Origin of the sequence: Allobosea sp. RAF48 (genome assembly GCF_052114025.1) — a bacterium.
GTDB lineage: Bacteria > Pseudomonadota > Alphaproteobacteria > Rhizobiales > Beijerinckiaceae > Allobosea.
The window spans coordinates 115,005-170,641 of the sequence record NZ_JBFRDZ010000011.1 but is presented as its reverse complement, the minus strand read 5'-3'; the positions used below and the strand labels follow the sequence as shown (position 1 = coordinate 170,641).

Below are 55,637 nucleotides of genomic sequence, written 5' to 3'. Positions count from 1 at the left end.
GGGCGGCTCGATCGTGGCGCCCGGTGCGAGCCGCAGCCGCGACAGCAGGTCCGGCACCCGCAGGCCCCAGCGGTCGGGTTCGGTGCGCGCCGTCAACAGCAGATGCCCCCCGCGTGCCTTCATCGCGTTCATCAGATGAAAGAGCGCGGCCTCGTCGAACGGCCCGGCGTCGCAATCCTCGACCACCAGGGCGCCGCCGGAGACAAGGTGCGGGACCTTTGCCTCGCTCAGCTCCGTGGCCTGAATCGTCCAGGCATGGGCGGCGCGGGCCCAGATCGCGGCAAGATGAGTCTTGCCGGCACCTTCGGGCCCGGTCAGCCGCAGCCAGGCGTCAGGCCATTGCGGCCAGCGTTCGATCAGTCCGTAGGCCGCCTCGTTGGAGGGGCCGACCAGAAAATCCTCGACGCCGTGGCGGCTGTCGACGGGCAGGTCGAGGGCGAGCTGGCGCGGACGTGGTGGCACGTCGGACATGATCGGCTCAAAGCTCGGCGTCGGCACGCGCCTTCGCCGAGGCGGAACGCCTGGCGCCGATGCCATGGTAGAGATTGCTGGCGAGATATTGCCGCAGCGCGAAGCGGCAGAGCACGCCGATAACGGCCGCAAGCGGCACCGCCAGCAGCAGGCCGACGAAGCCGAACAGCGAGCCGAATGCAAGCAGCGCGAACATCAGCCAGACCGGATGCACGCCGATCGAATCGCCGACGAACTTGGGCTGGAAGATGTTTCCTTCGAGGAACTGGCCGGCGAGGAAGACGCCGAGCGTCGCCAGCGGCCAGGTCCAGTCAGGCCAGAACTGCACGATCGCCACGCCGACCGAGAGCACGAGCCCGGTCAGCGAGCCGACATAGGGGATGAAGGACAGGAAGCCGCTGATGATGCCGATCAGCGCGCCGAAATTGACGCCGATGATGCTCAATCCGATCGCGTAGAAGGTGCCGAGCAGCAGGCAGACGAGAGCCTGGCCGCGCAGGAAGCCCGCGATGGCCATGTCCATCTCGTGCAGGAGACCGCGGATGGTGTCGCGGTGATCGAGCGGCAGCCAGCTGTCGACGGCCGCGACCATCCGATCCCAGTCGACCAGGAGATAAAAGGCGATGACCGGCGTCAGCACGAGCAGCGAGAACACGCCGACGATGGCGGTGCCGCCACTCCAGAGCGACTTCAGCAGGCCGCCGACCCATTGCGTCGCCTGACCGACGAGGTTCCCCAGCGAGTTCTGCGCCTCCTGCTGCAGGTTGCCGCCGCCGAAACGCTCCAGCCAGGGGAATCCTTTCTCCATCGCGAGTGCCTGCAGCTTCGCGGCGTCGGAAGGCAGCCTGTCGACCAGCCCGGCGAGCTGCCGCCCCAGCAACGGCGCCAGCAGCACCAGCCCCAGCACAAAAATAATCAGGAAGATGATGAGGATGACGATGGTCGCCGTCAGCCGGTTCATGCCCATCCGCTCCAGCCTGTCGGCCAGCGGATCGAGGAGATAAGCGAGCGCGAGCGCCGCGATGAACGGCAGCAGGATGTCGCGCAAGAGCACGAGCAGGAGAACGAAGACCAGGAGGGAGCCCAGCCAAAAGCCGATCTGGCGCTGCAACGTCATCGATCAGCCTCTTTCGCCTATCCGACCAGCGGAATGGGACAAATGTGCACGGAAAGCCGCAGTTCCAAGCGCCGGCCGCATGTAAAACTTCGTCAGCCCGCCATGTGGCGCAGCCAGAAGGCGAGATAGGCCGTCATCGAGGCGAGCGTCAACAGAGCGACGACGAACTCCGCCGCCGCGGCAGCCCACCCGAGATCGATGCCGAAGGCGCGCGAGCCCAGCGCCAACGCTGCAAAAGCAATCTGCGCTGCGGTGTTGAGCTTGCTGACGACGAAAGGCGCGATCGTCACCGGCCGCCCCATCAGCCAGGACAGGATCACGGCCGCCACGATCATGAGGTCGCGCGCCACGACCAGGATGACGAGCCAGGCGGGCACCACACCGACGACCGCGAGCGTGACGTAGATCGAGACGATCAGCGCCTTGTCGGCGATCGGATCGAGATAGGCGCCAAGCTCGCTCGCCATGCCGCAGCGCTTGGCGAGGAAGCCGTCGATCGCATCCGAGAGCCCGGCCACCACAAAAAGAATGAAGGCGATATCCCAGCGCGCATTGACGATCATGACGATCACCAGCGGCACCAGGAACAACCGGCCGACGGTGATCAGATTGGGGATCGTCATCCAAAACGCCCGAGCGCATCTCGACAGAAGAAGACGCTAAGATCGCCGACAGTGGATCGGCAAGAGCGAAAACGCCGATACGCCTTGCAAGGCGCGGCGCGCTTGCCTATCGCTCGCGCGAGCACAAAGGAAGGCAAAATCCAATGAGCAAGCCCGGCGCAAACGGACTGACCTATGCGCAGGCGGGTGTCGACATCGACGCCGGCAACGCCATGGTCGACGAGATCAAGCCGCTGGTGCGCGCCACGCGCCGGCCGGGCGCCGACGCTGAGATCGGCGGGTTCGGCGGGTTGTTCGATCTCAAGGCTGCCGGCTTCAGCGACCCGATCCTGGTCGCCGCCAATGACGGCGTCGGCACCAAGGTGAAGATCGCGATCGAGAGCGGACTGCACTCGACGATCGGCATCGACCTCGTCGCGATGTGCGTCAACGACCTCATCGTCCAGGGCGCCGAGCCCCTGCTCTTCCTCGACTATTATGCCACCGGCAAGCTCGACCCGAAGGTCGGCGTCGAGATCGTGCGCGGCATCGCCGATGGCTGCCGCCAGGCCGGCTGCGCGCTGATCGGCGGCGAGACCGCCGAGATGCCCGGGATGTACGCCGAGAAGGATTACGACCTCGCCGGCTTCGCGGTCGGCGCGGCCGAGCGCGGCACGCTGCTGCCGCGCGAGGACCTGCAGCCTGGCGACGTGGTGTTCGGCCTGCCCTCCTCCGGCGTGCACTCCAACGGCTATTCGCTGGTGCGCCGCATCGTGGCGCTGAGCGGGCTGGGCTGGGGAGCCCCTGCTCCCTTCGCTCCGGCCAAGAGCCTCGCCGAGGCGCTTCTGGAGCCGACCCGCATCTATGTGAAGCCGCTGCTGCAGGCGCTCAAGGCGACTGATGGAATCAAGGCGCTGGCGCACATCACCGGCGGCGGCTTCCCCGACAACATCCCGCGCGTGCTGCCGGAGGGACTCGGCGTCGCGCTCGATCTGCCGGCGATCCCGGTTCCGCCCGTCTTCGGCTGGCTCGCCAAGGTCGGCGGCGTCGCCGAGCGCGAGATGCTGCGCACGTTCAACTGCGGCATCGGCATGATCGTCGCGGCGCAGGCCGACAAGGCCGATGAGGTTCTCGCCGCTCTGGAAGCGGCCGGCGAGGTCCCCGTGAGGCTCGGCGAAATCGTCCCGGTCGCGGCCGGCGAGGAGCAGGTCAGCTACCGCGGCAAGCTCTCGCTGTGAGCACGGCCAACGCCCGCAAGCGCGTCGGGGTGCTGATCTCCGGGCGCGGCTCCAATATGGTCTCGCTGGCAGAAGCGGCGCAGGCGCCCGGCTACCCGGCCGAAATCGCGCTCGTCATCTCCAATATCCCCGACGTCGCAGGGCTCGACCGGGCGCGAGGCTTCGGCATCGCCACCGCGACGATCGACCATCGCTCCTTCGGTAGGGATCGCGAGGCGTTCGAGCGCGCGGTGGACGAGCTCCTGCGCGTCAACCAGATCGATCTGGTCGTTCTCGCCGGCTTCATGCGCATCCTGACGCCCTGGTTCGTAAAGCGCTGGGAAGGGCGGATGATCAACATCCACCCTTCGCTGCTGCCGCTGTTCAAGGGCACGCATACACATCGGCAAGCCCTTGAAGCCGGCGTCAGCGAGCATGGCTGTTCGGTGCATTTCGTCGTGCCGGAGCTCGACGCCGGACCGGTGATCCTGCAGGCGAAGGTGCCTGTCTTGCCCGGCGACGACGAGGAGACGCTGTCCAAGCGCGTCCTCGTCGAGGAGCACAAGCTCTATCCGGCAGCGCTGGCGGAGGTCGCCTCCGGTCGTGCCAGGCTGGCCGGCGACCGGGCCTGATCCTCCCCACCCTCTCGCTTGCAGCGCTCCCACTCCTCGCGCGCCCTCTCCTCCTCCTTCTGCCAACGGCGGAAGAGGTCGGCACGACGGGCGGGATAGCGCTCCTCCAGCGCTATGAGGCCGGTCATGCGGTCGGTGCGGAAATGGCGGAATGCCTGCCGGAGCTCGCACCAGGCAATGACGATGCGCACGCGCTCGTAGAAGGTCATGCCGATCGGCCAGATCATGCGCTGTGTCGCGTGGCCGCTCTCGTCGCTGTAGTGGATCGAGAGCTTGCGGCCATTGCGGATGGCGGCACGCACGGCGGCGACGTCAACCTGATCGACCGGCACGTCGCCGGGATAGGACGCCGCGAACAGCGCACCATCGAGCAGGATCGGCCGCAGATGCGGCGGCAGCACGGCGGCGACCTTGCTGACCACATCCTCGGCAGCGCGTGCAAGCACAGGATCGGCGCGCTCGCTCAGCCAGCGCATGCCGACCAGCACGGCCTCGATCTCGTCGGGCGAGAGCATCAGCGGCGGCAGGTCGAACCCGGCGTCGAGCACATAGCCGATGCCAGCCTCGCCGCGCACGGGAACGCCCTGGCGCACCAGCGCGCCGATGTCGCGATAGACCGTGCGCACGGACACATCGAGCTCGGAGGCCAGCGTCTCGGCGGTCACGGGGCGCCTGCGGCGACGCAGGCTTTGAATCATGTCGAGCAATCGTTCGGCGCGCTGCACGGCGTCGTCTCCCTACCCGGCCTCGTAGCTGAGGCACCATGGCCCAGCTGGGGTGACAGCTTCTGTCAGGAGCGTGTCAGCAGCAAGGCTGGAGACGGAACGAGCGCCGAACGGGGAACCGACCGTCATACTCGGGCTTGCCCCGAGCATCTCTCATCGGACGAGGCTCCTGCGCCTCCTTCAGATCGAGATTCTCGGGTCTGCGCTTCGCTTCGCCCGAGAATGACACCTCTAGAGGGTCGGACCGCCGTTCAGAACGGCCGCTTGAGCTTGCACTGGTCGATGAAACGCAGGCCCTTCTCGCGGGCCGAGTCGTTGAAATAGCCGGTGTCCCTGAACGCCTGGATCTCGTCCTTGGTCATGGCGTTGACCGTGCCCTTGGCGTAGCAGCTGCACGGGGTGTGCACGGCTTCGCGCGTCGTGCCGAGGAGCTGCGACTGCGTGATCAGGCAGGCGTCGAAGGCGCGCAGCTGGATCATGTAAGGGGTGAGGTTCTTCGCGGTCGGGTCCGGCGGCGGCAGCGCCGTCGAGCTGCTTGCGGCATAGGCCGAGACGCTCGCCAGGATCGACAGTCCACCGGCCAGCACGACCGCACCCATCCGCCGCATCATCATGATTTCGCCTGCCCTTCGAGAACGGGGCACATCGCGATCACCATGCTGCGCCCACGGTTCGGCATGGCCATAGAGCTAGGTCAGCGTCAAGAGGACGCGCGGTCTCTTACTGCGGTTTTCAAGGATAGTGCTTCCGCTGTGACGTTTTCCGACTGGCTGTCGCCGGTAACCGACCGGACACCGGGTTCGATTCCGAACCCGGGCTCGTCGATGACCGGAGCCCGGTCCGCCAGCTCGAGAAAGATGGCGGCGCAAAGCAGCCAGACGATCGCCACTTCCATAATCATCGCCGCCTCCTGCGCCCCCGCCGGCCGGAGTCTTCCGGCCCACAAGCGCACTCTGGCGACCATCGATTAACGACCGGTTCCCGGCCTCGTGCCGTGAAAGCGCCACGGCCCGGCCGCAGGGGGCTCACGTGGACCAGACTGGCAAAAAGAAAGCCAACTTTGATCCAACACGTTGATATTCCTGCGATAACGAAAAACTCACCTTAACCGTGCATTAATCCCCTTCCCTCAGATTGCCCTCATTCAATCGATCGGACGCGCCGTCGCGTCGGAGTTCTGGACTATGCGTTGCGTTGCGTATCTGGCTGGTCTGGCGACCTGCCTCTCCCTCTCGCTGCCCGGCAGTGCCCAGGCGCAGTCGAGCGATTATTCGACCCTCACCTCACCCCAGCCGGCCCAGAACTGGTACCTGACGCTCGGCGCCGGCGTGCGCTATCAGCCGGACTACACCGGCTCGGATGACTATATCTTCCGCGTCCGGCCGATCATCTCGCTCGGCAAGGGCCTGAAGAGCACCTGGTGGAGCGCCGAAGACGATGCGATGCTCAGCATCGGCTTCTTCTCCGGACAGGGCTGGCGCATCGGCTTCTCCGGCGATCTGCTTTGGAAGCGCAGCGCCAAGGTCAATCCGGCGCTCGTCGCCATGCCGGAAACCAAATTCGGCGCCGAGGCCGGCGGCTTCGTCGAGTTCTATCCGACCTCCTGGCTGCGCGCCCGCGCCGATCTGCGCCGCGGCATCGTCGCCCATGACGGCGTCGTCGCCGATCTCAAGCTCGACGCCTTCTCCAATCTCGGCCCCTGGACCCTCGGCGTCGGCCCGCGCATGCGGATCGCCTCGGCCGACTATGTGCGGACCTATTTCGGCACCTATGGCGCGATGCCCGGCACCGGCGGCTTCCTGCAGCGCTTCAATGCCGGCGTCCACACCGTCGGCGCCCTGGCGCAGCTGACCTATCACTGGTCCGATCAGCTCCAGACCACCGCCTATGTCGAGTACAAGCACCTCGTCGGCGACGCCGCACGCTCTCCGATCGTCAGGCCGTTCGGCTCGCGCGACTCGATCACCATCGGCCTTTCCGCGAGCTACTCCTTCGATACCGGGTCGAACTACTCCTTCGGGCTCTGAGAAGCCGCAAGCCACGGCAGGGCTTGCTCCGGCCATGGCTGGCGGACCCAAAAGAAAAGGGCGGACCGGAAGACCGGTCCGCCCTGCTGCTTTTCAGCTCAGCTTGCGGCTGGGATCAGCCGACGATCTCGTTACCCGAGAAGAACTGGGCGATCTCGACAGCCGCAGTCTCCGGCGCATCCGAGCCGTGCACGGTGTTCTCGCCGACCGACAGGGCGAAGAGCTTGCGGATGGTGCCCTCGGCGGCGTTCGCCGGGTTGGTGGCGCCCATCACGTCGCGATAAGCCGCGATGGCATTCTCGCCTTCCAGCACCTGCACGACGACCGGGCCGGAGGTCATGAACTCGACGAGCTCGCCGAAGAAGGGGCGCGCCGAGTGGACGGCATAGAAAGTCTCGGCCTGGGCCTTGGTCATCTGGATGCGCTTCTGCGCGACGATGCGCAGGCCGGCCTTCTCGATGACAGCGTTGACCGCGCCGGTGAGGTTGCGCTTCGTCGCGTCGGGCTTGAGAATGGAGAAGGTACGCTGGACAGCCATCGAATGATCCTTGGATGCGGTGCAAAAAGGGGAATGCGGCGCGCTTATAGCCGCCGCCTCCCTGCCCCACAAGGCTCGTGGCCGCGCTGTTCTCAGTGCCGCGTCAGGAAGGCACGGGCCTCGCGCAGCGCTTCGGCGATCTGATCGCGGCTCATCTCCCGCGCCAGCTCGTGGCGGTGCGGCGCCGCCCGGGCACAGCCGCGGGCAAAGGCGACGTTAAACCATTTCTGCGCCATGACGACATCGACGGCTCCTGCCCGCCCCGAAGCATGCATCAGGCCGAGTTCGTAGTAGGCCTCGGCCGAAACCTCCGCCGGGATCACCAGCGAAGCGGGGACTGCGCTCATCTCCATGCGTGCCATGACACCACCCTCTTGTCGTTGTGCCGACCACCCGTCCAAGGCCTCGGCGATGAGTGCGAGAGTGAGCCCGACCTTTAAAATGCGAGCTAAATTTTGCGATGAATCGAGTCTCAACGAGACGTAATCGCCTGGTTAAAGCAACCAAGGGTTCACTTCATAATCCCGAAAATAGAAGTGATTTCAACGATCTGTCAGATCAGCTTCGCACCCGTCGTTGAGATTGGATTCACCTTGCGCACCGGAAACGCGGGCAGCCTCTTCCCTCGCGACAGCTTGAGCGACGCCGAAACGTCGATATAGTTCATATCTGAACCATGCGGGCATAGCTGGTCGGATAAGGGAGGATCGGATGAATCACGAGACCGGATCGAAACTCGCAGCCCTGGCCGCGCTCGGCATGCTTGCGGGCATCACGACGGCACGCGCCCAGGAGGTCGTCGGCGTCTGGGAGCGGGATACGGGTGCTTCGCGCGTGCGCTTCAGCAAATGCGGCGAAGCGCTCTGCGGCTCGCTCTCCTGGCTCAAGGACCAGAACGGGCCGGCCAAGGTCGGCCAGCGCATCTTCTACGACATGAAGCCGAACGGCGAGAACAAGTGGAGCGGCAGCGCTTTCAACCCGGAGGACGGCAAGACCTATTCCGGCACCATGACGCTCACCGGCAGTTCGCTGACCACGGCCGGCTGCGTCATGGGCGGGCTGATCTGCCGCTCGGTGAAGTGGACTCGGGCGAACTGAGTGCTGCCGTCATGCTCGCCCTTGTGGCGAGCATCCACGTCTTGAACGCTGCTTTCGATCTGCCGAGACGTGGATGGCCGGGACAAGCCCGACCATGACGCCTTCGCTTCAACGAAAGGATCGCGCTTCGCCTTAGCGCGCCCTCTGGCCGAAGAGGATCGCCTTTTCCTCGGGGGTGCTGATGCCCGCGGGGTTCCGCAGCTCCTCCGCTGCTTTCAGCCCGCGCTGGACGGCCGGGCGCGCCTGCATGGTTTCCAGCCAGCGTGCGACATTCGGGAACTGCTTGAGATCCTGACCCTGCTTCTCCCAGCCGCGCGCCCAGCCGATGCAGGCCATGTCGGCGATGGAGTATTCGTCGCAAATGTAGTCACGGCCTTCGAGGCGCTTGTTGAGCACGCCATAGAGGCGGTTGGCCTCGTTGGTGTAGCGCTCGATCGCGTAGGGAATCTTTTCCGGCGCATAGATACGGAAATGATGGGTCTGGCCGAGCATGGGGCCGAAACCACCCATCTGCCAGAACAGCCATTCATCGACCGAGACACGGGCGCGCTCGTCCTTCGGATAGAACCTGCCGGTCTTGCGACCGAGATACTGCAGGATGGCGCCTGACTCGAAGACGGAGATCGGCTTGCCGTCCGGCCCGTCGGGATCGACGATCGCCGGCATGCGGTTGTTCGGGGAGATCGCGAGGAATTCCGGCTTGAACTGGTCGCCCTTGCCGATGTTCACGGGAACGATGTTGTAGGGCAGCCCGCATTCCTCGAGCATGATGGTGATCTTCCAGCCGTTCGGCGTCGGCCAGTAATAGAGGTCGATCGGGTTAGCGGGCGCTTCGGACATCAGTCTCTTCCTTCCTGGCGTAAGGCCTCGGCCGGAACTTAAGCAGCCCACCGAACGGCAGGAAGTGCCGCGAGCCCGCCTTCAGCGCGACCTCGCCATGCCGTGACGGCGGGTGTCGTTCAGGGCGAGACGACCTTCTTGAAGCCCTCATGGCTCTGATCGAAGCCGAGGTTGCGATAGAAGCGATGGGCGTCGACACGGGACTTGTGCGAGCTGAGCTCGATCAGGCCGACGCGGTTTTCCGCTGCGAAGGCGAGCGCATGCTTGATCATCAAAGCACCGATGCCGAGGCTGCGGCTCTCGGGCGCGACATGAACGCTCTCGATCTTGCCACGCTTGCGTCCACGCGAAATCAGCCCGGGGATCAATGTGACCTGGAAGGTACCGACCACCGCGCCCGCTCGTTCGGCGACGAAGAGCTCACTGTCCTTGCTGGCATCGACCTCGGCGAAGGCCTCTGCATAGCCGGGATTCTGCGCCTCGGCTCTGATTTCCTCCGGCGTCATCGTCTGTGTGGGGGCGCCAAGCATCATCAGCTCGACGATACGGGCTACATCGCCCGCCCTGGCGCGACGAATGGTGATTTCGGTGGCGGAGACGGGCGTGCGGGTCATCGCTTCGGCTTTCGGCTCGGGCAGTGGTGATGGCGGGGACAGGGTCACTCGGCGAAGAGCCGCTTCGCCATCAGCAGCGTGTTCGGGGTATCCTCCCGCCCGTCGAAGCGGGCCTGGCGTTGCAGGAAGAAACCCATGCGCTCGTAGAAGGCGATCGCCGGCTCGTTCTGGCTTTCGACCTCCAGCCGCGCCACGGGCGCCTTCGGGAAGCAGGCGAGCGCGACCTGCAGCAATGTCCGCCCGATGCCGACGCCTTGCCAGGTCGGCAGGACATAGAGCCGCGTCAGGAGGGCGGCGCCATCGCGTTCCTGCCGGGCCGAGGCGGTGGCGACGATCTCCTCGCCGATCAGCGCGACGAGGAATATTCCCTCGTCGCGGCCGAGCTGGCTGCGCAGGTTCTCCAGCGAATGCCAGGCATTGGTGATCTCGGCGACGCGCTGCCAGCCATAAATGCCATCATAGGTGGCATGCCAGGTCTCGACCAAAAGCGCCCTCACGGCCGGAACATCGGCGGCTTCGGCGTCGCGGATGACGAGACCTGCGGGCGTCACGGGGCATTCCTTCGCAGACGCGCTCGGCCTTCCCGCCATGTCGCGGGAATCGCCTGCGCCGCGGGAGCCTAGAGCATCGCGAGAAGACGTGCGAACCGGCTTTTTCGCATCGGCACGGACACAGTGTCGACAAGCAATCGCGCCTTTCGCATTCGGACGGACCCGCGCTCGAACAGCAACAGGCGGAGATCCCGCTCGATCATCCCGATCGCATAGGTCAGACGGCGGGCTGTACACGCGACAGGCGACGCGCGGCCGCGGAGAAGCCACCTGGCTCGACGACGGCGAGAATGACCCGGTTCTGATCGTTGGAGAATACCAGCGCGTCCATGACGCAATCCAATTCTTGATCGATTTCACAAGATCGTCAGTTGCTCGGAAGGCCCCGCAACACTAGCCCCTCCACGCAAGAATGACGGGCAACAAATGGTCGACAAGCCCGCGGAAACGGGCGGGGACGGCCAGCCGGATATCCGACGCCGGGAGGGCGCAGAGGAGGGAAACAGCACCAGGCCAAATGGCCATGAGGGGATTTCGCAATATGAAGCTGACGAGACGCACATTCACCCGGGGGCTGACCCTCGGGGCTTTGACCTGCACCGAGATCGTATCGCCTGCCATCATCGGGTCCGCCCGAGCGCAAAGCATCTCCTCAAACCGGCCGGATATCCGGCGCGGCACGTACCTCATCCGCAACGGCGCGGTCATGACCGTCGACCCCACGCTCGGCACGCTGCCGAAAGGAGACGTCCTGGTCCGTGAGGGCGTCATCGAAAGGATCGGCCAGGGGCTCGAGGCACCCGGAGCCGAGATCATCGACGCCAGCGATATGATCGTTATGCCCGGCCTGATCGATACGCATTACCACATGTGGAGCGCGCTCGGTCGCAACTTTCCGGGTGACAACGGCTTCAGCTACTTTCCCGCGAAGAACGCCATTTCTCCGCACCTCTCGCCGCAGGACGGCTACAACAGCGTCATGCTCGGGCTGGTCGAGCTCGCCAACAACGGCGTCACGACGGTCCATAACTGGTCGAACAATACCCGCTCGGCCGCTCATGCCGATGCCGAGCTGACGGCACATCGCGACTCGCTGCTTCGGGCGCGCTTCGCCTACGGGCACCCCGATCTGCTGGATGCCAGCAAGCCCTTCGCCTATGACGACATCCTGCGCACGCGGGACAAGTGGTTCGGCGCCGGCTCCCAGATGGACGGGCTCGTCCATTTCGCGGTCAACCTGCGGGGAATGGGTCCGAGCAAGCCCGAGACCTTCCACGAAGAGATGCAATGGGTGCTGAAGAACGGCCTGCGCGTAGCCACCCATGCCGGCCAATCGCCGCCGAACCTCAACAATGCCGCCGATTTCGAGCAGCGCGGCTATCTCGGGCCCAACTTCCTCTTCTGCCATTATGTGCCGGGCACCGAGGCGGATTTCGAAGTCCTGGCGCGGACGAAAACGCCTCTCAGCTTTGCGACGATATCGGAAATGCGGCTGGGGCGCGCCGGTGACTACCGCGCTGCTCTCATGCTCATGCGCAAGGCCGGCGTGATGCTGTCGCTCTCGGTCGACGCGAGCCTGATCGGCACGCCGAACATGTTCGAGATCATGCGCATGACCTGGAATCTCGGCGTTCCCTGGCAGGGCACGCCATCGGCCGGCCAGAAGCCGATCGAATTCGCCGAGGTGATCCGGATGGCCACGATCAACGGCGCGACCAGCCTCGGCCTGGGCGATGTCACGGGCTCCCTGACCCCCGGGAAGCGGGCCGACATCATCCTGCTGCGGGCGAACGACCTCAACATGGCGCCGCTCGGCCAGATCGAGACCACGGTGGTGCAATCGGCCGATCCGTCCAATGTCGATACGGTCATGATAGACGGACGCATCGTCAAGCGCGCCGGGCGCCTGGTGGGCTATGACGTTGCCAAGATCATCGCCGACGGGAAGGACTCCGCCCGCAAGCTGCGCAAGCAGGCCGGCGGCGTCCTGCTGCAGACATGCCCGGATTGCGGCTGAGCGGAAATGGCGGGAGCGCCTTCGGGCGCTCCCGCATCCGGCTCACTCGATTCCGAGCTTCCTCTTCAGGATCTCGTTCAGTGCCTGCGGGTTGGCCTTGCCGCCCGAGGCCTTCATCGCCTGACCGACGAACCAGCCGAGCATGGTTGGCTTGGCCTTGACCTGCTCGACCTTGTCGGGATTGGCGGCGATCAGGTCGTCCACCGCCTTCTCGATGGCGCCGGTGTCCGTGACCTGCTTCATGCCGCGGGCCTCGACGATCGCACGCGGATCGCCCCCCTCGGTCCAGAGGATCTCGAACAGATCCTTGGCGATGCGCCCCGAGATCACGCCCTCTCCGATCAGGTCGACGAGGCCGCCGAGCTGGGCGGCCGAGACCGGCGAGGTCGTGATGTCCTTGCCTTCCTTGTTGAGGCGGCCGAACAGCTCGTTGATGACCCAGTTGGCCGCAGCCTTGCCGTCGCGGCCCTTGGCCACCGCCTCGAAGTAGTCGGCCTGGTCACGCTCGGCGACGAGCACCGAGGCATCATAGGGCGAGAGCCCGTAAGTCGCGATGAAGCGGGCCTTCTTGGCATCCGGTAACTCCGGCAGCGCGCCCTTCAGACTCTCGACGAAGGCATCGTCGAATTCGAGCGGCAGCAGGTCCGGATCTGGGAAATAGCGGTAGTCGTGCGCCTCCTCCTTGGAGCGCATCGAGCGCGTCTCACCCTTGCCGGGATCGTAGAGGCGCGTCTCCTGGTCGATGGTGCCGCCATCCTCGATGATGCCGATCTGGCGGCGCGCCTCGGTCTCGACCGCCTGGCCGATGAAGCGGATCGAGTTGACGTTCTTGATCTCGCAGCGCGTGCCGAGAGCGTCGCCGGGCTTGCGCACCGAGACGTTCACGTCGGCGCGGAGATTGCCCTTCTCCATGTCGCCGTCGCAGGTGCCGAGATAGCGCAGGATGGTGCGCAGCTTCGAGACATAGGCCTTCGCCTCGTCCGCCGAGCGCAGGTCGGGCTTGGAGACGATCTCCATCAGCGCGACGCCCGAGCGGTTGAGGTCGACGAAGCTCATCGTGGGATGCTGGTCATGGATCGACTTGCCGGCATCCTGCTCCAGATGCAGCCGCTCGATGCCGACGGTGATCTGCTCGGTGGGCGAGAGATCGACGACGATCTCGCCCTCGCCCACGATCGGGCTCTTGTACTGGCTGATCTGGTAGCCCTGCGGCAGGTCGGGGTAGAAATAGTTCTTGCGGTCGAAGACCGAGCGGTTGTTGATCTGCGCGTTCAGGCCAAGACCGGTGCGCACCGCCTGGCGAACACATTCGGCGTTGATCACCGGCAGCATGCCGGGCATGGCAGCATCGACGAGGCTGACATGCTCGTTCGGCTCGGCGCCGAAACCGGTCGAGGCGCCGGAGAACAGCTTGGCGTTGGAGGTGACCTGGGCATGGATTTCCATGCCGATCACCACTTCCCAATCACCAGTCGCGCCCTTGATAAGCTTCTTCGGGTCGGCGGGGCGGGCATGCACGTTCATCTGTGGTCTTCCGGCTGCTAGAGCCGGATCCGATCGGGTTGAAACCTGATCGGTGAATCCGTCTCTAAGATGATATTAGAGAACGCGTGACCCGATCAGATTGCAACGCAATCTGATCGGCGCGCGCTCTTGGTCGCCTACGCGTTACGATGTCGGCGGCCTTGCGGCAAGCATCCGTTGCCTCGCATGGCCGCCCTGAAACCCCGCGGCATGGTGCAGCGCCGTTGCGCTCCTGCAACCAGATGGCGGGAATATGGCTTATCTGGCGCAATATCGCATTTCTTGACGGGTGATGGATCTTGACATTCGTCAGCCATCATCCCTTTTAGCGCCAAAGGTCGCAAAACCGGCTATGGTTGCGCCGCCTGTCATTCGGAGTTCCGTCATGTCACGCAGCCGTTTCATCGGCCTGGTGCTTACCTCTATTGCTACGTCGACCGTCCTCACCACGTTCGACGTCGCTGCCCAGGGAGCTCCGCCGGCCCCTCCGGTTCAGGTCGCGACCCCTCTCGCCAAGCGCATCACCAACTGGGACGAGTTCACCGGCCGCTTCGAAGCGAGCGAGCAGGTCGAGGTCCGCGCCCGCGTGTCCGGCTTCATCGACAGCGTGCACTTCCCTGACGGCTCGCTCGTCCAGAAGGGCGATCTGCTCTTTACCATCGATCAGCGGCCTTACAAACTGGCCGTCGACGTGGCCCGCGCCGACGTCACCCGCGCCAAGGCCCAGGTCGAGCTCTCGCAGAACGAGGTCGATCGCGCCGAGGGCCTGACCCAGAACCGCACCATCACGGCCCGCGACGTCGACCAGCGCCGCGCCAACCTCAACAGTGCGGTCGGATCGCTTCAGGGCGCCGAGGCCAATCTCAAGAACGCCGAGCTCAACCTCGAATGGACCGAGGTGCGGGCGCCGCTGGCCGGCCGCATCTCGAACCGCCGCGTCGACCCGGGTAACCTGATCGCCGGCGGCCAGTCGGGCGCGACGCTGCTGACGACCATCGTCGCGGTCTCGCCGATCTACTTCACCTTCGACGTCTCGGAGGCCGACTTCCTGCGCTACTCCCGCATGGCCAGCCTGCGCGACGGCTCGGGCAAGGATGCCGGCGTCCCGGTCGAAGTGAAGCTGTCGGACGAAACCAAATGGGGCCGCCGCGGCAAGGTCAACTTCGTCGACAACGCCGTGAACGCGCGTTCGGCCACGATCCGCGGCCGCGCCGTCTTCGACAACAAGGACCAGTTCCTGACGCCCGGCGTGTTCGGCCGCCTGCGCTTCTTCGCCGGTGAATCCGATGCGCTGCTCGTGCCCGACACCGTGATCGCCTCGGACCAGGCCAGCAAGATCGTGCTGACTGTCGGCCCGGAGAACAAGGTCGTGCCGAAATCGGTCGTGCTCGGACCGATCAGCGAGGGCCTCAGGGTGATCCGTTCCGGCCTGTCGACCGAGGACAAGGTCATCGTCGGCGGCAACGCCAATCCGATGGTCCGTCCGGGCGTCGCGGTGACGCCGCAGCCGGGCGAGATCAAGGTCGCGACGACGAACTGAATGCCTCCCGCGCCGACTTTCCCGAAAGCCGGCGCCCGCTTCTGGCGCCTCAACCACGCCCGACATTGAAACACGGGCGCCACCGGGCGCCCGCCCGCCTTTATCCGGACAGGACATTTCCATGTTCCGCTTCGCCCATTTCTTCATCGACCGGCCGATCTTCGCCACCGTTCTCTCGGTGCTGCTGACGATCGCCGGTGCCATCGCCCAGCGCTCGCTGCCGATCTCCGAATATCCCGAGATCGCGCCGCCAACCGTCTCGATCACCGCGACCTATCCCGGCGCCTCGGCCGAGGTCGTCGCCGCCACGGTGGCGACGCCGATCGAGCAGGAGGTCAACGGCGTCGACGACATGCTCTACATCACGTCGCAGTCGACCGGCGACGGGCGAGTGACGATCAACATCGTGTTCAAGGCCGGCGTCGATGTCGACCAGGCGCAGGTGCTGGTGCAGAACCGCGTCTCGCAGGCCGAGGCGCGCCTGCCGCAAGACGTACGCGCACTCGGCATCCAGGTTCGCAAGGCCTCGCCCGACTTCCTGATGGTCATCAACATGATCTCGCCGGACGGGTCGCGCGACGCGCAGTACATCTCGAACTATGCCTCGCTCTACGTGAAGGACGTGCTCACCCGCGTCGACGGCGTCGGCGACGTGCAGGTCTTCGGTGCGCGCGACTTCTCGATGCGCATCTGGCTCGACCCGGCCAAGGTCGCAGCACGCAACCTGACGGCGGGCGACGTCGTCGCAGCGCTCAGGGCCGCAAACGTGCAGGTCGCGGCCGGCGCGCTCAACCAGCCTCCCGCGAAGTCGGACGAGGCCTTCCAGTTTTCGGTCAACACGCTCGGCCGCCTGACCGACGTCTCGGAATTCGAAAACATCGTCGTGCGCTCCGATGCGGATGGCGGCACGATCCGCGTGCGTGACATCGCCCGCGTCGAACTCGGCTCGCAGGACTACACCACCAACGCCTATCTGGATAACAAGAACACCGTCGCCATCGGCGTCTTCCAGCGGCCGGGCTCCAACGCGCTCGCGACCTCGGACAAGCTGATCGCGACGATGGGCGAGATGGCCAAGCAATTCCCCGTCGGCCTCGAGCACCGCATCATCTACAACCCGACCGAGTTCATCGGCGAATCCGTCGACGCGGTGGTGCATACGCTGCTCGAGGCTATCGTGCTCGTCGTCATCGTGGTGATCCTGTTCCTGCAGACCTGGCGCGCCGCGATCATCCCGATCGTCGCGATCCCGGTCTCGCTGGTCGGCACCTTCCTGGTGATGAGCGCGGTCGGCATCTCCTTCAACACGATCTCGCTGCTGGCGCTGGTTCTGGCCATCGGCATCGTCGTCGACGACGCGATCGTCGTGGTGGAGAATGTCGAGCGCTATCTTGCCGAGGGCCTCACGCCCAAGGAAGCCGCTCACAAGACCATGGACGAGGTCGGCGGCGCGCTGCTGGCGATTGCGCTCGTGCTCTGCGCGGTGTTCATCCCGACTGCCTTCATCAGCGGCCTGCAAGGCACCTTCTACCAGCAGTTCGCGGTGACGATCGCGGCCTCGACCGCGATCTCCTGCTTCGTCTCTTTGACGCTCTCGCCGGCGATGTCGGCGGTGCTGCTCAAGCCGCACAAGAAGCATGACGAGCACGAGCAGCACGGCTTCCTCTACAAGCTGGGCGCACCGGTCCGCTGGTTCTTCCACTATTTCAACGCCGGCTTCGATTGGCTGTCGCGCACCTATGGGCGCGTCACCTCCAGGCTCATCCGCATCGCGGTGATCCTGCTGATCGTCTATTCCGGCCTGATCGCGGCGACCGTCTGGGACATCCGCCGGACGCCGACCGGCCTCGTGCCGCAGCTCGACCGCGGCTATTTCATCGCCGTGATCCAGCTGCCGCCCGGCTCCTCGCTGGAGCGCACGGACGCGGTGCTGCGCAAGGCCAACGAGATCCTGCTGTCGCGACCGGGCGTCGCCCATACCGTCGCCTTCGCCGGTCTCGACGGCGCGACCTTCACCATCGCGCCGAACACCGGCGTGGCCTTCGTCACACTCGCGCCGTTCAAGGACCGCGAGAAACAGGGGCTGACGACGCAGGGCATCTTCGCCGACCTCCGGCAACAGATGTTCGGCATCTCGGAAGCGTTCACCCTGCTGATCGAGCCGCCGGCCATCCCGGGCATCGGCACCGGCGGCGGCCTGAAGGGCTATGTGCAGGATCGTGGCGGACGCGGGCTCGCCGCACTTGAAGGCGCCGCCTGGATCGTCGCCGGCTCGGCCGGGCAGGTCCCGGGCATCCAGCAGCCCTTCACGCTGTTCTCGACCAAGACGCCGCAGATCTACGCCGATATCGATCGCACCAAGGCGGAGATGCTCGGCGTGCCGATCACACGCATCTTCGAGACGCTGTCGGTCTATATGGGCTCGGCCTATATCAACGACTTCAACCTGCTGGGCCGCACCTATCGCGTCACCGCACAGGCGGATAACCCCTTCCGCCTGACCACGCGCGACGTCGCCAATCTCAAGACCCGCAACGCGGATGGCGAGATGGTGCCGATCGGCTCGATCGCATCCTTCCACGATACGACCGGCGCCTATCGCGTGCCGCGCTACAACCTCTATCCGGCAGCCGAAGTGCAGCTCTCGATGGCGCATGGCTTCTCGACCGGCCAGGGCATCGCGGCGGTCGAGAAGATCGCGGCGGAGCGGCTTCCGGCGGGCTTCGGCTTCGAGTGGACGGAGATCGCGCTGCAGGAGAAGCTCGCGGGCAATACGGCGATCATCGCCTTCGGCCTCGCGGTGGTGTTCGTCTTCCTGCTGCTCGCGGCGCTCTACGAGAGCTGGCTCCTGCCGCTCTCGGTCATCCTGATCGTGCCGATGTGTATCCTGGCGGCGATGTTCGGGGTGAACTACGCCAATCTCGACCGCAACATCCTGGTCGATATCGGCCTCGTGGTGCTCGTCGGCCTCGCCGCGAAGAACGCGATCCTCATCGTCGAGTTCGCCAAGCAAGCTGAGGACGAAGGCATGCATCGCCGCGATGCGGCGATCGCCGCCGCCCGGACCCGCCTGCGGCCGATCCTGATGACCTCGATGGCCTTCATCCTCGGCGTGCTGCCGTTGACGATCTCGGTCGGCGCCGGCGCGGAGATGCGCCAGGCGATGGGTATCGCGGTGTTCTCCGGCATGCTGGGCGTCACCTTCTTCGGCCTGATCTTCACGCCGGTGTTCTACGTGATGGTGCGCTGGCTGGCGGAGCTGGGTGGCAAGAAGCGCAAGGCGCAGGCAGCACAGCAGCAGCCGACCAGAGCGCATGGCTGAAGGTGACGGCGGCGGCTTTCCAGCCACCGCCCTGCCCCGACGGCAGACACGAAAAAGGGCCGCTCGCGCGGCCCTTTTTCTTTTCCTGAGGCGTCATTCTCGGGCGGAGCGAAGCGCAGACCCGAGAATCTCATGACGAGACGGCGAAGAGCCTCCTTAGGCCCGAAATGCTCGGGTCAAGCCCGAACATGACGGCGGCGCCCCTCAGCCCCACCAGCGCTCGGAAACCGGGAAGCGGCCGGCAGCCTGCTCGATCACCTCGCCGAGCGAGAACAGCGTCTCCTCGTCGAAGGGGCGGCCGATGAGCTGCAGGCCAAGCGGCAACCCCTGCGCGTCGAGGCCGGCGGGCACGGCGATGCCGGGCAGGCCAGCCATGTTCACGGTCACGGTGAAGACGTCGTTGAGATACATCTCGACCGGATCGGCCGAACCCTTCTCACCGATCCCGAAGGCGGCGGAAGGCGTCGCAGGCGTCAGCACCGCGTCGATGCCCTGCGCATAGACCGTCTCGAAGTCGCGCTTGATCAGCGTGCGAACCTTCTGGGCGCGCAGGTAGTAAGCGTCGTAATAGCCGGCCGAGAGGACGTAGGTGCCGATCATGATGCGGCGCTTGACCTCGGCGCCGAAGCCGGCGGCGCGGGTCTTCTCGTACATCTCGACGATGTCCTTGCCCTGCTCGCGCAGGCCGTAGCGGACGCCGTCATAGCGGGCGAGGTTCGAGGAGGCCTCGGCCGGCGCGACGATGTAGTAGGCCGGCAGCGCGTATTTCGTATGCGGCAGCGAGATCTCGACGATCTCGGCGCCGGCGGCCTTGAGCCATTCGATGCCCTTCTGCCAGAGTGCGTCGATCTCGGGGTTCAGACCCTCGAGCCGGTATTCACGGGGAATGCCGATCTTCATGCCCTTCACAGAGCGGCCGACAGACATCTCGTAGTCAGGCACAGGCGTATTGACCGAGGTCGTGTCCTTCGGATCATGTCCCGCCATCGAACGCAGCATCACGGCGCAGTCGCGCACGCTCTTGCCGATCGGCCCAGCCTGGTCGAGCGAGGAGGCGAAGGCGACGATACCCCAGCGCGAGCAGCGGCCATAGGTCGGCTTGATGCCGACCGTACCGGTGAAGGCGGCCGGCTGGCGGATCGAGCCGCCGGTGTCGGTCGCGGTCGCGGCAAGGCAGAGATCGGCGGCGACGGCCGCGGCCGAACCGCCCGACGAGCCGCCGGGCACGAGGTGGTTGCCCTCGACGGCCCCGCCCTGCCCGGCTCCGACGTTGGACCCCTCACGGCGCCACGGGTTCACGACATTCCCGAAAGCCGAGGTCTCGTTCGACGAGCCCATGGCGAACTCGTCATTGTTGAGCTTGCCGAGCATCACCGCGCCGTCGCGCCAGAGCTGGCTGGAGACGGTCGACTCATAGCCCGGCACGAAATTGCCGAGGATGTTCGAGCAGGCGGTGGTACGCACGCCCTTGGTCGCGAACAGGTCCTTGATACCGAGCGGCAGGCCCTCGAGCGGTCCGCCCTGCCCCTTGGCAAGCTTCTCGTCGGAAGCGGCGGCCTGCTTCAGGGCGTGCTCGGGTGTTTCCAGCACATAGGCATTGAGGGCGCGGGCCTTCTCGACGGCGGCGATATGGGCCTTCGCGAGCTCGGTCGCAGAGAAGGTCTTGGCTTTCAGGCCGTCGCGGGCCTCGGTCAGCGTCAGGCGGGTGAGATCGGTCACGGTTTCAATTCCGTTCTGCATGCGGATGGCGATCCCGGATGGCGCTTCGCCTCCGGGATGATCGAACAGGCGCGCCTCGCGCTTATTCGATCACCTTCGGCACCATGAAATAGTTGTCCTCGGAAACCGGGGCGTTGGCGACGATCATGTCGGCGATCTCGCCGTCGTTCACCACGTCCTCGCGCTGCTTCATCGCCATCGGCGTCACCGAGGTCATCGGCTCGACGCCGTCAACATTCACCTCGTTGAGTTGCTCGACGAAGCCGAGAATGGCGTTGAGCTCGCCTTGCAGCTTGGGCAGATCGGCCTCCGGCACGGCGATGCGCGCGAGATGCGCGACGCGTTTGACGGTGGCGAGATCGACCGACATGGCGGACTCCTGACAAAGGCGCTGCTGGCGCCGGAAACGGTTCGCCGCGCTATAGCAGATGGCGGCGCGTAAGTAAGGGCTAAGACGAAGCGCGTGATGGTCGGGCTTGCCCCGACCATCTCTCTATTCAGAGATTCTTGGCTCTCCGTTGCGCTCCGGCGGAGAACGACGGCGAGATCAGATCGCGAAAGCCTCGCCCTTCTTCGGCAGGACGACCTCGATGCCGCTGCCCTGCATGCCAGCGACGAAGGTGTCGGCGTTCTGGTCGATGATCGGGAAGGTGCCGTAATGGCTGGGGATCGCGACCTTCGGCTTGACGAAGCGGGTCATGGCGAGCGCGGCGACCTTGCCGCCCATGGTGAAGCGGTCGCCGATCGGGCAGATGCAGGCCTCGACGCCATGGATCTCGCTGAGCAGGGCCATGTCGGAGAAGATGTCGGTGTCGCCCATATGCCAGAGCGCTTTCTCACCCCTGGCCTTGATGATCGCTCCGTTGGCGCTGCCGACCGGAACGTTGACGCCGCCCTCGCCCATACCGGCCGAGTGATCGGCGCGGACAAGCGTGACGCTGAACGGGCCGAGGTCGACCGCGCCGCCGGTATTCATCGGCTGGAAGCTCTTCAGCCCTTGCGAGGCCAGATGCATGGCGAGATCGTAGTTGGTGATGACGGTCGCGCCGGTCTTGCCCGCGATGTCGAGCGTATCGCCGACATGGTCGCCATGGCCGTGGGTGACGACGATGTGGCTCACGCCCTTGGAGATCGCGGCGATATCGCCCTCGAAGGCTGGATTCCCCGTGAAGAACGGGTCGATCAGGATGGCGGCGCCGTCGATGTCGACGCGGAAGGCGGAGTGGCCGTACCAGGTGAGTTTCATGCGAAGGCTCCGGAAACGTACGGGTCAATCAAGATGCGTGATCGGATATAGATCATTCCAATCGGGGTTGGCACGTTCGATGAGAGCGACCTTCCAATTCCGCTGCCAATGCTTGACGCGCTTTTCCTGGGCAATGGCTTCCGCGGGATCGTCGTAGTGCTCAGCATAGACCAGGCGCGTGACGCCATAACGTCTCGCAAATTCTGAACCGCGGCCGCCCCGATGCTCCTCGACGCGGCGGGATAGTTGATTGGTCACACCGACATAGAGCGTGCCGTTCTTTTGGCTTGCGAGAATATAGAACCACATCCCCACCCCACATGCGGGTCATCCCGGGCGCAGCGAAGCGTAGACCCGGGATCCATGCCGGAATCTGACAAGAACGGGCTCGGCAGACAACTCAGAAGGTTCCGGCATGGATCCCGGGTCGGCGCGGCTTCGCCGCTTGCCCGGGATGACCCGCGTTGAGGAAGTATCGACAAGCTGGAACAGCCCGTGCAGGTTCGTGCGATGATGCCAGACAGAAATATCCCCATGACCGACGCCGCCACACTCGCCCGCCGGATCGCCCAGGGCCATGGCGACGAGCCGGCCGATCTCGTCATCAAGGGCGCGAAGCTTCTCGATCTCGTCACTGGTGCGCTGGTCGACAGCGACATCGCCATCTGCGGCGACACCATCGTCGGGACCTATGGCAACTACGAAGGCAAGCGCGTCATCGACGCCAAGGGCCTCATCGCCGTGCCCGGCTTCATCGACACGCATCTGCATATCGAATCCTCGCTGGTGACGCCGCTCGAATTCGAGCGCTGCGTGCTGCCGCATGGCGTCACCACGGCGATCTGCGACCCGCACGAGATATCCAATGTACTGGGCGCCGAGGGCATCCGCTATTTCCTCGCCTGCGCCGAGGCTATGCGGATGGATCTGCGCGTCAATTTGTCGAGCTGCGTGCCGGCCACCCATCTGGAAACCGCCGGCGCCCGGCTCGAGGCCGGCGATCTGACACCGATGATGGACCATCCGAAGGTGATCGGGCTCGCCGAGTTCATGAACTTCCCCGGCGTGATCCATCGCGATCCCGCTTGCCTCGCCAAGCTGGAGGCCTTCTCCCATCGCCATATCGACGGCCACGCACCCCTGGTGCGCGGCATGGACCTCAACGCGTATCTCGCCGCCGGCATCCGCACCGACCACGAGACGACGACCGCCGACGAAGCCCGCGAAAAGCTCGCCAAGGGCATGGCAATCCTGATCCGCGAGGGCTCGGTCTCGAAGGACCTGCATCAGCTGATCTCGCTGATCTCGCGCGATGCCTCGCCCTTCCTCGCCTTCTGCACCGATGATCGCAACCCGCTCGACATCGGCGAGGAAGGCCATCTCGACTACATGATCCGCACCGCCATCGCCGAGGGCGCGGATATGCTGGCGACCTACCGCATAGCCTCGCTCTCGGCGGCGCGGAATTTCGGGCTGTTCGACCGCGGCTTCATCGGGCCGGGCAAACGCGCCGATATCGTGCTGGTCGAAGACCTCGCCGCCTGCTCGGTGAAGCAGGTGCTGACCGGGGGGCGGCTGGTGGAGGAGGCGCTGTTCGCGGATCGCAGAAGCATCGCGCCGGTCGGGCTCGGCAGCGTGAAGTGCCGGCCCGTCACGCCGGCATCCTTCCGGGCCCAGGCCCGGGACGGCGAGACGCCGGTGATCGGGGTGGTGCCGGGGCGGATCATCACCGAGCGGTTGTCGATGTCCCTGCCCTCGCGCGATGGCGAAGCGCTGCCCGATCTCGCGCTGGATGCGATCAAGGTCACCGTCGTCGAGCGTCACGGCAAGAACGGCGGCATCGCCACCGGCTTCGTCCACGGCTTCGGTATGAAGCGCGGCGCCATCGCCTCCTCGGTCGGGCATGACAGCCACAATCTCTGCGTGGTTGGGGTGGACGATGCGTCGATGGCGGCGGCGGCCAACCGGCTGATCGAGATCGGCGGCGGCTTCGCCGTGGCGGATGATGGCAAGGTCACCGCGGAGCTGGCGCTGCCGGTCGCCGGGCTGATGAGCGAGCAGCCCTTCGAGGCTGTGCGCCACGATCTGGAAGACTTGCGCGCCGCGGCGAAGGCGCTCGGCGTCGTGCTGGCCGAGCCCTTCCTGCAGGTGGCCTTCCTGACGCTGCCGGTGATTCCGCACCTCAAGATCACCGACAAGGGGCTCGTCGATGTCGATCGCTTCGATTTCGTGTGAAGCTTCGCGACGTCATGCTCGGGCTTGACCCGAGCATCTCGGAAACCGCCGTCTTCTCGTCCTGAGATTCTCGGGTCTGCGCTTCGCTGCGCCCGAGAATGACACCAACCCGCCGCTAGATCCTCTCCTCCAGCGCCGCCATGACCTTCTCGGCGACGAGGCCGGAGACGCGGCCGTTCGACTCCACCGTGTTGCCGGCGATATGCGGGGTCAGGATCAGGTTGGGCGCACCCGCGAAGACCTTGGCCGCGTCCTTGCCGAGCGGCTCCTGCTCATAGACATCGATCGCCGCGCCGCCGAGCTTGCCGGCCTTGAGCGCCTTGACCAAAGCCACCTCGTCCATGATGCCGCCGCGCGCGGTGTTGATCAGGATGGCGTCCGGCTTCATGCGGGCGAAGGCCTTCGCGTCGATCATGCCGCGGGTTTCCGAGGTCAGCGGGACATGCAGGCTGATGACGTCGGCCTCTGCCAGCAATTCGTCGAGTTCCAGCCGCCGGACGCCGCTCCAGGCCGGGTCGTCGGCAGGCAGGCGCGGATGAAAGGCGGCGACCTCCATTCCAACAGCGCGGGCATGATGAGCGACGTCGCGTGCGATGGCGCCGAAGCCGACGAGGCCCATCAGCTTGCCGGCGATCTCGCGGCCGATCAACTTGGTCTTGGGGAATTCGCCGGAGACCATCGCGGCATTGGCGAAATATGCGCCGCGCAGCAGGGTCATCGTCGTGCCGATGACATATTCGACGACGGACAGGCTGTTGGCGCCGGTCGCCGGGAAGACGCGGATGCCGCGAGCCGCGCAGGCTTCCATGTCGAGATTGTCGAGGCCGACGCCGAGGCGGCCGATCACCTTCAGCGCCCTCGCCGCCTCCAGCACCTTGCCGCGGACCTGAGTCTGGTTGCGCACGATTACGGCCGGGACGTCGGCGACGAGCCGCGCCATCTCGTCCGGGCTGGCATAGAGCTCGGGATCGTAGTGGACCGCGAAGCGCGCCTTGAGATTGGCGACAGCGGTGTCGTCCATGAATTCGGTGATGACGATGTCGGTCATGGGGCGGTGCTGACGATGAAACGAAGGCGTGGATCGGGGCTATAGAGCGGCGCGACGAAAGTCTCGACCAGCCGGCCGCCGTTCTTCTCGATGATGCGGCGCGAGGCGTGGTTCTCGACGTCGCAGGTGATGGAAATTTCCGGCAGCCCGGCCTCGCGCGCGACGCTGAGCATCGCAGCGAGCGCGGCGGTGGCATAACCACGGCCGGCGAAGGCCGGCAGGATGGTGTAGCCGATATGTCCGAGCACATGCTCGGGCAAGGCGAACACAGCCCTGCCTTCGACATCCTCCTGCCAGCGCAGGTTGATCGAGCCGATGAAGGGCCGCTCCGGCCGGTCCTCGGCGAAGATCCAGCGCGTCGGGCCGGGAATGCGATCGACCTCGCGGCCATCCGGCAGCTTGATGCGGCCGGGACCGCCACGGGTTTCGGCGAGGAAGGCGTCCGGGTCGGCGGCGATCGCGGCGAGCTGCTCGGGCGCGACGTTGCGCGTCGTGTTCGGCGACCAGCCGCCGCGCAAGGCCGCCTGGTAGGCGTCGAGCAGGGACTTGTCGGGAACTTGCAGCGAGATCCGCGCCGGCACGGCAGGCATCCTTTTTGGGAAGAGTCCGATAGCCGGCGCGTATAGCGCGACGGCCGACGATGCGCGATGACTTCCGCGCTACAGGGAGCGGAAACCCGCCATTCCTCGCATGCATCGCAACAGGTATCGCTCGCGAGACAGCCCGGCGCGTGATACCGCCATGCCATGACCAGCGCCGTCGTCCCGCTCGAAGCCTTCCTCGACCTGCCGGCGCATGCGCGCCTGCTCGGTCTCGATCTCGGCTCCAAGACGATCGGTCTGGCGCTCTCCGATCTGGAGCGGCAGATCGCGACGCCGCTGGAGACAATCCAGCGGGTGAAGTTCGGGCTCGACGCAGCCGCGCTGCTGAAGATTGCTCAAAAGCACCAGATCGCGGGGCTGGTGATCGGCCTGCCGCTCAACATGGACGGCACGGAGGGGCCGCGCGTGCAGTCCACCCGCGCCTTCGTGCGCAACCTCGCCCCCCTCACCGATCTGCCGATCGTGTTTTGGGATGAGCGGATGTCGACGATGGCCGTGACACGCACGCTGCTCGATGCCGACGCCTCGCGCGCCAAGCGCGCGGCGGTCGTCGACAAGATGGCAGCCGCCTACATCCTGCAGGGCGCGCTCGACAGGCTGGGCCGGCTCATTCCGCTGGAAGGCGAGCAAGACGAGTTCCATTGAAAAACCGCCTCGACGAAGAATGAGGCGGCTTCCCGGAGGGCTCAGTTGAGCAGAATCCCGCGCTTGAACGCCTTCTTCTGCGCTTCGCGCTCGTTCTTGATGGCGCGCTTGCGCTCTTCCATCGTCATGCCTGCCATCGGGTCCTGCTGGCGGCGGCCGCTGTCGAAGCCGGGCCGGCGATCATTGCCCCAGTCTCCGCGGGCATCGTCGCGGCCGGAACCGCGGCGGTCGTCGCGCCAATCCCTGCGATCGTCGTTGCGCCCGTAGCCACGGCGCTCATAGCCATCGCCGGAGCGACGCTCATAGGAGCGATCATAGTTCGGGCCGGCGTAATATTGCGCTGCGGCGGGCTGAACACCGGCCCAGCCGACCATCGCCAACCCCAGCCCGGCGATCAGAGCATTTCGAAGGGACGCCATTTCAGTGATACCTCAGCCTTCCAAACATATGTGACGCTATCGTTCTGGCGTTCAATCGCGAAGATTTCCCTGACAACCCCACAAAAATAGGCCCGCGCAGATTGCGCGGGCCTTGCAAGGCACTTCAGGCCGCGACCTCAGCGATGATCGCGGAAATCATACGGCGCATAATAGCCGTAGGGCGCATAGTAGCGCTGCGGATAAGCATAGACCGGCGGCGGCGGAGCCGCGTAGTAGCCTTCATCGTAGTACGGTGCCGCATAGGCCCGGTTGTTCGCCGCGACAGCCGCCGCGCCGAGGATACCGAGGCCAACGGCCCCCGCGATCGCAGCGCCGCGCGACGGGCCACGATAGCCGTAGTAGCCGCCGCGGTACCCACCGCGGTAGCCGCGGTAGTACTGGGTATATCCGGCCTGCGCCTTGTCGAGCCGCGCCGCATCGAACAGGCGCTGCTCCTTCGCCATAGCGGGAACCGCGTAGCTGCTCACCGCCAAACCTGCGGCAGCCAGCGAGACGGCGAACTTCTTACCCAGAGAGATCATGACGGCATCTCCTTTCTCGGGACCGCCCCGAACCATGAATACAGGTTCGCTCGATCCGGTTGAATGCGACCTGAACCAATCGCGGCAGCATTGCGGCACGGACACAACGCCTCTCCGTCAACACCCTTGCCGGCTGTGGGCCGCCATGGAACAGGATCGTTCGATCCTTGTCGCTTCAACCGATGACGGGTTCCGTTGTTCCTGCCCCACTTTGCCGGCCTGCCATGCTCGATAGCCTGATCGCCGTTTTCCTCGTCATCGCGACAGGGTGGGTCCTGAAAGTCCGTAACCTCGTTTCGCCCTCGCATTGGCTGGGCGTCGAGCGCCTGACTTATCAGGTCCTTTTCCCGGCCGTCGTCATCCATACCCTCGCCATGGCCGATCTGCGCAGCGTACCGGTCATTGCCATGGGGGCGAGCCTCGTCCTTGCCATTCTCAGCGTCGCTGCGCTTCTGCTCGTGACTCGGCCGCTCCTGGCCCGAGCGGGCATCGGCGGGCCCGCCTTCACCTCGATTTTCCAGGGCTCGGTCCGCTGGAACACCTTCGTCGCACTGGCGCTCGCCGCCGGCCTGCAAGGCCGCAACGGCGCGACTCTGATGGCGATCGCCGTCGCCGCGATGATCCCCTTGCTCAACGTCATGTGCGTCGTCGTCCTCGCGCGCTTTGCCAACGGCAAACCAATGAGCGTTGGCGGCACAGTGCGCTCGATCCTGTACAACCCCTTCATCTGGTCCTCTGCCGTGGGCCTTGCCCTCAATCAGGTCCAGTGGCTGCTGCCTTCGGCTTTCACCGGCTATCTCGACGTCCTGGGGCGGGCTTCCCTCGGCATCGGCCTGCTGGTCGTAGGCTCTGCGCTCGATCTCAATCGCCTTGCGCGCCCTCGCCTGGCCCATTGGGTCGCGGCCGGGTTGAAGCTCGCGGTGATGCCGCTGGCGGCGTGGCTCTATGCCGGCTGGTTCGGCGTCACCGGCCCGGCCCTGACCATGACGATCGTCGCCGGCGCCGTCCCTACCGCGACAGCCGCCTATTTCCTCGCCCGCGATCTCGGCGGCGACGCACCGCTCATGGCCGAGATCACAACCCTTCAAACCCTGCTGGCACTCGCAACGCTTCCAGTCGCCGTACTCCTGCTGACGTAAGCAAGCAGAGCTTGAAATTTTCAAGAGAATACAATTTATAATTGCATATCGTAAGGGAACGCCTGCGAACGAGTTCCGTGCCTGCCAGACGAGGGAATCCATGCGCATGAAGCCGAAGGCGCGAAAGCTGGTTCCGCCCGAACCGGACCTCGACGAGCAGGACGACACCATTCCCGATCGACCGATGACCGCGCTGGAGGCTGCATCCTTCATCGAGAGCATGGCAGCCGAGCTGCGAGGCATGGCGCGCGGCACGAAGCTCGAGACCTTGTCCTACTTCCTGGAGATGACGCGGATCGAGGCGTCCGCCGAAATCGAGCGCCTGATCAAATCGAACGGCAAGGACCGGTAGACCTCAGCCATCCGAACACGAAGCAGGTCAGAAGCGCGCCCGCGACAACGCCCCTCCGGGGTGACGGCGCACTTGCCCTTCGATTTCCAATTCGACCAGTACCCGGTTGATCTCGCGCGCGGCATGACCGCTCGCGCGGACGAGGTCATCGAGCGCGATTGGCGTCGGTCCCAGCAATTCCAGCACGAGGCGCCCGAGACCTGGCTGCAAGGTAGCCCTCTTGACCTTCTCGGCCGATGGCGGGGGATCGAAATCCCCTTCATGTCGGATGAACCCCGGCGCCGGCGCCACCTCCGGCAGATCGAGTTCATCCCACATCGCCTCGCTCGCCGGTTCGCCGGCGGCCTCCCGCAGCGCCGAGCGCTCCAGCCAGGAGGCCGGGTCCTGCCGGCGCAACGGCGCGAGCGCCTCGATGACATGCGCCGCTTCGGCGCAAAGCGTCGCTCCCTCCCGAATCAGATGGTTCCCGCCTTCGGCACGTGGATCGAGCGGCGAGCCCGGCACGGCAAAGACCAACCTGCCCTGCTCGTTGGCGAAGCGCGCCGTGATCAACGAACCCGAGCGACGTGCCGCCTCGACCACCACAGTGCCGAGCGAGAGGCCGGAAACCAGCCGGTTACGCCGGGGGAAATCGCGCGCCCTTGCGACCCAGCCGAGCGGCATCTCACTGACGATGGCGCCCTGCTCGGCGATGCGTTCCGCCAGAGGGATGTTTTGCGGCGGATAGATTTCATCGAGCCCGCCAGCGAGCACGGCGATCGTGCCGGTATCGAGGCTGGCCTGGTGGGCTGCCGTGTCGATGCCGCGGGCGAGCCCCGAGACAATGGCGAAATCGGCCTCGCCGAGCTCGCGCGCCAGCCGGCCGGTGAACTTCATTCCTGCCGCGGAGGCATTGCGGGAACCGACGAGGGCGACCGCCGGCCTCTGGAGAGACTGCACCTGCCCGAGCACCGCGATCAGCGGCGGCGCCGAATCGATCGCCCGCAGCGGTATGGGGTACTCCGCTTCGCCGAGCGCGATCAGGCAGCCGCCGAGACGTCGCAGCGCCTCGATCTCGCGTTCCGCCTCGGCGGGCTGGCAGATGCGGATTGGACGGCCTGCTCGTCGCGCGAGGTCGGGCAAGGCCTCGAGCGCAGCACCAACCCCGCCGAAACGGTTCATCAGGGAACGGAAGCTGCGCGGGCCGATGCTCTCGCTGCGGATCAGCCTCAGCCAATCGAGACGCTGGCGATCGGAGAGGACGATGCCAGCCATGTTCAGCTCTCAGCCCTTCTGGCCGATCTTGCCTTCGCGCCCGGCCAGAAGCCGGGCGATATTGGTCCGGTGCATAATCCAGAGCAGCACGGTCAGGATGGCCATGACGATGGCCGCCTGGTGCATGCCGGCCCAGAACCAGAGCAGCAGCGGCGTCAGCAGGCTGGCCACCAGCGCCGAGAGTGAGGAGTAACGCGAGAGATAGGCGACGCTCAGCCAGACCGCGGCGAAGACGAGCGCGATCGAGGCCTTCACGCCGATCAGCACGCCGAGATAGGTCGCGACGCCCTTGCCGCCCTTGAAGCCGACCCAGACCGGGAAGAGATGGCCGAGAAAGGCGCCGATGCCCGCCGCCAGCGCCGCCTCCGGCCCGCCGAGCAGGCGCGCGCCGACGATGACCGCCACCGTTCCCTTCAGCATGTCGCCGACGAGGGTAGCGGCCGCGAGCTTCTTGTTGCCGGTGCGCAGGACATTGGTCGCGCCGATATTGCCGGAGCCGATGCTGCGCAAATCCGGCCCGCCCGCCAGCCGCGTCAGGATGATGCCAAAGGGAATGGAGCCGAAGAGATAGCCGACGACGAGCGCGATCAGCGTTGCGGAGCCGGAAAGGCTCCAGTTCAGAACATCGGTCATGCCGCCCTATTCCCCACAGTCCACGGGCAGCCTAGAACATCGGACCGAAAAGTGGAAACCACTTTTCGGGCAAATCCGGTGCTACGGCAAAGAGATAGATTGCCACTTGGCGTCCGGAAGGACGCGCGGCGATCTAGCCCGGCTCGCCCTCATACACCACCCGCCCGGCGACGATCGTCGCGGCTACGATGCCTTCCAGGCGAGCCTCGTCGAAGGGCGAGTTCTTGGCGCGCGACTTGAGCTTGCGCTTGTCGACGACGAACGGCGCCTCGGGGTCGAACAGGACGAGGTCGGCGGGAGCACCCGGAGCAAGCCGGCCCGATGGCAGGCCGAGCAAGGCGGCCGGCCGCGCCGACAGGGCGGCGAGAAGCTGGGGCAGCCCGATATGGCCCGCCTGCACCAGCCGCTGCGCGGCCGACAGCATGGTCTCAATGCCGAGCGCGCCGTCCGCTGCCTCGGCGAAGGGCTGGCGCTTGGTCTCGACGTCCTGCGGATCATGGTCGGAGACGACAGCGTCGATCACGCCTTCGGCGAGCGCGGCGACCAGAGCGAGGCGATCATCCTCGTGGCGAAGCGGCGGCGAGACCTTGCAGAAGGTCCGGTAGTCGCCGACGTCGTTCTCGTTGAGGGTGAGATTGTTGATGGAGACGCCGCAGGTGATGCGGGCGCCGTCCTGCTTGGCGCGGCGTACGAGTTCAGCCGATTCCGCGCAGGAGATCATCGCGGCGTGATAGCGGGCGCCGGTGGCGCGGGCGAGGCGGATGTCGCGTTCCAGCATCACCGTCTCGGCCTCGAGCGGGATGCCGGGCAGGCCCTTGCGACTGGCGAACTCGCCCTCGTTCATCACGCCGGAACCGCGCAGTTCCGGGTCCTCGACATGGTTCATGATCAGCGCGTCGAAGTTGCGGGCGTAGATCATGGCGCGGCGCATCACCTGCGGGTTGCGCAAGGCCCTGGCGCCGTCGCCGAACGCGACCGCTCCGGCCTCTAGAAGCAGGCCGAATTCGGTGATCTCCCGGCCTTCCAGCCCCTTGGTCAAGGCGGCGCAGGGCAGCACGTTGACGATCGCCTTGTCGCGGGCACGGCGCTTCAGGAAGTCGATGATGGCGGGATCGTCGATCGGCGGGTCCGTATCCGGCCGGCAGACGATAGTGGTGACACCGCCCGCGGCAGCCGCCTGCGAGCCCGAGCCGAGCGTCTCGCGGAATTCGGCGCCGGGCTCGCCGAGGAAAGCGCGCAGGTCGATCAGGCCCGGCGTCAGCACCTGCCCCTTCGCGTCGATGCGGCGCACGCCCTCGCCCGTCGCGGGGTCAGCCCCCCATGCGACCGAGGCGACGGCGCCGCCGCTCAGCAAGACGGAACCCTTGCCCTCGCGCCCGGACGCCGGGTCGATGAGGAGCGCGTTGACGATCGCGATATCCTGCGTTTCAGCCATGTTCGGTCCCGCCACGCTCAGATATTCGGCAGATGCTGGGCGAGGGCATCGAGCACGGCCATGCGGACGGCAACACCCATCTCGACCTGCTCGCGGATCAGCGACTGCGCGCCATCAGCCACTTCCGACGAGATCTCGACGCCGCGGTTCATCGGTCCCGGATGCATCACCAGCGCATCGGGCGCGGCGCGCTCGAGCTTCTCGCGATCGAGGCCGTAATAGCGGAAATACTCCTTCGAGGACGGCACGAAGGCACCGTGCATCCGCTCGAGCTGCAGACGCAGCATCATCACGATATCAGCGCCTTCGAGCCCTTTGTTCATATCGGTATAGAGCTCGACGCCCATGCGCTCGATGCCCGCCGGCATCAGGGTGGAAGGCGCGATCAGCCTCACCTTGGCGCCGAGCGCGTTGAGCAGGATGATGTTGGAGCGGGCGACGCGCGAATGCAGGATGTCACCGCAGATCGCCACGGTCAGCCCCTGGATGCGGCCCTTGTTGCGGCGGATCGTCAGCGCGTCGAGTAGCGCCTGCGTCGGGTGCTCGTGAGCGCCGTCACCGGCATTGACCACCGAGCAGCTCACCTTGCGGGCGAGCAGATTGACCGCGCCGGCAGCGTGGTGCCGCACCACGATGATGTCCGGCCGCATCGCGTTGAGGGTCGCGGCAGTGTCGATCAGCGTCTCGCCCTTCTTCACCGAGGACGATGCGACGGACATGTTCATCACGTCGGCGCCCAGCCGCTTTCCCGCAAGCTCGAAGGAGGCCTGCGTGCGGGTCGAGGGCTCGAAGAACAGGTTGATCTGGGTGCGGCCGCGCAGCGTCGCCGTCTTCTTCTCGACCTGCCGGGAGAGCGCGACATAGGCCTCGGCCCGGTCCAACAGCCCCTCGATGTCGAGATGGGACAACCCCTCGATGCCGAGCAGGTGGCGGTGCGGATAGAGCGGGGCTGGCGATGTCATTTGAAGGTCGCTGTTTAGGCGCGACTCGCCCCCGGCGCAAGCCGCCCGAATAGAGAAAGGCTGTCATGCCGCGCGCAGCGGTGGAGCTTGCGTCCGATTGGCGCTAGGTCAGATGCCTCGCCGTTCGCTCCCCACGTTTTGCCGAAGGGATCAAGCCTTGTCCGCCTCCACGACCGCCTTTGTTCCAGCGTCTCACGGCATCGAATGGGAAGCCCTCCCCCCGGCCGAGGCCGGCCTCGACGTCAGCAGGCTCGCGGCAGCGGTCGCCTTTGCCCAGGATCACGAAAGCCCCTGGCCCCGCAGCCTCTACTATCCGGACGGCAGCTATGTCGGAAATGTCGAGTGGAATGAGACGGGTCCCTGGACGGAGATCGTCGGGCCTGTCCGCGAGCGTGGCGGCCCGGCAGGGCTCATCCTGAAGGGTGGTCGCATCGTTGCCGAATGGGGCGACACGAGCCGCACCGACATGACCTTCTCGATCGCCAAGAGCTATCTGTCCGTGCTCGCCGGCATCGCCTTCGACGATGGGCTGATCCGGGACGTCGAGGAGCCGGTCGGCAAGAGCGTCGACGATTCCGCCTTCGCCGGCCCCCACAATGGCGCCATCACCTGGCGCCATCTGCTGCAGCAGTCGAGCGAATGGCAGGGCGAGCTATTCGGCAAGTCCGACCAGGTCGATCACAACCGCCAGATCGGCCCCGGTGCCGACAACAGCCGCAAGGGCCAGCGCCGCGAACTGCGCGAGCCCGGCAGCTTTTACGAATACAATGACGTGCGGGTGAACGTGCTGAGCCACGCCCTGCTCAAGCGCTTCCGCCGGCCGCTGCCGGAGGTGCTGCGCGAGCGGATCATGGACCCGATCGGCGCCTCGCCGGACTGGCAGTGGCAGGGCTACAGCACATCCACCGTCACGATCGACGGGCGCGAGATCCAGTCGGTGCCCGGAGGCGGGCATTGGGGCGGCGGGCTCTTCATCGGCGCACGCGACCATGCCCGCTTCGGCCTGCTGATCGGCCGCAAGGGCGCGTGGAACGGCCGCCAGCTCCTTTCGCAGGCCTGGGTCGAGCGGATGCTGAGCCCCTCCCCGACGCTGGGCAATTACGGCTATCTCTGGTGGCTGGCACGCGGCCCGGCCGCGCGATCGGGGGTTCCCGAGACCGCCTTCTCGGCGCTCGGCGCCGGCAGCAACGTGATCTGGGTCGAGCCCGAGCGCGACATCGTCGCCGTGCTGCGCTGGATCAACGGAGCTTCGACCGAAGGCTTCATCGACCGCCTGCTGGCGGCGCAAAGCTGAGAGCGCGCCGCGTTCGCCCGGTTCGCGCTCAATCCTTCACCGAATAGACGTGTTCGGGCCCCGGAAAGCGCCGGGCCCGAACCTCGGCAGCGTAATCCGCCACGGCCTTGTCGACATCCTCGGCAAGGTTGCCGAAGAGCTTGACGAATTTCGGCACGCGCCCGGTCAGGCCCAGCATGTCGTCGAGCACGAGCACCTGGCCGTCGCAGGCGGCGGAGGCTCCGATGCCGATGGTAGGGATCGCGATTCTGGCCGTTATTTCGGCCGCAAGCGGCTCGGCCACCGCTTCCAGCACCACGGCGAAGGCGCCGGCTTCCGTCACCGCCGCGGCATCGGCGGCAATCGCCGGCCACTCGGCCCGGCTGCGCCCCTGCGCCTTGAAGCCGCCGAGCACGTTGACCGCCTGCGGAGTCAGCCCGACATGGGCCATCACGGGGATGCCGCGCTCCACCAGGAAGGCGATGGTCTTCGCCATGCGCTGCCCGCCTTCGAGCTTCACCGCGCCACAGCCGGTCTCCCGCATGACGCGGGCCGCGTTGCGGAAAGCCTGCTCCGGGCTTTCCTCATAGCTGCCGAACGGCATGTCGACGACGACCAGTGCGCGCTGCGAGCCGCGCATCACCGCCTGTCCGTGCAGGATCATCATCTCCAGCGTGACCGGCACGGTGCTGTCGAGGCCATGCACGACCATGCCGAGAGAATCCCCGACCAGCAGGAAATCGCAATGGCGATCGGCCAGCGCCGCCATCGGCGCCGTATAGGCGGTCAGGGAGACGATCGGCTCCGCTCCCTTGCGGCTGCGGATGTCCAACGCCGTCCGGCGCCTGATCTGTGCTTGCGAAGACACGCTCGCCTCCCCATTTCGTAGCCCAAGCCGGAGAATGGCCCTAAACGGTCCCGTGCAACACGCAAAGCGCAATCGCCGTTTGACACGGCCCGCCCGCTGAACCACTTTCGCGCGCATCATCCGAACCGCAGCGGTCTTGCGGGTCGCGGAACCGTCCGTTAGGGCCGGCTCCGCGCTCTGATCAGAGCCGTTATCGAGACACGAAAATCATGAAGCTCCTCGTCGTCGAGTCGCCGGCCAAGGCCAAGACGATCAATAAATATCTCGGCTCCGACTACGAGGTCATCGCCTCGTTCGGGCATATCCGCGACCTGCCGGCCAAGGACGGCTCGGTCGAGCCCGACAACGATTTCGCCATGAAATGGGAAATCGAGGGCCGCGGCGCCAAGCAGGTCTCCGAGATCGCGCGCGCCGTGAAGGGCGCCGAGAAGCTCATCCTCGCCACCGACCCGGATCGCGAGGGCGAGGCCATCTCCTGGCACGTGCTGGAGGCGCTCAACCAGAAGAAGGTGCTGAAGGGCATCCCGGTCGAGCGCGTCACCTTCAACGCCGTCACCAAGGACGCCGTGCAGAAGGCATTGGCCAATCCGCGCGCCATCGACCAGGCGCTGGTCGATGCCTATCTGGCACGCCGCGCGCTCGACTATCTCGTCGGCTTCACCCTTTCGCCGGTGCTCTGGCGCAAGCTGCCGGGCGCCCGTTCGGCCGGCCGCGTGCAGTCGGTGGCCCTGCGCCTCGTCTGCGACCGCGAGCGTGAGATCGAGGCCTTCCGGGCGCGCGAATACTGGTCCCTGGTGGCGACGCTCGCCACAGAATCCGGCCAGACCTTCGAAGCCCGGCTCGTCGGCGCCGACGGCAAGAAGATCGCCCGGCTCGACATCGGCAACGCCGAGGAGGCCAAGGCCTTCAAGGAAGCGCTGGAAACAGCGCTCTTCACCGTGAGCGAGGTCGAGGCCAAGCCGGTCAAGCGCCACCCCTACCCGCCCTTCCAGACCTCGACGCTGCAGCAGGAGGCCTCGCGCAAGCTCGGCCTGGCTCCGGCGCGGACGATGCAGCTCGCCCAGCGCCTCTACGAAGGCGTCGACATCGGCGGCGAGACGGTCGGCCTCATCACCTATATGCGAACCGACGGCGTCGACATGGACGGGTCGGCCATCGCCGCCGCCCGCCGCGTCATCGGCAAGGAATTCGGCGACCGCTACGTGCCCAACGTGCCCCGCAAGTACACGGTCAAGGCCAAGAACGCGCAGGAGGCCCACGAGGCGATCCGCCCGACCGATCTCGGCCGGCTGCCGGCGATGGTCGCGCGCCAGCTCGAACCCGAGCAGGCGAAGCTCTACGAGCTGATCTGGAAGCGCACCATCGCGAGCCAGATGGAATCCGCCGAGATGGAGCGCACCACGGTCGACATCGCGGCGAAGGTCGGCGCGCGCCATCTCGATCTGCGCGCCACCGGACAGGTCGTCCTCTTCGACGGCTTCCTGACGCTCTATCAGGAGAGCCGCGACGACGAGGAAGACGAGGACTCCAAGAAGCTGCCGGCGATGAAGGCGGGCGACAAGCTGGAGAAGCGCGCCATCGCCGCCGATCAGCACTTCACCGAGCCGCCGCCGCGCTTCTCGGAAGCCAGCCTCGTCAAGCGCATGGAAGAGCTCGGCATCGGCCGGCCATCGACCTATGCCGCGACCCTCTCGACCTTGCGCGACCGCGAATATGTCCGCATCGAGAAGAAGCGCCTCGTGCCCGAGGACAAGGGCATGCTGGTCACGTCGTTCCTGGAGAGCTTCTTCAAACGCTATGTCGAGTTCGACTTCACGGCGAACCTCGAGGAAAAGCTCGACCGCGTCTCCAACGCCGAGATCGACTGGAAGGCGCTGCTGCGGGAGTTCTGGGAGGAGTTCCAGGCCTCGATCGGCGAGACCAAGGACCTGCGCGTCGGCGACGTGCTGGAGGCGCTGAACGGCATCCTCGGCGACTATATCTTTCCGCAGAAGGCCGATGGCTCCGATCCGCGCGTCTGCCCAAATTGCGGCAACGGCCAGCTCTCGCTCAAGCTCGGCAAGTTCGGCGCCTTCGTCGGCTGCTCGAACTATCCCGAATGCCGTTACACCCGTCCGCTCTCCGTCCCGGCGGCTGAGGGGGAGGCTTCCGCCGAGGGCGGCCAGGGCACGCCCGGCGTGCGCGTGCTCGGCACCGATCCGGTGACCGGCCTCGAAGTGACGCTGCGCGACGGCCGCTTCGGCCCCTATATCCAGCTCGGCGAGGGCGAGAAGCCGAAGCGCTCCAGCTTGCCCAAGGGCATGAGCCCGGCCAGCGTGACGCTGGAGAAGGCGCTGGCGCTGCTCGCCCTGCCGCGCGAGGTGGCGAAGCATCCCGAGTCGGGCGAGCCGATCCTGGTCGGAATCGGCCGCTACGGACCTTATGTCCAGCACGGCAAGACCTACGCCAATATCGACAAGGACGACGATGTCCTCGAACTCGGCGGCAACCGCGCCATCGACCTGATCGTCGCCAAGGAGAGCGGCGGAGGTGGCCGGCGCGGTGGCGCGGCGACGCCGGGACGGGCGCTCGGCGAGCATCCGGCCGGCGGCACGCTCGAAGTGAAGGCGGGCAAGTACGGCCCCTATGTCGCCTGGGGCAAGATCTTCGCGACATTGCCCAAGACGATGGCGGCCGAGAGCATCACGCTGGAGCAGGCGATCGAGCTGGCGAACGCCAAGGCCGAGACGAAGGGCGGCGCCAAGGGCAAGGCCAAGGCCGCCGCCGGCGCGAAAGCCAAGGCTCCGGCGAAGAAGGCGGCCGCCAAGAAGGCGCCGGCCGAGAAGGCAGAAAAGGCGCCAGCCAAGAGCAAGGCCAAGGCTGCGGGCTGACCTGCGCCACCGGCGGCGGAGAGCGGAGCCATGCGCCTGGCAACCTGGCTCCTATTGGGAAGCGGGGCGGTCCTCTGCGTCGCGACTTTCGCGGGCAGGATTTGGCTAAACAGGCTCGCCCGACGCCGTTGACTTCGCCAGCGATGGGAGGAGGATAGCAACACTGATGCGTCACCACGCAAGAGAGGGGCGCCTATCATGACCATCGCCAAAAAGCTCCAAAGCTATATCGACGGCCGAGGCATCGCCTATGACACCGTCGCCCATAATCGCACGGCTACCAGCAGCCAGGCGGCGCAGGCGGCCCATATTCCCGGTAGCAAGCTGGCCAAATCGGTCGTCGTCCATCACGAGACCGGCTATGTCCTCGCTGTCGTGCCGAGCACGCACCGGATCGAGCTCTCGCGCTTGCAGGATGTGATGGAGAGGCGGCTCGGCCTCGCCTCCGAGGACGAGATCGGCTCGCTATTCTCCGATTGCGACATCGGCGCCGTCCCACCGGTCGGGTCGGCCTATGAGGTACCGGTGATCCTCGACAAGAGCCTCGGCGACGCCAAGGAGGTCTATTTCGAAGGCGGCGACCACCGGACGTTGGTGCATGTCAGCGGTGCCGACTTCCTCAGCCTGATGAAGGATGCGCGGCTGGCAAGCTTCAGCCACCCATCCTAGATCGCCGCGCATCCGATCGGATGCGCTATCGGTGATCGGTCTCGGGATATTTATCGGTGTAGCGTGAGACGGACGCCCTGCGGCATGCAGCGTGATGAAAACGCGGGTCTCGGCCGGCGGCGGATGCGCCGGCCGGAAGTTAGGCGTTTCCTGCGACCACGACGATGCGCCGCACCTCGCCGCGCAGGAAGGCCTGCAGGAAGCGCTCGTAATCCTTGAAGGAAATGCAGCCGTTCGAATCGCCGCGCGGCCCGAGCAGATAGGTGTGCGCCAGCAGCCCGGCACGGCCATGGATGGCGCCGCTGCCACCGACCGGGTTCAGGCGGATGGCGCGCACGCCGTGGAACAGTGCCTCGCGTTCGGTCAGCGTATAGGTGTGCGGCGGCGTGACGCCCTTCATCCGGACGTGGGCGTAGCTCGGGTCGTCCATCATCTCGCCGAGGCCGGAATGCGCCTCGAGCCGCTCGCCATTGGGCATGTAGACCATCTTGGCGCTGATGTCGTAGATCGCGGTGCCCGCCTCGGCGGTGCGCGGCGGCGTGCCGGCCGAGGGGCTGAGCCTGGCGACGCGGCCGCGGTCGATGACGTCATCCTGCGGCGCGGCATAGGCCAGCGCCGTGCCTGTCGGCTGTTGCTTCTGCACGCCGAAGAGCTTCTCGAAGAAACTGCGGTTGTCCTCCGGCGTCGGCGCCGCAGCAGCCGTGCGGTTGCGGCGCGGCGAAGTCGGCTGCGCCACTCGCGGCTGCGGCTGAGGCTGAGGTTCAGCCTTCGGCAGCAGGTCCAAGGGCCGCGGCACCGGCATGGGCATCGGCGCCGCCTTCTCAGCCAGCGTGACCGGTGGCTGCGGCGGCAGAGGTAACACCGGCTCGGCGGCCGCGATGGAGGACGACGACGCGGGCGGCTTCGCCGGCTGGAAGGCGGAACGGGCGGGAGTACCCTGGGCGAAGGACGCGGCCTTGCCGCCGGACAATGCGGGATCGAGCAGGCCGCTATAGGCGGGGGCCGGCTGCGTCGCGGCGCGGCCGGCAGGCGCCTTGCGGGCAGCTGCAGAAGGAACACTACCGGCGTCAGGCGCCGGTGCGCCCTGCCCCAACATCCAGAAGCCGGACATGGCGCCACAACTCAGGGCGGCGGCGAGGAAGAACCCTTTCAGCAAAGGCCGGCGGCGTCGGCGCGAGCGCACATAGGGCACGCCGCCTTCCCGCACATAGGTCGCATAGGTCATCCGCCGCACTCTCGATACACTTACGCCACGCCCCGCGGCGGACACGGCTTCGCCGCTCGCGCCCCGGTCGAGGGAGGCGCGATTTGCGTTGCGATGTGGCCGAGTATGCCGGGAGAACCCAAACTTCTTTCTGCTTCGATAAGGCGCTGTGTTGGTTAATCGCCGGTGAACCGCATCGATAATTTTTGCGGATGAGGAAGCTGCGGTTGTCAGGCCGCCGCGGCGCCGCAAGACGATGCAAAGGCGGCGCGATCAAGGCCGCCGGATGGAGGAACGGAGACAAAGATTTTTACCTGGCCGCCGCGATTGGCCCATTTTTTTCGGGCAGGGCTGGCGTGTCAGCCCATTTCTCCCAACCCGGCTCTCGAATCGGATATGTCGCAAGCATCGCAGCCGCAGGGCTTGTCGCCTCGAGAATCTCAGGCCTTCATGGCGGCTGCGCAGGGGGGCGGGACCGACGTGACCGAAGCAGCCACCGAGCCGAGGACGAGCTCTGTTGCAGCGCTGGGTGCCATCGTCAGCGGCGCGCTCATCCTTCAGGTCGCCGCCACGATCGTGAACACGGCGGTGCCGCTGAAGATGGCGCTGGAGCAGAAGGCCCCGCTGCTGATCGGCCTCGTCGGCTCGGCCTATTCCGTCGGCTTCCTCGCCGGCTGCTTCGTCATCCCCGCCTTCATCCGCCGTGTCGGGCATATCCGCGCCTTTGCCGTCTTCGCGGCCTTGCAGGCCGTGCTGACGCTGGGCTTCTCGGTGACGCCGCTCGACGTCTGGGGCATTTCACGGCTGGGGATGGGCTTCGCCGGCGCCGGCCACGCCATCTGCATCGAGAGCTGGATCAGCGGACAGGCCAAGGCCGGCCAGCGCGGCCGCGTCTTCGGCTTCTATCAGATCCTCAACCGCCTCGCCCTGATCGGCTCGCAGATCGGCGTCGGCTACGTCTCGCTGCAGTCGAACGACATCTTCCTGCTGGCGAGCGCCGCCTTCTCGATCGCGCTGATCCCCGTCGGCATGACGAAGGCGAAAGGGCCGGAATCGGGCGAGGTCGTCTCCGTCCGGCTCAACACGATCTGGCAATACGCGCCGGCCTCGGTCATCGGCTGCCTCTATGTCGGCCTGATGGGTGGCGCGCTCACCAATGTCGCACCGGCCTACGGCATCCTGATCGGTCTCGACCAGGCCTGGGCGATCCTGCTCACCGCCGGCATCCAGATCGGCGCACTGGTGCTGCAGTGGCCGCTCGGCCTGCTGGCGGACCGGGTCGAGAGCCGCATCATCATGCTGAGCGCCACGCTTTCGGTGGTGCTCTGCTCGCTGGCGCTGGGCGCAGTGCTCTGGTTAGCCCTGCCCCATGCCCGCTTCTGGCTGTTCGGCCTGTTCGCGCTGATCGGCGCGGGCTCGATGCCGATCTACACGGTCGCCGTCGCCCATGCCTATTTCCGGCTCGGCCGCGAGCGGGCGCTCGGCCTCTCGGCGCAGCTCCTGTTCCTCTGGGCTACAGGCTCCGCCATCGGCCCGCTGGTCTCGACCGCCTTCATGCAGGTGGTCGGACCGAACGGGCTGCTCGCCTATCTCGGCCTGCTTTCGGCGGCGGCGGGCGCCTATCTCGCCTTCCGACTGCGGCGCAACCCGCCTTCGGCCAATCCCTTCGGGGAGCGCCCGGCCACTGCGCCGACCATCCCCGACGTCTCGCCCTCCGGGCGCTCGCAGGGCGGCAAATAGGACAGCATTCCATCGCCTGGCTGAAACGCGAGTCAATCCGGCCGCAGCGAAGCGGACGGCCGGGTTTCACGCCTGAGCGTGGTTCGGAAACGCTCCGGCATGGCTTCCAGGTCAAGCCCGCGATGACGGCGGTTGTTCGGGGGAGGCGGAACGAACGCTACGCCTGGACAGCATGGCGGCTGGGCTTGGCCTTGAGCTTCAGCTCCTGCAGCTCCTCGCGCTCGCGCGGAGTGTTGCGCATGAGCTGGTCCTTGCCGGGCTGGTACTGCACGGGCTGGGCGACATCGACGCCGTACCAGGCCGCCGCACGCAGCACGAAGGACGGATCGGCGAGGTGCGGGCGTCCGAGCGCGACCAGATCGGCACGGCCGGCGGCGATGATGGTGTTGACCTGATCGGCCGTGGTGATGTTGCCGACGCACATGGTCGCGACCTCGGCCTCGTTGCGGATGCGGTCCGAGAACGGCGTCTGGAACATGCGGCCATAGATTGGGCGCGATTCCCTCGCGGTCTGGCCGGTCGAGACGTCGACGAGGTCGCAGCCCTCGGCCGCGAAGGCCTCGGCGATCGCGACGGAATCCGCCGCCGACAGACCGCCTTCGACCCAGTCGGTCGCGGAGATGCGCACGGACATCGGCTTCTCGCGCGGCCAGGCCTCGCGCAGTGCCCGGAAGACCTCCAGCGGGAAGCGCAGCCGGTTCTCGACCGAGCCGCCATAGTCGTCCGTGCGCTTGTTAGTCAGCGGCGAGAGGAAGCTCGCCAGCAGATAGCCATGGGCGCAGTGCAGCTCCAGCATGTCGAAGCCGATACGCTTCCCACGCTCGGCAGCGGAAACGAACTCGGCCGTCACCCGGTCCATGTCGGCGCGTGTCATCTCGCGCGGCACCTGGCTCTCCGGGTAGTAGGGCAAGGCTGAGGCTGAGACGATCGGCCAGGCGCCTTCCGTCAGCGGCCGGTCCATGCCCTCCCACATCAGCTTCGTCGCCCCTTTGCGCCCGGCATGGCCGAGCTGGAGGCAGATCTTCGCGGCCGAATGACCGTGGACGAAGCCGACGATGCGCTTCCACGCGGCCTCCTGCTCGTCATTCCAGAGGCCGGCGCAGCCGGGGGTGATGCGAGCATCCGGGGCGACGCAGGTCATCTCTGTGAAGATCAGCCCGGGACCACCGATGGCGCGCGAGCCGTAATGCATCAGATGCCAGTCGCCCGGCATGCCATCCTGCGCGGAATACTGGCACATCGGCGAGACCGTCATGCGGTTCTCGACCCGCATCTCGCGCAGCTTGAAGGGCTGGAAGGCCGGCGGGACGGGCGAGCCGTCCTTGCGCCGCTTCGCCAACGGACCCAGCCCATCCGCGACGAGCCTATCGACGGCTGAGACCATTTCCGGGGCGCGCAGCGCCAGATTGTCGTAGGTGATCGCCTTGGAGCGGGTCATCAGGCCGAAGGCGAAGCGCAACGGCTCGAAATCCCAGAAGCGCCGGAGCTCCTCGAACCAGACGAGCGAGACATCGGCGGCGTGCTGGGTCTTCTCGACCTCCTCGCGGCGCTGCGTCTCGAACAGCTTGAGCCCGGCGGCGACGTCGAGCTTCGCCTGCCCCATCGCCTTGTGCAGCGCGATAGCATCTTCCATCGCGAGCTTGGTGCCGGAGCCAATCGAGAAATGCGCCGTCGCCTTGGCGTCGCCGATCAGCACGACGTTCTCGACGACCCAATGGCGGCAGCGGATCATCGGGAAATTACGCCAGAGCGAGCGGTTGGTGACGAGCCTGTGGCCCTGAAGCTCCTCGGCGAAGACGCCCTCGAGGAAAGCGGCCGACTGCGCCTCATCCATGGCACCGAGCCCGGCCCTCTCGAAGGTCTCCGGGTCGGTCTCCAGCACCCAGGTCGAGCGCCCGGCCTCATACTGGTAGCAATGGGCGATGAAGACCCCGTGCTCGGTCTGCTTGAAGAAGAAGGTGAAGGCGTCGAAGGGGCGGGTCGAGCCCATCCAGGCGAATTTGTTGGGGCGCAGGTCGGTTTCCGGCTGGAAGCGCTCGCGCCAGTTCTCGCGCAGGCGGCTGTTGACGCCGTCGGCGGCGACGACCAGGTCGTAGTCACGCTTCAGTGTTTCGACATCGGCGATGTCATCGCCGAAATGCAGGTTGACGCCGAGCTCGCGCGCCCTCGCCTGCACCAGCATCAGCAGCGAGCGACGCGAACAACCGCAGAAGCCGTTGCCGGGCACGCGGTAGCTGTCGCCCTTGAAGTGGATCTCGATGTCGTCCCAGTAGGCGAAGTTGTCGCGGATAGCGGCATAGCTCTCGACATCCGCCGCCTTGAAGGTGTCGAGCGTCTGGTCGGAGAAGACCACGCCGAAGCCGAAGGTGTCGTCCGCCTGGTTGCGCTCGAAGACGTCAACCGAAATCTCCGGCCAATCCCGCTTCATCAGCAGCGCGAAATAGAGCCCTGCCGGCCCTCCGCCAACAACCGCGATACGCATCGACGCCTCCATCAGGGAACCGGCCGATCCGGTCTGGAAAATATTTTAAACCTGAAATGATTTTGAACTCAAGAGCCTTTGACGACCTCAGCGCGAGGCGCCGCTGAAAAAGCCACGCGCTCACATAAGCTACGTGCCGCGCTGCAAAATCTGCGGTCCGTCGACCGGCGAAAGCCAACAGGCTTGCAAATTGATTGAGGTTTAAAATATATTCGAGGACGGAGGTCGAACGGTCATGACTCTGCAGGGACAGCACGCGCTGGTGACGGGGGGTGGACGCGGCATCGGCCGAGCCATCGCCGCCGCACTGACGCAGGCCGGGGCGCGGGTCAGCATCCTCGGCCGTGACGAAGCAGCGCTGCGGGACGCCGTCACAGCCGGGGCCGCCGCCGATTTCGCCGTCTGCGACGTGCGCGACGAAATCTCGGTTTCGGCCGCTCTGGACCAGCTTTCCCGTGAGCACGCCTTCGACATCGCGATCGCCAATGCCGGCGCGGTCGAGACCGGCCCATTCATGCGCAGCGACAGCGAGCGCTTCCGCCGCATGGTCGAGATCAACCTGATCGGCACGGTCAACCTGTTCCATGCCGTGCTGCCGGGCATGCTGGAGCGCCATCGCGGGCGGCTGGTCGCCATCGCCTCGACGGCCGGGCATCGCGGCTACCCCTACGTCAGCGCCTATGCGGCCGCGAAGCATGCCGTGATCGGCCTCACCAAGTCGCTGGCGCTGGAAACGGCTCGCAGCGGCGTCACCGTCAACGCCGTCTGCCCCGGCTACGCCGACACCGACATGGTCGCGGGCGGGCTCGATACGATCACGGCCAAGACCGGCAAGAGCCGTGAGCAGGCCCTGGCCGAAATGGTCAAGGACAATCCGCAAGGGCGCCTGATCGCGCCCGAGGAGGTCGCGGCCGCCGTCCTCTATCTCTGCGGACCGGGCAGCGATGCCGTCACCGGCCAGTCGCTTCTGATCAATGGCGGGGAGTTCTGAGATGGAGACGCCCTCCTCCACATTGATGCTCGACCGTGAAACCAAGGCGAGCGAACGCCCCGGCGACCACAAGGACGAGTTGCGCCTGTGGCTGCGGATGCTGACCTGCTCGACGCTGATCGAGACCGAGATCCGCAACAGGCTGCGCGAGGAGTTCAAGACCACCCTGCCGCGCTTCGATCTGATGGCCCAGCTCGACAAGACCGCAGTCGGCATGACGGTCGGCGAAGTCTCGCAGCGGCTGATGGTCTCGAACGGCAACGTCACTGCCGTCGTCGCCGGGCTTGTGACGGACGGGCTCGTCGACAAGCGCTCCGCGCCGCAGGATCGGCGCGTGCAGATCCTCACTCTGACGGCGCAGGGCCGCAAGGCCTTCCGAGCCATGGCCGAGCGCCATGAAAGCTGGATCGCCGAGTTGTTCGCCGGGCTCGACCAGCCCGAGATCGGGCAGCTCTTCCGGCTGCTCGGAGAGACCAAGACCTCGCTGCATCGCGCCATCGCCGGCCGAGCGAAGGACGCAGCCGACGGGGCCGCGAAGGGAGACGCCTGATGACCACCGCCAATGCCACAACCCTGCCGCTGGCGGGCTTCATGCCGCAGCATTTCGCCCTCGCCGTCTCCGGCAAGGTCGCGACGGTGACGCTGAACCGGCCTGAGAAGAAGAATCCGCTGACCTTCGCAAGCTACCGCGAACTCACGGATTTCTTCCTTGCGGCGCAGAAGGAAGAAGAGATCAAGGCGATCGTCGTGACCGGTGCCGGCGGCAATTTCTCTTCGGGCGGCGACGTCTTCGAGATCATCGGCCCGCTGGTCGCGATGGAGACCAGGGACCTCCTGAAGTTCACCCGGATGACCGGCGATCTGGTCAAGGCGATGCGGGCCTGCCCGCAGCCGATCGTCGCAGCCATCGACGGCGTCTGCGCCGGCGCCGGCGCCATCGTCGCGATGGCATCCGACCTCAGGCTCGGCACTGCGGGCAGCAAGATCGCCTTCCTGTTCAACCGCGTCGGCCTCGCCGGCTGCGATATGGGCGCCTGCGCGATGCTGCCGCGCATCATCGGCCAGGGTCGTGCGGCGGAACTCCTCTATACGGGCCGCGTGCTCAAGGGCGAGGAAGCGGAACGCTGGGGCTTCCTCAACCGGATCTGCGCGCCCGACGCAGTGCTTTCCGAGGCGCAGGCGCTCGCAGCCGAATTGGCGGACGGGCCGACCTTCGCCAATGCGATGACCAAGCGCATGCTCGAGATGGAATGGGCAATGTCGGTCGAAAGCGCGATCGAGGCGGAAGCCGTGGCGCAGGCGTTGTGCATGCAGACCGAGGATTTCGCCCGCGCCTATCACGCCTTCGCCGAGAAGCGGAAACCGGTCTTCGAGGGCAACTGAGATGAGCAGCGCCCCTCGCCTCGGCCTCGATATCCTCGGCGACACGCTGGACTGGCCGTTCTTCGAGGAGCGCCATCGAACCTTCGCCGCTGAGCTCTCCGGCTGGGCCGATTCCTATCTGGCCGATCTGCCCCACGACGATGTTGACGAAGCCTGCCGGGCGCGTGTCGCGGCGCTGGGCGCGGCGGGTTTCCTGAAGGCGGCCGTGCCGGCCGCTTATGGCGGGCTTTCCGACAAGCTCGATGTCCGCACGCTCTGCCTCGCCCGCGAGATTCTGGGTGCTCATGACGGGCTCGCCGATTTCGCATTCGCCATGCAGGGGCTCGGCACCGGCTCGATCAGCATCGCAGGCTCCGAGGCGATGAAGCAGCGTATCCTGCCTGGTGTCGCGGCCGGCAAGCGAATCGCCGCCTTCGCCCTCTCCGAGAAGGAGGCGGGCTCCGATGTCGCAGCCCTGGCGACGACCGCGACGCCGGATGGCGCCAACCATGTCCGCATCGACGGCGAGAAGAGCTGGATTTCGAATGGCGGCATCGCCGACCACTACGTTGTCTTCGCCCGCACCGGTGAGGCGCCCGGCGCGCGCGGGCTTTCCGCCTTCCTGGTCGAGGCCGATGCGCCCGGCCTGGCCATCGCGGAACGCATCGAGGTGATCGCGCCGCATCCGCTGGCGACCCTGCGCTTCGAAGGCTGCCGCGTGCCGCTCGAGAACCGCATCGGCGGGCCGGGCGACGGCTTCAAGGTCGCGATGGCGACGCTCGACATCTTCCGCTCCACGGTCGGCGCCGCCGCTCTCGGCTTCGCGAGGCGGGCGCTGCACGAGACTCTTAGCCATGCCAATGGCCGCAAGCTCTTCGGCGCCACGCTCGGCGACCTCCAGCTCTCGCAGGCGGCGATCGCTGAGAGTGCGGCTGAGGTCGATGCCGCCGCCCTTCTCGTCTACCGCGCCGCCTGGACCAAGGACCGCGGCGCCGCCCGCGTCACCCGCGAGGCAGCGCTGGCGAAACTCGTCGCGACGGAGAACGCCCAGAGCGTGATCGACCGGGCCGTCCAGATCCATGGCGGGCTCGGCGTCACCAAGGGCGTCAAGGTGGAGGAACTCTACAGGGAAATCCGGGCGCTGCGCATCTACGAGGGCGCCTCGGAAGTCCAGAAGGTCGTGATCGCGCGCGACCTGCTGAAAGCACATGCCGCAAAGGCAGGGGAACGAGATGACAGCAACCGGATTCGCGAGATCGGGACTTAAGGACAGCTTCGCGCGGGACAACCTGCCGCCGCGCGAAAGCTGGCCCGATCTGAGGCTGGAAGAGGCAGGGCTGAGCTACCCGGAGCGGCTCAACTGCGTTGCCGAGCTGCTCGACAGCCATATCGCTGCAGACCACGGCGGGCGCACGGCGATCATCGCCGCCGATCTGCAGTGGAGCTATGCCGACCTCGCCGACAAGGTGAACCGCATCGCCAATGTGCTGACCCGCGATCTCGGCCTGGTCAGCGGCAACCGCGTGCTGCTGCGCGCCGGCAACACGCCGATGATGGTCGCCGCCTATCTCGCCGTCATAAAAGCCGGCGGCATCGCAGTCGCGACCATGCCGATGCTGCGGGCGGGCGAACTCGCCTATCCGCTGCGCAAGGCCAGGATCGCGCTGGCGCTCTGCGACCACCGCCTGACTGCCGAGCTCGATGCGGCGAAGGCGCAGGTGCCGGGCCTTGCCCGCATCGTCGCCTTCGGCTCGGCGGGCAGCGAGCTTGAAACGCTGATGGCGCAGCCGGGCTACGAATCTTTCGAGGCCGCCGACACCGCCCGCGACGATGTCTGCCTGATCGCCTTCACCTCCGGCACCACCGGCGAGCCGAAAGGCACAATGCATTTCCACCAGGACATGCTGGCGATCTGCGATGCCTATGGCGCACGTGTTCTGAAGGCCTCGCCCGAGGACCGCTTCACCGGCTCGCCGCCGCTCGCCTTCACCTTCGGGCTCGGGGGGCTCGTTCTGTTTCCGCTGCGGATCGGCGCGGCGATGGTACTGCCCGAGAAGGCGGGCCCGTCCGATCTCATCGATGCGATCGAGCGCTACAAGGTCAGTGTCGTCTTCACGGCGCCGACCGCTTATCGCGCCATCCTGGACAAGCTCGACGGGCGCGACATCGCCTCGCTGCGCATCTGCGTATCCGCCGGCGAGGCGCTGCCGAAAGCGACGTTCGACGCCTGGCAGGCGAAAACCGGCTTACCGCTGCTCGACGGCATCGGCGCGACCGAGATGCTGCATATCTTCATCGGCGCACCGCGCGAGGCGATCCGGCCAGGCTCGACCGGGCTGCCGGTGCCGGGCTACGAGGCGAAGATCGTCGACGAGAACGGCAACGAGGTCGCGGACGGCACTCCCGGCAGGCTCGCCGTGCGCGGGCCGACCGGCTGCCGCTATCTCGCCGACCCCCGGCAGGCCAAATACGTCCTGAACGGCTGGAACATCACCGGCGACACCTATCTGCGCGATGCCGACGGCTATTTCTGGTACCAGGCCCGCTCCGACGACATGATCATCTCCGCCGGCTACAACATCGCCGGGCCGGAGGTGGAAGCCTGCCTGCTGACGCATGAGGCAGTGGCGGAATGCGGCGTCGTCGGCGCGCCCTGCCCCGATCGCGGCCAGATCGTGAAGGCCTATGTCGTGCTGCGCGAGGGCGTCAGAGGCGACGAAGCGCTGGTCAAGGCGCTGCAGGAGCATGTGAAGGCTGGCATCGCGCCCTACAAGTATCCGCGCGCCATCGAATTCGTCGCGGCCCTGCCGAAGACGGCGACCGGCAAGCTGCAGCGTTTCGCCCTGCGCCAGATGGCGCAGGCCGAGGCCTGATCCCCCCTTTTCAACCAGAGCCAAACGGCCGAAACCAAGGCGACCCTTCATGTCCGAACTTCCGCAGTCCCGCGCCATCCTGCCCGAGGGCTGGCCACAGCCGCGCGGCTATGCCAACGGCATGGTGGCGGACGGCCGCGTGCTGGTCACGGGCGGGCTCGTCGGCTGGAACGCCGAGGGCATCTTCGCGCAAGGCTTCGTCGGCCAGTTGCGCCAGACCTTCCTCAACATCAGGGCAGTCGTCGAGGCCGGCGGCGGGCGCGTCGAGGATATCGTGCGCCTGACCTGGTACGTTACGGACATCCAGAGCTACCGCGACAGCCTTCGCGAGATCGGACCGATCTATCGCGAGGTCTTCGGCCGGCATTTCCCGGCGATGGCGGTGGTCGCGGTCACGGCGCTGGTCGAGCCGCAGGCGCTGCTGGAGATCGAGGCCACGGCGGTGGTCGCGCACTGAGCAGGACGGCGTCGTCCCCCGCATTCATGCGCCCGTGAAAATACTCGCACGCGACGCCGTTTATTAGGTGTTCACCAAGATTCCAGGCCGAGACTTCGGGAGCGTCGCACGCTTGCGGCGTTTTCCGGAGTATCTCCATGTCCAATGTCAGCGGTATCGGTGGCGGCTTCCGGCCACACCACAAACCTCCCAGCTTCGACCAGATCGACAGCAACAGCGACGGCGGCATCAGCCTCGATGAATTCGAGAGCGCCGCGCCCAAAGGAGCCRACAGCTCCAAGAGCGAAGAGCTCTTCAAGAAGATCGACGCCGATGGCGACGGCTCGATCAGCAAGGCCGAGTCGGATGCGTTCAAGGACAAGGCCAAGAAGGCCGACAGCCTGCTGCAGTCCTTCCTGTTCTCCCTCCAGGCCGACGGAACGCAGAATGCGCAGGCGGCTTCGACCAATGATTTCGCCTCGGTGTTCAAGCAGATCGACGGCGATTCCAGCGGCGGGATCAGCCAGGGTGAATTCACCTCGGCCTTCGGCGACAGCCGGTTGGGCAGCGACCGGCTGAACCAGCTTTTCAGTGCTCTGGACAAGGATAGCGACGGCTCCGTCTCGCAGGACGAGGTGAAGGCCTTCCAGTCCACGCTGCAACAGTCCGGCGAACGACACCACCGGCGGCCGCCCCCGGAAGCTATCCAGAACGCCTCGCAAGCCTATGTCTCCGCCTCGCAGCTCCGCTCGCAGGGAACCACGGAAACGAACTACACCCAGGCGGCCTGAATTCCGCCGCCCGGTCGCCGCGCTGACCCGAGGCAACCGCAAGACCCTCGACGCCGACGGCAGAAGCCGCTGGCGCCGCTCTTCAGATCCCCGCGCCGTCCTGCAAGGTCCCAATCGGCGCCTTGCGCCAGAGCCGCATATGCAGCGCCCGCAGGCCAGGACGCAGCAGGATATCGCCGAAGGCGAGCGCCAGAGAGACCGGCGCATTCGCCGTCAAAGCAAAGGCCGCCAGGAACAACCCCGCCGTACTCAGCACGCGCCAGCTCGCTGCCGCCAGCCAGGCCCGGCGATCCGGCGTACCGCGCCGGCCGACGATACGGATGACATTGCGCCGGAACCGGGCCGCTACGCCGCCTTCGCCGATCGCGCCGTGTTGCTCGGCATCCCCGCCCGGCTCGACGAAGCCGAAGGCGACGGTCTCGTTGCTGATCCGATCGACCAGGATGAAGCCACCGAGCTCGTGGCTCTCGGCATAGGGCTGCGAAACCAGCGGCCTGTCGAGCCGGAGCGTCACCAGCCCGATGCCGTTCATGCGCAGGGCTTGCGCCGGCAGCGGCCGGAAACCCTCGATGTCGATGCTGTGGTGCAAGGTCTCGACCGTCGCGCTGGCGCTTTGCGTCGCCAGTTTCAGCAGGAACTGGCCGCCCTCCAGCATGGCGCGCTCGCCCGTCCAGAGCAGTCGCGCCGTAAGCCCGCGGCTGACCGGCAACGCCGTGTCCGCAGCGACGATGACGTCCCCGCGCGAGATGTCGATGTCGTCTTCGAGAGTGACGGTCGCGGCCTGCCCGGCGGCGATCTGGCTGGCGTCACCGGCAGCACCGATCAGCCGGGCGATGCGGCTCGTGCGCCCCGAGGGCAGCGCTATGATCGGATCGCCGACGCGGGCGCGGCCGGCGACGGGCGTGCCGGCATAGCCGCGGAAGTCGAGATCCGGGCGATTGACCCACTGCACCGGCAGGACGAAGCCTTCGCCGCTGCGGGCAGCGCGCGCGATCGCAACGCTTTCGAGATACGGCAACAGCGCCGGGCCGTCATACCAGGCCATGAGTGAGGACGGCCGCATGACGTTCTCGCCGTCGCGGGCCGAGACCGGGATGAAGCTGATCGAGGCAAAGCCGAGGCTCTTCACCGCGGCGCGGTAATCGGCCGCGATCCGCTCGAAGACGGCCTGATCATAGCCGACGAGGTCCATCTTGTTGATCGCGACCACGACATGGCGGACACCGACCAGCGAGACGATGAAGGAGTGGCGGCGCGTCTGCGGCAGCAGGCCCTTGCGCGCATCGACCAGGATAATGGCGAGGTCGGCGGTGGAAGCGCCGGTCGCCATGTTGCGGGTGTACTGCTCGTGGCCGGGCGTATCTGCGACGATGAAGCTGCGCGTCTCGGTCGCAAAATAGCGATAGGCGACGTCGATGGTGATGCCCTGCTCGCGCTCGGCCGAGAGGCCGTCGACCAGGAGGGCGAAATCGGGCGCCGCGCCTTGCGTGCCGAATTTGCGGGAATCGTTGTCGAGCGCGCTGAGCTGGTCGTCGAAGACCGCGCCGGCCTCGTAGAGCATGCGGCCGATCAGCGTCGACTTGCCGTCGTCGACCGAGCCGCAGGTGATGAAGCGCAGCAGCGAATGTCGGCCGGTTTCGGAGGCGGCTGGCGTATCGTTGGCGGGGCGAAGATTCTGGGCCGGTTTCGACGTCTTCAGGTTCTTTTTGGCCAGGTTCCTGGCGATAGCGAAGCCCATCAGAAATAGCCTTCCTGCTTCTTCTGCTCCATCGAGCCTGAGCCGTCATGATCGATGACGCGGCCCTGCCTTTCGGAAGAGCGCGAAGAGCGCATCTCGGCGATGATGTCGGTGAGGCTCGCCGCCTCGCTTTCGACCGCGCCGGTCAGCGGGTAGCAGCCGAGTGTGCGGAAGCGGACCATGCGGGTCTCGACCACCTCGCCGGGAAGCAGCTCCATGCGCTCGTCGTCGCGCATGATCCAGGCGCCGTCGCGCTGCACGACAGGCCTGGCTGCGGCGAAATAGAGCGGCACGACCGGAATGTTCTCCAGCGCGATGTAGTCCCAGATGTCGCGCTCGGTCCAATTGGAGAGCGGGAAGACACGGAAGCTCTCGCCGCGGTGCTTGCGTGTGTTGAAAAGCTGCCAGGGCTCCGGGCGCTGGTTCTTCGGATCCCAGCGATGCTCGGGCGAGCGCAGCGAGAAGACACGCTCCTTGGCCCGGCTCTTTTCCTCGTCGCGGCGAGCGCCGCCGAAGGCCGCATCGAACTTGTGCAGGTCGAGCGCCTGCTTGAGGCCTTGCGTCTTCATGACGTCGGTGTGGATGCGCGAGCCCGAGGAGAAGGGGTTGATGTCGGCTTCGACACCCTCCCGGTTGATGTGGACGATGAGGTCGAGCCCCAGGCGTGCCGCCGTCTCGTCGCGAAAGGCGATCATGTCGCGGAACTTCCAGGTCGTATCGACATGGAGCAGCGGGAAAGGCGGCTTGGCCGGGTAGAACGCCTTCATCGCCAGATGCAGCAGGACCGCTGAATCCTTCCCGATCGAATAGAGCAGCACCGGCTTGTCGCAGGTCGCTGCCACCTCGCGGATAATGAAGATGGCTTCCGCCTCGAGCTTCTGGAGATGGCTGAGCTGGATCATGCGTGAGCTCCCGCCGGTGCGGCTTTGCCGCGCGCCAGCTTTCCGTCCGGCCCGACATGCAGGCCGCATTCCTTGGCAGCGTCGTCCTCCCACCACCAGCGCCCGGCCCGCTCCGGCTCGCCGGGGCGGATGGCACGGGTGCAGGGCTGGCAGCCGATCGAGACGAAGCCCTGCGCGTGGAGCGGGTTGAGCGGCACGCCGTTCTCTTGCGCGAAAGCGAGCGTGCGCGCGCGCGTCCAGTCGATCAGCGGGCTCGCCTTGACGAGCCGGCGTGCCAGATCCGCCTCCGCGAACGGAACCGCGCCGCGCGCCGCCGACTGGTCGGCGCGCAAGCCCGTCAGCCAGACGTCGGCGCCCGCCAGCGCGCGGCCGAGCGGCTCGACCTTGCGGATGTCGCAGCAGGATTTGCGAGCATCCCGCGAAACATGGAAGCCGTTGATGCCGTTCTGGCGGACATAGAGTTCGACCGCGTCGTGCCGCGGGTAATAGGGCCGGATCAGGATGCCGTAGCGCTCCTCGGTCTGCTGCCAGAGCGCATAGACCTCGGGGAAGAGCCGGCCGGTATCGAGCGTAGCGAAAATCACCGGCAGCTTCGCCGTGGCGATGAAATGGGTCAGGACCTGATCCTCGAGGCCGAAGGATGTGGTGAAGACCACCGCCCCCTTCGCTCCCGCAACGGCCCCGGCGAGGCGAGCCGGAACATCGACCGCGCCGTGCGCAGCATTCAATGTTGTGGCACGGCTTGCCAGCATTTCGGCGGCACCCTCGTCCGGTGCCGTTTCAGTCGCTTTCGCCTCGTCCTGGCCGGGGCTTTCCGCCATTGTCCTGCCGTGCCGCTTGTTCGGTAAATCGAACAGACGACTTATACCCGCAGGGGTCAAAGCTCAATTCACATACAGTAGCGGGTTTTTTCTTATTTCACTTTCAGAGGAGAAGATTGTTTTAACGAACGCTGCACACCCGCAGGCGAGTGATGTTCCGACGACGACCGGACAGCGGCATTCAGCGGGGCCACGCAGGAGGCGAAACGAACGAGTGCCTGCTTCTCAATGGAAATCCCGCGATTTCGGCAGGATCCGGACATTGCGCGGATGGCGGTGGCGCGGCAGCGGCGGGTTCTTCAGCTCGTCGACGGACATGGGGACCTCGGCGCGGTGCGTGTCCGACAGCGAAAGCAGATCGGCCGAGCGGTCGACGATACGCTGGGCCATGAGATGGACGACGCCTTCGACGCTTTTCTGCACCCTGCCCTCGACCAGCATCAGCCGCGCGCCCATGACCTCACGGCGGAAGCGCTCGAACAGCCGCGCCCAGATCACGACATTGGTGATGCCGGTCTCGTCCTCCAGCGTGACGAAGATGGCATTGCCGTTGCCCGGGCGCTGGCGCACCAGCACGACGCCGGCCGTGCGGACGAAGGCGGCGTCGGGCTTCGCATCGGTCTCGGCGCAGCTCAGGATGCCCTCGCGCCGGAAGCGCGTACGCAGCAGTTGCATCGGGTGCCCCTTCAGCGAGAGCCGGACGGTCTGGTAATCGGCGACGATATGCTCGGCGAGCGGCATGACCGGCAGCGCCATGCTCCGCTCCGAGCCCAGCTCGCGCGCCTGCGCAGCCTGGAAAAGCGGCAGAACGGCATCGTCCGGCAGGCGGCGCACGGCCCAGAGCGCCTCGCGCCGGTCCAGCCCGAGCGAGCGGAAGGCATCGGCATCGGCGAGCAGGCGCATGGCGCGGGCGGGAAGGCCGGCGCGGCGCATCAGTTCCTCGACGTCGCGGTACGGGCCGCCTGCTTCCCGCTCCCTGGCGATGGCCTTCCCCCATTCATCCTTGAAGCCGTCGATCTGACGGAAGCCCAGACGCAGGGCGAAGGGGTCCCTTTTGCTCTCCTGACGCGGCCGGTCATGGTAAGAGCTCGATTCCGAAACGGCTTCCAAGCTGTTGTCCAAAAAGCTGGAATTGACATCGGCCGGCCGCGCTTCGACGCTACCGTTCTCTTCCGCCTCACGGACAATCTGGGCCGGAGCGTAGAAGCCCATCGGCTGGGAATTCAGCAGCGCGGCGGCAAAAGCGGCCGGGTACCATCGCTTCAGGAAGGAGGAGATGTAGACCAGCTTGGCGAAGGAGGCGGCGTGGCTTTCCGGGAAGCCATAGCTGCCGAAGCCCTTGATCTGCTCGAAGCAGCGCTGGGCGAAATCGCGCTCATAGCCGCGCGCGACCATGTTTTCGATCATCTTGTCCTTGAAGTGATGGATAGTGCCGGCGTTACGAAAAGTCGCCATCGCTTTGCGAAGACCATTGGCATCGACATCCGAAAAGGCTGCGGCCACCATTGCAAGTTTCATTGCTTGTTCTTGAAAGAGCGGAACGCCAAGGGT

At 66.2% G+C, this 55,637-nt stretch carries 54 protein-coding genes (2 of these 54 cut by a window edge); 22 read left to right on the top strand and 32 right to left on the bottom strand.

What is annotated here, in order from left to right:
• The 3 genes from AB4Z10_RS19910 to AB4Z10_RS19900 all read right to left on the bottom strand — a co-directional run.
• Positions 1–471 carry the 5' portion of an HdaA/DnaA family protein gene (locus AB4Z10_RS19910; RefSeq protein WP_441472119.1) on the bottom strand. Its footprint begins 228 nt before the window's first position, so only the first 471 of its 699 coding nucleotides appear in the window; it begins with the start codon at positions 469–471; the stop codon falls past the left edge of the window.
• 7 nt (positions 472–478) lie between these two features.
• Complete coding sequence (locus AB4Z10_RS19905; protein ID WP_441472118.1) at positions 479–1,588, bottom strand: AI-2E family transporter; 1,110 nt, start codon at positions 1,586–1,588, stop codon at positions 479–481.
• Between the two features lie 92 nt (positions 1,589–1,680).
• On the bottom strand, positions 1,681–2,211 hold the full coding sequence (locus tag AB4Z10_RS19900; RefSeq protein ID WP_441472117.1) for a CDP-alcohol phosphatidyltransferase family protein: 531 nt from the start codon (positions 2,209–2,211) through the stop codon (positions 1,681–1,683).
• A 143-nt stretch (positions 2,212–2,354) separates the two neighbouring features.
• Between AB4Z10_RS19900 and purM the strand changes: the two genes are divergently transcribed.
• Together purM and purN are read left to right on the top strand one after the other, a co-directional pair.
• Entirely contained in the window at positions 2,355–3,428 is a 1,074-nt protein-coding gene (gene purM, locus AB4Z10_RS19895; protein ID WP_441472116.1) for a phosphoribosylformylglycinamidine cyclo-ligase, read from the top strand.
• Positions 3,429–3,484: 56 nt separating this feature from the next.
• Positions 3,485–4,039, top strand: a complete 555-nt coding sequence (purN, locus tag AB4Z10_RS19890; protein ID WP_441472129.1) for a phosphoribosylglycinamide formyltransferase — start codon at positions 3,485–3,487, stop codon at positions 4,037–4,039.
• On the opposite strand, the gene AB4Z10_RS19885 is transcribed toward purN, so the two are convergent.
• The 3 genes from AB4Z10_RS19885 to AB4Z10_RS19875 form a co-directional block, all read right to left on the bottom strand.
• The gene (locus AB4Z10_RS19885; RefSeq protein WP_441472115.1) at positions 3,976–4,764 is read right to left on the bottom strand and encodes a helix-turn-helix transcriptional regulator; all 789 of its coding nucleotides are present in this window, start codon (positions 4,762–4,764) and stop codon (positions 3,976–3,978) included. The two genes, purN and AB4Z10_RS19885, sit on opposite strands and share 64 nt — an antisense overlap.
• A 251-nt stretch (positions 4,765–5,015) precedes the next feature.
• A complete protein-coding gene (locus AB4Z10_RS19880) occupies positions 5,016–5,378 on the bottom strand; it encodes a hypothetical protein (protein ID WP_441472114.1) in 363 nt (120 codons plus the stop codon).
• An 86-nt stretch (positions 5,379–5,464) separates the two neighbouring features.
• On the bottom strand, positions 5,465–5,665 hold the full coding sequence (locus tag AB4Z10_RS19875; protein WP_441472113.1) for a hypothetical protein: 201 nt from the start codon (positions 5,663–5,665) through the stop codon (positions 5,465–5,467).
• 283 nt (positions 5,666–5,948) lie between these two features.
• Here AB4Z10_RS19875 and AB4Z10_RS19870 point away from each other — a divergent pair, with 283 nt between their 5' ends.
• The gene (locus tag AB4Z10_RS19870; protein ID WP_441472112.1) at positions 5,949–6,791 is read left to right on the top strand and encodes a MipA/OmpV family protein; all 843 of its coding nucleotides are present in this window, start codon (positions 5,949–5,951) and stop codon (positions 6,789–6,791) included.
• A gap of 115 nt (positions 6,792–6,906) precedes the next feature.
• Here the strand turns inward: AB4Z10_RS19870 and ndk are convergent, their stop codons facing one another.
• Positions 6,907–7,329 carry a nucleoside-diphosphate kinase gene (ndk, locus tag AB4Z10_RS19865; RefSeq protein WP_441472111.1) on the bottom strand — a complete coding sequence of 141 codons (423 nt, stop codon included), beginning with the start codon at positions 7,327–7,329 and terminating at the stop codon, positions 6,907–6,909.
• A gap of 92 nt (positions 7,330–7,421) precedes the next feature.
• Positions 7,422–7,691, bottom strand: coding sequence for a hypothetical protein (locus AB4Z10_RS19860; protein ID WP_441472110.1), 270 nt, complete (start codon positions 7,689–7,691; stop codon positions 7,422–7,424).
• A gap of 349 nt (positions 7,692–8,040) precedes the next feature.
• Between AB4Z10_RS19860 and AB4Z10_RS19855 the strand changes: the two genes are divergently transcribed.
• Complete coding sequence (locus AB4Z10_RS19855; protein ID WP_441472109.1) at positions 8,041–8,427, top strand: DUF2147 domain-containing protein; 387 nt, start codon at positions 8,041–8,043, stop codon at positions 8,425–8,427.
• A 132-nt stretch (positions 8,428–8,559) separates the two neighbouring features.
• On the opposite strand, the gene AB4Z10_RS19850 is transcribed toward AB4Z10_RS19855, so the two are convergent.
• From AB4Z10_RS19850 to AB4Z10_RS19835, 4 genes are all read right to left on the bottom strand, one after another.
• Positions 8,560–9,267, bottom strand: coding sequence for a glutathione S-transferase N-terminal domain-containing protein (locus AB4Z10_RS19850; protein ID WP_441472108.1), 708 nt, complete (start codon positions 9,265–9,267; stop codon positions 8,560–8,562).
• A 119-nt stretch (positions 9,268–9,386) separates the two neighbouring features.
• Positions 9,387–9,881 (bottom strand): GNAT family N-acetyltransferase, encoded by a 495-nt coding sequence (locus AB4Z10_RS19845; protein WP_441472107.1) that lies wholly within the window; start codon positions 9,879–9,881, stop codon positions 9,387–9,389.
• Positions 9,882–9,925: 44 nt separating this feature from the next.
• Positions 9,926–10,432 carry a GNAT family N-acetyltransferase gene (locus tag AB4Z10_RS19840; RefSeq protein WP_441472106.1) on the bottom strand — a complete coding sequence of 169 codons (507 nt, stop codon included), beginning with the start codon at positions 10,430–10,432 and terminating at the stop codon, positions 9,926–9,928.
• Between the two features lie 217 nt (positions 10,433–10,649).
• Entirely contained in the window at positions 10,650–10,763 is a 114-nt protein-coding gene (locus tag AB4Z10_RS19835; RefSeq protein WP_441472105.1) for a helix-turn-helix domain-containing protein, read from the bottom strand.
• 375 nt (positions 10,764–11,138) lie between these two features.
• Between AB4Z10_RS19835 and AB4Z10_RS19830 the strand changes: the two genes are divergently transcribed.
• Positions 11,139–12,449 (top strand): amidohydrolase family protein, encoded by a 1,311-nt coding sequence (locus AB4Z10_RS19830; RefSeq protein ID WP_441472104.1) that lies wholly within the window; start codon positions 11,139–11,141, stop codon positions 12,447–12,449.
• Between the two features lie 42 nt (positions 12,450–12,491).
• Here AB4Z10_RS19830 and gatB read toward each other — a convergent pair whose 3' ends face one another.
• The gene (gatB, locus tag AB4Z10_RS19825; RefSeq protein ID WP_441472103.1) at positions 12,492–13,973 is read right to left on the bottom strand and encodes an Asp-tRNA(Asn)/Glu-tRNA(Gln) amidotransferase subunit GatB; all 1,482 of its coding nucleotides are present in this window, start codon (positions 13,971–13,973) and stop codon (positions 12,492–12,494) included.
• Between the two features lie 385 nt (positions 13,974–14,358).
• Here gatB and AB4Z10_RS19820 point away from each other — a divergent pair, with 385 nt between their 5' ends.
• Complete coding sequence (locus tag AB4Z10_RS19820; RefSeq protein ID WP_441472102.1) at positions 14,359–15,513, top strand: efflux RND transporter periplasmic adaptor subunit; 1,155 nt, start codon at positions 14,359–14,361, stop codon at positions 15,511–15,513.
• A 121-nt stretch (positions 15,514–15,634) separates the two neighbouring features.
• Complete coding sequence (locus AB4Z10_RS19815) at positions 15,635–18,835, top strand: efflux RND transporter permease subunit (RefSeq protein ID WP_441472101.1); 3,201 nt, start codon at positions 15,635–15,637, stop codon at positions 18,833–18,835.
• 204 nt (positions 18,836–19,039) lie between these two features.
• Here AB4Z10_RS19815 and gatA read toward each other — a convergent pair whose 3' ends face one another.
• The 4 genes from gatA to AB4Z10_RS19795 form a co-directional block, all read right to left on the bottom strand.
• Positions 19,040–20,554: an Asp-tRNA(Asn)/Glu-tRNA(Gln) amidotransferase subunit GatA gene (gatA, locus tag AB4Z10_RS19810; protein ID WP_441472128.1), complete on the bottom strand. Its 1,515-nt coding sequence runs from the start codon at positions 20,552–20,554 to the stop codon at positions 19,040–19,042.
• A gap of 82 nt (positions 20,555–20,636) precedes the next feature.
• Positions 20,637–20,924, bottom strand: a complete 288-nt coding sequence (gene gatC, locus AB4Z10_RS19805; protein WP_441472100.1) for an Asp-tRNA(Asn)/Glu-tRNA(Gln) amidotransferase subunit GatC — start codon at positions 20,922–20,924, stop codon at positions 20,637–20,639.
• Positions 20,925–21,101: 177 nt separating this feature from the next.
• Positions 21,102–21,800 (bottom strand): metal-dependent hydrolase, encoded by a 699-nt coding sequence (locus AB4Z10_RS19800; protein WP_441472099.1) that lies wholly within the window; start codon positions 21,798–21,800, stop codon positions 21,102–21,104.
• Between the two features lie 24 nt (positions 21,801–21,824).
• A complete protein-coding gene (locus AB4Z10_RS19795) occupies positions 21,825–22,109 on the bottom strand; it encodes a GIY-YIG nuclease family protein (protein ID WP_441472098.1) in 285 nt (94 codons plus the stop codon).
• A 225-nt stretch (positions 22,110–22,334) separates the two neighbouring features.
• Here AB4Z10_RS19795 and ade point away from each other — a divergent pair, with 225 nt between their 5' ends.
• On the top strand, positions 22,335–24,035 hold the full coding sequence (ade, locus tag AB4Z10_RS19790) for an adenine deaminase (RefSeq protein ID WP_441472097.1): 1,701 nt from the start codon (positions 22,335–22,337) through the stop codon (positions 24,033–24,035).
• A gap of 115 nt (positions 24,036–24,150) precedes the next feature.
• Here ade and AB4Z10_RS19785 read toward each other — a convergent pair whose 3' ends face one another.
• Positions 24,151–25,083: a hydroxyacid dehydrogenase gene (locus AB4Z10_RS19785; protein ID WP_441472096.1), complete on the bottom strand. Its 933-nt coding sequence runs from the start codon at positions 25,081–25,083 to the stop codon at positions 24,151–24,153.
• Positions 25,080–25,664, bottom strand: a complete 585-nt coding sequence (locus AB4Z10_RS19780) for a GNAT family N-acetyltransferase (protein ID WP_441472095.1) — start codon at positions 25,662–25,664, stop codon at positions 25,080–25,082. The genes AB4Z10_RS19785 and AB4Z10_RS19780 overlap by 4 nt, the downstream gene beginning before the upstream one ends.
• A 165-nt stretch (positions 25,665–25,829) precedes the next feature.
• Between AB4Z10_RS19780 and ruvX the strand changes: the two genes are divergently transcribed.
• Positions 25,830–26,330 carry a Holliday junction resolvase RuvX gene (ruvX, locus tag AB4Z10_RS19775; RefSeq protein ID WP_441472094.1) on the top strand — a complete coding sequence of 167 codons (501 nt, stop codon included), beginning with the start codon at positions 25,830–25,832 and terminating at the stop codon, positions 26,328–26,330.
• A gap of 41 nt (positions 26,331–26,371) precedes the next feature.
• Here ruvX and AB4Z10_RS19770 read toward each other — a convergent pair whose 3' ends face one another.
• Positions 26,372–26,749 carry a hypothetical protein gene (locus AB4Z10_RS19770; protein WP_441472093.1) on the bottom strand — a complete coding sequence of 126 codons (378 nt, stop codon included), beginning with the start codon at positions 26,747–26,749 and terminating at the stop codon, positions 26,372–26,374.
• 137 nt (positions 26,750–26,886) lie between these two features.
• A complete protein-coding gene (locus AB4Z10_RS19765; RefSeq protein ID WP_441472092.1) occupies positions 26,887–27,291 on the bottom strand; it encodes a hypothetical protein in 405 nt (134 codons plus the stop codon).
• 224 nt (positions 27,292–27,515) lie between these two features.
• Between AB4Z10_RS19765 and AB4Z10_RS19760 the strand changes: the two genes are divergently transcribed.
• Positions 27,516–28,430 (top strand): AEC family transporter, encoded by a 915-nt coding sequence (locus AB4Z10_RS19760; RefSeq protein WP_441472091.1) that lies wholly within the window; start codon positions 27,516–27,518, stop codon positions 28,428–28,430.
• 100 nt (positions 28,431–28,530) lie between these two features.
• A complete protein-coding gene (locus AB4Z10_RS19755) occupies positions 28,531–28,782 on the top strand; it encodes a hypothetical protein (RefSeq protein ID WP_441472090.1) in 252 nt (83 codons plus the stop codon).
• Positions 28,783–28,809: 27 nt separating this feature from the next.
• On the opposite strand, the gene dprA is transcribed toward AB4Z10_RS19755, so the two are convergent.
• The 4 genes from dprA to AB4Z10_RS19735 all read right to left on the bottom strand — a co-directional run bounded on the left by dprA (position 28,810) and on the right by AB4Z10_RS19735 (position 33,066).
• Positions 28,810–30,027: a DNA-processing protein DprA gene (dprA, locus tag AB4Z10_RS19750; RefSeq protein WP_441472127.1), complete on the bottom strand. Its 1,218-nt coding sequence runs from the start codon at positions 30,025–30,027 to the stop codon at positions 28,810–28,812.
• A gap of 18 nt (positions 30,028–30,045) precedes the next feature.
• Positions 30,046–30,669 (bottom strand): glycerol-3-phosphate 1-O-acyltransferase PlsY, encoded by a 624-nt coding sequence (gene plsY / locus AB4Z10_RS19745; RefSeq protein WP_441472089.1) that lies wholly within the window; start codon positions 30,667–30,669, stop codon positions 30,046–30,048.
• Between the two features lie 133 nt (positions 30,670–30,802).
• Entirely contained in the window at positions 30,803–32,104 is a 1,302-nt protein-coding gene (gene pyrC / locus AB4Z10_RS19740; RefSeq protein WP_441472088.1) for a dihydroorotase, read from the bottom strand.
• A 17-nt stretch (positions 32,105–32,121) separates the two neighbouring features.
• Complete coding sequence (locus AB4Z10_RS19735; protein ID WP_441472087.1) at positions 32,122–33,066, bottom strand: aspartate carbamoyltransferase catalytic subunit; 945 nt, start codon at positions 33,064–33,066, stop codon at positions 32,122–32,124.
• 157 nt (positions 33,067–33,223) lie between these two features.
• On the opposite strand from AB4Z10_RS19735, the gene AB4Z10_RS19730 reads away from it, so the two are divergent.
• Positions 33,224–34,360: a serine hydrolase domain-containing protein gene (locus AB4Z10_RS19730; RefSeq protein WP_441472086.1), complete on the top strand. Its 1,137-nt coding sequence runs from the start codon at positions 33,224–33,226 to the stop codon at positions 34,358–34,360.
• A gap of 28 nt (positions 34,361–34,388) precedes the next feature.
• Here AB4Z10_RS19730 and panB read toward each other — a convergent pair whose 3' ends face one another.
• Complete coding sequence (gene panB, locus AB4Z10_RS19725; protein ID WP_441472085.1) at positions 34,389–35,207, bottom strand: 3-methyl-2-oxobutanoate hydroxymethyltransferase; 819 nt, start codon at positions 35,205–35,207, stop codon at positions 34,389–34,391.
• Positions 35,208–35,416: 209 nt separating this feature from the next.
• On the opposite strand from panB, the gene topA reads away from it, so the two are divergent.
• Both topA and AB4Z10_RS19715 read left to right on the top strand, forming a co-directional pair.
• The gene (gene topA / locus AB4Z10_RS19720; protein WP_441472084.1) at positions 35,417–38,077 is read left to right on the top strand and encodes a type I DNA topoisomerase; all 2,661 of its coding nucleotides are present in this window, start codon (positions 35,417–35,419) and stop codon (positions 38,075–38,077) included.
• Between the two features lie 198 nt (positions 38,078–38,275).
• A complete protein-coding gene (locus tag AB4Z10_RS19715) occupies positions 38,276–38,746 on the top strand; it encodes an aminoacyl-tRNA deacylase (RefSeq protein ID WP_441472083.1) in 471 nt (156 codons plus the stop codon).
• 139 nt (positions 38,747–38,885) lie between these two features.
• On the opposite strand, the gene AB4Z10_RS19710 is transcribed toward AB4Z10_RS19715, so the two are convergent.
• Positions 38,886–39,971, bottom strand: coding sequence for a DUF2778 domain-containing protein (locus AB4Z10_RS19710; protein ID WP_441472082.1), 1,086 nt, complete (start codon positions 39,969–39,971; stop codon positions 38,886–38,888).
• Positions 39,972–40,430: 459 nt separating this feature from the next.
• Between AB4Z10_RS19710 and AB4Z10_RS19705 the strand changes: the two genes are divergently transcribed.
• Positions 40,431–41,690 carry an MFS transporter gene (locus AB4Z10_RS19705; RefSeq protein WP_441472081.1) on the top strand — a complete coding sequence of 420 codons (1,260 nt, stop codon included), beginning with the start codon at positions 40,431–40,433 and terminating at the stop codon, positions 41,688–41,690.
• A gap of 157 nt (positions 41,691–41,847) precedes the next feature.
• On the opposite strand, the gene AB4Z10_RS19700 is transcribed toward AB4Z10_RS19705, so the two are convergent.
• The gene (locus tag AB4Z10_RS19700) at positions 41,848–44,172 is read right to left on the bottom strand and encodes a bifunctional salicylyl-CoA 5-hydroxylase/oxidoreductase (RefSeq protein ID WP_441472080.1); all 2,325 of its coding nucleotides are present in this window, start codon (positions 44,170–44,172) and stop codon (positions 41,848–41,850) included.
• Between the two features lie 235 nt (positions 44,173–44,407).
• Here AB4Z10_RS19700 and AB4Z10_RS19695 point away from each other — a divergent pair, with 235 nt between their 5' ends.
• From AB4Z10_RS19695 to AB4Z10_RS19665, 7 genes are all read left to right on the top strand, one after another.
• A complete protein-coding gene (locus tag AB4Z10_RS19695; protein WP_441472079.1) occupies positions 44,408–45,163 on the top strand; it encodes an SDR family NAD(P)-dependent oxidoreductase in 756 nt (251 codons plus the stop codon).
• Between the two features lies 1 nt (position 45,164).
• Complete coding sequence (locus AB4Z10_RS19690) at positions 45,165–45,713, top strand: MarR family winged helix-turn-helix transcriptional regulator (RefSeq protein ID WP_441472078.1); 549 nt, start codon at positions 45,165–45,167, stop codon at positions 45,711–45,713.
• Positions 45,713–46,546, top strand: a complete 834-nt coding sequence (locus AB4Z10_RS19685; protein WP_441472077.1) for an enoyl-CoA hydratase family protein — start codon at positions 45,713–45,715, stop codon at positions 46,544–46,546. The genes AB4Z10_RS19690 and AB4Z10_RS19685 overlap by 1 nt, the downstream gene beginning before the upstream one ends.
• Position 46,547: 1 nt before the next feature.
• Positions 46,548–47,792, top strand: coding sequence for an acyl-CoA dehydrogenase family protein (locus AB4Z10_RS19680; RefSeq protein WP_441472076.1), 1,245 nt, complete (start codon positions 46,548–46,550; stop codon positions 47,790–47,792).
• The gene (locus AB4Z10_RS19675) at positions 47,758–49,398 is read left to right on the top strand and encodes a benzoate-CoA ligase family protein (RefSeq protein WP_441472075.1); all 1,641 of its coding nucleotides are present in this window, start codon (positions 47,758–47,760) and stop codon (positions 49,396–49,398) included. The genes AB4Z10_RS19680 and AB4Z10_RS19675 overlap by 35 nt, the downstream gene beginning before the upstream one ends.
• Positions 49,399–49,447: 49 nt before the next feature.
• Positions 49,448–49,855 (top strand): RidA family protein, encoded by a 408-nt coding sequence (locus tag AB4Z10_RS19670; RefSeq protein ID WP_441472074.1) that lies wholly within the window; start codon positions 49,448–49,450, stop codon positions 49,853–49,855.
• A 137-nt stretch (positions 49,856–49,992) separates the two neighbouring features.
• On the top strand, positions 49,993–50,625 hold the full coding sequence (locus AB4Z10_RS19665) for an EF-hand domain-containing protein (protein ID WP_441472073.1): 633 nt from the start codon (positions 49,993–49,995) through the stop codon (positions 50,623–50,625).
• 82 nt (positions 50,626–50,707) lie between these two features.
• On the opposite strand, the gene AB4Z10_RS19660 is transcribed toward AB4Z10_RS19665, so the two are convergent.
• The 4 genes from AB4Z10_RS19660 to AB4Z10_RS19645 all read right to left on the bottom strand — a co-directional run.
• Positions 50,708–52,363, bottom strand: coding sequence for a GTP-binding protein (locus AB4Z10_RS19660; protein ID WP_441472072.1), 1,656 nt, complete (start codon positions 52,361–52,363; stop codon positions 50,708–50,710).
• Positions 52,363–53,265, bottom strand: a complete 903-nt coding sequence (gene cysD / locus AB4Z10_RS19655) for a sulfate adenylyltransferase subunit CysD (RefSeq protein ID WP_441472071.1) — start codon at positions 53,263–53,265, stop codon at positions 52,363–52,365. Before cysD ends, AB4Z10_RS19660 begins: the two co-directional genes overlap by 1 nt.
• Positions 53,262–54,086, bottom strand: coding sequence for a phosphoadenylyl-sulfate reductase (locus AB4Z10_RS19650; RefSeq protein ID WP_441472070.1), 825 nt, complete (start codon positions 54,084–54,086; stop codon positions 53,262–53,264). Before AB4Z10_RS19650 ends, cysD begins: the two co-directional genes overlap by 4 nt.
• Positions 54,087–54,311: 225 nt before the next feature.
• On the bottom strand, positions 54,312–55,637 hold the end of the coding sequence (locus tag AB4Z10_RS19645; RefSeq protein ID WP_441472069.1) for an error-prone DNA polymerase. Its footprint extends 2,088 nt past the window's final position; the window shows 1,326 of its 3,414 coding nt (coding positions 2,089–3,414); its start codon lies beyond the right edge, outside the window; the stop codon is at positions 54,312–54,314.

What these genes read in the sequence shown, in the direction of transcription:
- AB4Z10_RS19905 (WP_441472118.1), bottom strand. Translation starts at nt 1,588, where the DNA reads ATGACGTTGCAGCGCCAGATCGGCTTTTGGCTGGGCTCCCTCCTGGTC.
- AB4Z10_RS19900 (WP_441472117.1), bottom strand. Translation starts at nt 2,211, where the DNA reads ATGACGATCCCCAATCTGATCACCGTCGGCCGGTTGTTCCTGGTGCCG.
- purM (WP_441472116.1), top strand. Translation starts at nt 2,355, where the DNA reads ATGAGCAAGCCCGGCGCAAACGGACTGACCTATGCGCAGGCGGGTGTC.
- purN (WP_441472129.1), top strand. Translation starts at nt 3,485, where the DNA reads ATGGTCTCGCTGGCAGAAGCGGCGCAGGCGCCCGGCTACCCGGCCGAA.
- AB4Z10_RS19880 (WP_441472114.1), bottom strand. Translation starts at nt 5,378, where the DNA reads ATGATGATGCGGCGGATGGGTGCGGTCGTGCTGGCCGGTGGACTGTCG.
- AB4Z10_RS19875 (WP_441472113.1), bottom strand. Translation starts at nt 5,665, where the DNA reads ATGATTATGGAAGTGGCGATCGTCTGGCTGCTTTGCGCCGCCATCTTT.
- AB4Z10_RS19870 (WP_441472112.1), top strand. Translation starts at nt 5,949, where the DNA reads ATGCGTTGCGTTGCGTATCTGGCTGGTCTGGCGACCTGCCTCTCCCTC.
- ndk (WP_441472111.1), bottom strand. Translation starts at nt 7,329, where the DNA reads ATGGCTGTCCAGCGTACCTTCTCCATTCTCAAGCCCGACGCGACGAAG.
- AB4Z10_RS19860 (WP_441472110.1), bottom strand. Translation starts at nt 7,691, where the DNA reads ATGGCACGCATGGAGATGAGCGCAGTCCCCGCTTCGCTGGTGATCCCG.
- AB4Z10_RS19855 (WP_441472109.1), top strand. Translation starts at nt 8,041, where the DNA reads ATGAATCACGAGACCGGATCGAAACTCGCAGCCCTGGCCGCGCTCGGC.
- AB4Z10_RS19850 (WP_441472108.1), bottom strand. Translation starts at nt 9,267, where the DNA reads ATGTCCGAAGCGCCCGCTAACCCGATCGACCTCTATTACTGGCCGACG.
- AB4Z10_RS19845 (WP_441472107.1), bottom strand. Translation starts at nt 9,881, where the DNA reads ATGACCCGCACGCCCGTCTCCGCCACCGAAATCACCATTCGTCGCGCC.
- AB4Z10_RS19835 (WP_441472105.1), bottom strand. Translation starts at nt 10,763, where the DNA reads ATGGACGCGCTGGTATTCTCCAACGATCAGAACCGGGTCATTCTCGCC.
- AB4Z10_RS19830 (WP_441472104.1), top strand. Translation starts at nt 11,139, where the DNA reads ATGACCGTCGACCCCACGCTCGGCACGCTGCCGAAAGGAGACGTCCTG.
- gatB (WP_441472103.1), bottom strand. Translation starts at nt 13,973, where the DNA reads ATGAACGTGCATGCCCGCCCCGCCGACCCGAAGAAGCTTATCAAGGGC.
- AB4Z10_RS19820 (WP_441472102.1), top strand. Translation starts at nt 14,359, where the DNA reads ATGTCACGCAGCCGTTTCATCGGCCTGGTGCTTACCTCTATTGCTACG.
- AB4Z10_RS19815 (WP_441472101.1), top strand. Translation starts at nt 15,635, where the DNA reads ATGTTCCGCTTCGCCCATTTCTTCATCGACCGGCCGATCTTCGCCACC.
- gatC (WP_441472100.1), bottom strand. Translation starts at nt 20,924, where the DNA reads ATGTCGGTCGATCTCGCCACCGTCAAACGCGTCGCGCATCTCGCGCGC.
- AB4Z10_RS19800 (WP_441472099.1), bottom strand. Translation starts at nt 21,800, where the DNA reads ATGAAACTCACCTGGTACGGCCACTCCGCCTTCCGCGTCGACATCGAC.
- AB4Z10_RS19795 (WP_441472098.1), bottom strand. Translation starts at nt 22,109, where the DNA reads ATGTGGTTCTATATTCTCGCAAGCCAAAAGAACGGCACGCTCTATGTC.
- ade (WP_441472097.1), top strand. Translation starts at nt 22,335, where the DNA reads ATGACCGACGCCGCCACACTCGCCCGCCGGATCGCCCAGGGCCATGGC.
- AB4Z10_RS19785 (WP_441472096.1), bottom strand. Translation starts at nt 25,083, where the DNA reads ATGACCGACATCGTCATCACCGAATTCATGGACGACACCGCTGTCGCC.
- ruvX (WP_441472094.1), top strand. Translation starts at nt 25,830, where the DNA reads ATGACCAGCGCCGTCGTCCCGCTCGAAGCCTTCCTCGACCTGCCGGCG.
- AB4Z10_RS19770 (WP_441472093.1), bottom strand. Translation starts at nt 26,749, where the DNA reads ATGGCGTCCCTTCGAAATGCTCTGATCGCCGGGCTGGGGTTGGCGATG.
- AB4Z10_RS19765 (WP_441472092.1), bottom strand. Translation starts at nt 27,291, where the DNA reads ATGATCTCTCTGGGTAAGAAGTTCGCCGTCTCGCTGGCTGCCGCAGGT.
- AB4Z10_RS19760 (WP_441472091.1), top strand. Translation starts at nt 27,516, where the DNA reads ATGCTCGATAGCCTGATCGCCGTTTTCCTCGTCATCGCGACAGGGTGG.
- AB4Z10_RS19755 (WP_441472090.1), top strand. Translation starts at nt 28,531, where the DNA reads ATGCGCATGAAGCCGAAGGCGCGAAAGCTGGTTCCGCCCGAACCGGAC.
- plsY (WP_441472089.1), bottom strand. Translation starts at nt 30,669, where the DNA reads ATGACCGATGTTCTGAACTGGAGCCTTTCCGGCTCCGCAACGCTGATC.
- pyrC (WP_441472088.1), bottom strand. Translation starts at nt 32,104, where the DNA reads ATGGCTGAAACGCAGGATATCGCGATCGTCAACGCGCTCCTCATCGAC.
- AB4Z10_RS19735 (WP_441472087.1), bottom strand. Translation starts at nt 33,066, where the DNA reads ATGACATCGCCAGCCCCGCTCTATCCGCACCGCCACCTGCTCGGCATC.
- topA (WP_441472084.1), top strand. Translation starts at nt 35,417, where the DNA reads ATGAAGCTCCTCGTCGTCGAGTCGCCGGCCAAGGCCAAGACGATCAAT.
- AB4Z10_RS19715 (WP_441472083.1), top strand. Translation starts at nt 38,276, where the DNA reads ATGACCATCGCCAAAAAGCTCCAAAGCTATATCGACGGCCGAGGCATC.
- AB4Z10_RS19710 (WP_441472082.1), bottom strand. Translation starts at nt 39,971, where the DNA reads ATGACCTATGCGACCTATGTGCGGGAAGGCGGCGTGCCCTATGTGCGC.
- AB4Z10_RS19700 (WP_441472080.1), bottom strand. Translation starts at nt 44,172, where the DNA reads ATGCGTATCGCGGTTGTTGGCGGAGGGCCGGCAGGGCTCTATTTCGCG.
- AB4Z10_RS19695 (WP_441472079.1), top strand. Translation starts at nt 44,408, where the DNA reads ATGACTCTGCAGGGACAGCACGCGCTGGTGACGGGGGGTGGACGCGGC.
- AB4Z10_RS19690 (WP_441472078.1), top strand. Translation starts at nt 45,165, where the DNA reads ATGGAGACGCCCTCCTCCACATTGATGCTCGACCGTGAAACCAAGGCG.
- AB4Z10_RS19685 (WP_441472077.1), top strand. Translation starts at nt 45,713, where the DNA reads ATGACCACCGCCAATGCCACAACCCTGCCGCTGGCGGGCTTCATGCCG.
- AB4Z10_RS19680 (WP_441472076.1), top strand. Translation starts at nt 46,548, where the DNA reads ATGAGCAGCGCCCCTCGCCTCGGCCTCGATATCCTCGGCGACACGCTG.
- AB4Z10_RS19675 (WP_441472075.1), top strand. Translation starts at nt 47,758, where the DNA reads ATGACAGCAACCGGATTCGCGAGATCGGGACTTAAGGACAGCTTCGCG.
- AB4Z10_RS19670 (WP_441472074.1), top strand. Translation starts at nt 49,448, where the DNA reads ATGTCCGAACTTCCGCAGTCCCGCGCCATCCTGCCCGAGGGCTGGCCA.
- AB4Z10_RS19660 (WP_441472072.1), bottom strand. Translation starts at nt 52,363, where the DNA reads ATGGGCTTCGCTATCGCCAGGAACCTGGCCAAAAAGAACCTGAAGACG.
- cysD (WP_441472071.1), bottom strand. Translation starts at nt 53,265, where the DNA reads ATGATCCAGCTCAGCCATCTCCAGAAGCTCGAGGCGGAAGCCATCTTC.
- AB4Z10_RS19650 (WP_441472070.1), bottom strand. Translation starts at nt 54,086, where the DNA reads ATGGCGGAAAGCCCCGGCCAGGACGAGGCGAAAGCGACTGAAACGGCA.